Here is a 57671-nt window from a genome sequence, read left to right as displayed (position 1 = left end):
TTGGTGTTAGTGAATGGTATTAAGATGAGTGATCCGCAGACCGGTCACCATAGTTTGAATCTTCCCATACCTTTAGAAGCGATTGAACGGATCGAAGTAGTCCGTGGACCAACTTCTCGAATTTATGGGATTAATGGATTGACAGGGTCTGTCAACATTGTCACACGACAAGCGGCGTCGTCCGAAATTTTTGCGCAAGCATATGCAGGATCTTCCTTTAAATCGGTGGAAGAAGAGGCCGGAAGATCAGGTGTGTACTATGGCATGGGTTATCAAGTGGGCGGACAATTCGTGCGAGATAAACATCAGCATCAGCTCTATCTCACCACAGAAAAAAGCAATGGTCAACGCTACAATACCGCCTCGGAGGCTTTCCGCGCTTTCTATGAGAATAAGATCCAATTAAGTGCGCAAGACGAAATCCAAGTGATGGGCGGATACATCGACAATAAATTTGGCGCAAATGGTTTTTATGCGGCGCCTGGCGATGTGGAATCGGAAGAAGTAGTACGTACCGCCATTGCTGCAGTTAGTTCGCGACACGATCTCAATGATCGATTGCGCATCAGTCCTCGGTTGAGTTATCGCAACAATACAGATGATTATCGCTATTTCAGAAACGATCTTTCACGTGCGCGCAGTGAGCACGAAACCGATGTGTGGTCGGCTGAGCTGAATGCACGCTATCACACGAATTTGGGTGATGTCGGTGTTGGTGCAGAATCGCGTTGGGAACGTATTGAAAGCACTAATATTGGAAATCATCGCAGACAAAATCATGGTTACTATGCCGAGTTCAGAACAGAATACATTCAAGATGTATTGCTCAACGTCGGAACCTATGTAAACTATAATTCTCAATACGGTTGGCAAGCGTTTCCAGGCATTGATGTAGCCTATCATTTTCTGCCGCAGTGGCGTATTGCTGCCAATGTTGGCTCTAGTCAACGTATTCCTTCTTTTACCGATCTGTATCTTGATCAGCGCCCGGGTAATATCGGAAATCCTGATTTGCAATCGGAAAATGCTTGGCAGGCAGAAGGAAGTTTGCGTTATCAAATCGGAAACTTCACCGCGCAGGCAGGATATTTTTACCGCAATGTTGCGCAGTTTATCGATTGGCAGCGAAGCAGCGTCGATGAACCTTATCAGGCAGTGAATGTAGATAACAATCGCATGCGCGGATTGCATTTTTCTTCGGAATATGGGCAACGGTTGAGCGCTCGGGCTGAGTTGAAAGTACGTCTTGGATATACGTATCTCAATCCAAGTGTGGTATCTACTACAGACGGTTTGATATCACGCTATCGGATCGAAAACCTGAAACATCAACTGAATAGCACGATCTCCTTAGGCGTAGATGCTTGGACATTTTCGACCACCAATCGATTTATCGAGCGCGCATCCAATACGGCTTATGTGATTTCAGATATTCGTGCTGCGTATCAGATTGGAGCATTTACCGTATTTGCTGATCTGCAAAATTTATGGGATGTTACTTATGTGGAAGCAGGAGCGGTGCCTATGCCCGGACGTTGGCAAACGTTGGGCTTGCGATACACCAAACGATAATCTAATGCCATTCTTGTCGACCGAGCGATGTTGCGGTCGGCAAGGGTGGCAAAGTATCGGCCGTAGCCTCCGGTACAAAATTTCCTAAATTTTTCAGTGTTGGTTGTCCCGCATCGACCCAAGCAGAATACCAATACGATCCTACCAAATGAATGGAAGATCGCAGTCGTCGCTCGACCATGCCATTTAACGCCGTGTGATATGCCGAAGCATAGTGATCGGAATAATGTAATCCAAGTACATTGTTGCGCGTCATATACGCGCGTTGTAGATTCGCAGGGATCTTCTCAGAAAGTTCTTTTTCTACAAGCAGCACCGAATCTACCAATTCATAGCTCTGTTTGACGATATTCCAAGCCGTTTCTAAAGGATCGGCTATGTATGCAGCTTTGCCTACCAACAGATCATAATCTGTATAAAACATTTCTGGCAATCGGGTTTCCCAAAATGCGTGAATACCGATTTGCTTGGTGTATTGCCCATTATAGTTAGCCGTCGTATGCAGCGGTACGTGCGCATCAGCAATGTAATGGCCTAAGTCTGCCGCATACTTTATAATGCGAGCAAGATCTTTTTCCGAAAATGCGGCAACCAAATTGCGGTACGAGCGATCTATCTGCCAAGGTACAATGCCGCGTGCATTCATGATTCGTTCTTGATATTTTTCTTTGGCTTTCGACCAATGGATGGGGATTGAATCGGGTACGTCATCATAGCGATCCAAATCAATAAAATGCCGAACAGCTTCAGCAGAATCTATATAACGGCGCTTATCTGGATCGATTGATCTTTCGGTAATTGTCTTTATATGTACTTTGAAAAATCCAGCAAGCTCGGTCGGAAGTGTAAATACTGCGGTCCGATTGATGAGACGATGGGCAAAAAATCCCCATGAGCTGCATAGCACAACCAGCATCATCCCAGCGAAAGCGATCAATAACTTATTCATATTAAGCGGGTTTATAATTCTAAATATCGCTTAATATGTTCTTGTAAGAAAATTAATTTCTTTTTTATCTCATTCTTTCCATCGAATGGTATGGTAAGCTGCGTCCCAAAATTGATACTCTAATTGTGATGCTTTCTCAAATGCCTGCCACATTTGTATCCGTATATCCTCGGTGCTATTTTCTGCCATTTTATCGGCGAATGCGATTGCTTTTTTGACGCCTTCGGCGAAATCCTCCCCGCTGTACGTATCAATCCAGGCTTGATAGGGATTATTCGGTTGAGCTTTTGCTACGATATAATCTCCGACCTCTTTATAAATCCAGAAGCAGGGAAGGACGGCTGCAACAGCTACCTCAATTGGCTCGAACGCCGCTGTACTTTTCAAAAAATGGATATAGTGATGGCATATCGGTTGTATCGCACTATCCTCGTGTGCATCAACGACTTTAAACTGCTTAAAATAAGTTTCGTGCAGTGCTTTTTCAACAATCAGCGCATTTTTACCGAAGTCGAAAAATTGAATTGCTTGGTCATTTTCGGTGCTTTTACTACCAATATAGGCCAATACGCGACCAAAATGTTCTAAGTAGCGTGCATCTTGCTGCATGTAAAATTGAAATTTTTTCAATGGCAGCGTCCCCGCTTTCAGTTCCTGAATGAATGGCATGGCAATGATATGATCGTAGAGAGGGGCGATATTAGTCCATGCTTGATTGCTCCAGCGCATATGTATGTAGTTTTTGAGGGTTGTGAAAATGATTGAGTGGTCCTGATCCTTTTCCTATTTGTAGATCTTTACTCGAAAGAAGCGCGGCATAGACGTAATCCAGTGCTTTCGGCACGGCGGTATCCAGCGTATCTTGCATTGCCAAGAATGTCGCGATAGCACTAGAAAGCGTACATCCGGATCCGTGTGTGTTTTGCGTTTCTATCCGATCTGAATGGTAGAATTTTGTGGGCATTTGCTGTTGTACGAGCAAACTAGTTAACTGTGAGCTAGCGAGGTGACCGCCCTTTGCTAGCACAGCTTGTGCACCATTTCGGGTAAGCTGTTGCGCAGCGATTTCCATCTCCGATACCGTGTGGATGTCTTTATTGACTAAGACACTCAGTTCATCCAAATTCGGGGTGATGATGGTAGCTCGTGGAAATAAGAGCTCCACGCAAGCTGCAATCGTATCTTCTTGAATTAGCTGATGGCCGCTGGTCGAAACCATGACCGGATCGAATACAATAGTTCCCTTATAATCCTGTAGTGCTAGATGTATGCAACGCACGAGCTCAACGGAATGCACCATGCCGATCTTGATAGCGTCGGGGTAGATGTCGTCAAAAATAGCTTTTAGTTGCTCTTTTACGGCTTGTGTTGGGATGTCATAGATTTGGCGAACGCCTTGTGTGTTTTGTACGGGCAAAGCCGTCAGCACATTCATGGCATATCCGCCCAATGCTGAAATCGTCTTGGTGTCGGCTTGTATGCCGGCACCGCCGCTTCCATCAAATCCAGCAATACTTAATACAGTGGGAACTTGGTGTTTTTCCATTTTTTCTCCGAAGTCAAAAAAGTAAGTGATACGGAATACCATAGAAAAAATGGAAACAAATCTTGGCAGATCTGCTACACGCTTTTCCCTACGTCGGTATGATCCGAATCAGGTTCGAAGGGACTGTCTCAATTCTTATGAAAGAATACCCCTAAAGCCACTCAAATATATCAAAATTATCCATCAATGCAGCATGTCCTGCATTTTATTCGCAGTTAGAAGATGTACTCAATTCAATGTTAAAATTTCATTTTAGTTTATGTATTTTAAATATTAAGAATTAATTAACATTAAGGTAATGTTGAGGGATGATATTTGACTGCGGAAACAAATTGCAGTTATGAAACTTAAATTAATTATCTCATTAGTCTTTATTACCATTATTTCTATCGTGCGAGCGCAGATTACCAGTTCTACTATTTCAGGACGAGCAACAGATGAAAATGGAAAACCATTGCCGGGCGTTTCTATCTTAGTCACCAATAATGGAACTGGAGGAAGTTATAACACCACGACTAACGCAGAGGGACGCTACACCATAGCCAATCTGAATCCTGGTGGACCATATACATTACAAGCTACATTTATAGGGTTAGCCGCAGATATCATTAGCAATGCAAATTTGAGTCTGGGATTATCCAGTTACAATTTTATCTTGATGGAAGAATCAGCATTGATCGATGATGTAGTCGTGAATGGGAGGGTAAATCAGAATGTGAGAGGCGGCACACGAATCAGTGAGGCGCAAATCAAGAGAATGCCTTCCATCAGTCGTAGTTTGCAAGATTTTACCCGCACTACACCGCAGAGTTCCAATAATTCATTTATGGGGACCAATTTTCGGTATAACAACGTCACGTTGGATGGTGCAATCAACAATGACGCCATTGGTTTCAGTCCATCGTTAGGTGGGCAGGGAAATACTTCCGGACAACCGGGAAGCAGTACGCGAACGAATCCCGTCTCGCTGGATGCGATTCAAGATATACAAGTATATCTTGCACCATTTGATGTAAAGATTGGAAATTTTCTAGGCGGAAGTATCAATGCGGTCACACGTAGCGGATCTAATGAGGTCACTGGATCGGTGTATGGGTTTGGAAGAAATGCAGCCATTACCGGTCGGAATCGTGCTGGAGATAATTCCAGTATGCCTTCTTCCTTTTACGAATACCAAACGGGTTTTCGTTTGGGTTTTCCAATCATTCGCAACAAATTATTTTTCTTCACCAATCAAGAAATTACGCGACGACAAGATCCAGTGATTTTGGCCGCGGGTTCGGAAGATATGCCGGTCATCAACCTAGAACAGGCACAACAGATTACCGATTACTTATTTAGTCGTTATAACCTAGATGCAGGTGAGTATGGCGATTACAATACCTACTCTCGCTCAAACAAATTTTTTAACCGCGTGGATTGGATTATTAATGACAAACACAATTTATCGGTTCGCAATAATACGATTCTTTCCCAGGCCACTAATTTAGAGCGCGATCAGCAGAATTTCCGTTTCGGAGGCATAGATTTTAGACAAGTCAATAATCAAAATTCTACAGTAGCTGAATTGAAGAGTCATTTTAATAGCTCGATGTCCAATAGTTTCTTACTTGGATATTCGAATATTCACGATTACAGAAGACCATCTTCCGATCCTGCATTTCCGCAGATTGAAATTTCTTCTGGTGGAGGAACGATCTTTCTAGGTACCGATCGAGAAGCTAGCATTTTTGATCTCCGACAACGGACTTTTGAGTTGACTAACAACTTCACCTGGGTAAAAGACAATCATCAATTCACGTTTGGTACACACAATGAGTTTTACAATATCAATTATGGATTTGTCAACGCTTGGAATGGTCGTGTAAATTATGGTAGCGTTGACGCTTTTTTGAACAATCAGCCAAGCCGTGTCCGAACCAATTTCAATTATGACGATAACTCCCGTGAAAGCCTTGTGGACAATCCTCCAGCGAACTTTAACGTCAACTTATATAGTCTGTACGCGCAGGATGATATACAGATCGGGCAGAACTTACGTCTATCGCCGGGTATACGATTTGATATGGCGCAGATGCCCAGTAAACCAATTTTAAGTGAAAAAACGACCGATTCTCCCATAGATCCGCAGTATGGAACAACCTTTACGTATACTCAACCGTCTGCGATTCGTAATGACTTTCTTGGTCAGATCCAAGTATCTCCTCGATTAGGATTTAATTATGATGTATTTGGTACGAATCAATTGATCATGCGCGGAGGTAGTGGCATATTTACTGGTCGGATTCCTTTTGCTTGGCTGGGATATGCCTATTATAATAATGGGGATAGCTTTGGTGCATTTGATAGAAGATATACTTACACTGGCGATAATCCTAGCATGCCGGCACCTGGATCTGATCCGATTAGTGACTCCATGACAGGGGAGGGGGCGGCCGGCTTCGTGCGGAAGCAGGGTGTAGATCCTAATAATGCCTTGAGCGCAACCCAAGTGGATTTGATTGATAATAATTTTAAAATGCCACAAGCTTGGCGAAGTCATTTAGCGTTTGATTACCTGACTGAAGATCGCTGGAAATTTACATTGGAAGGAATTTACACTAAAGTAATCAGCGATTTGAAATTTCAATTTATCAATCTGAAAGATAATCCAATCTATATGCCCTACGACACCGATCGTCAACAACCGATTTATCGTGCCTTAGATGGTTCACAGGCCATTAATCCGGCATATACCAGCGCGTATTTATTGTCTAATACCAACAAAGGATATCGCTATAGTATCACGGGGCAAGTGGCAAAGAGTTTTCCAATGGGATTTGATCTAATGGCAGCCTATACCTACGGGCAATCTAAAGATATTACCAATGGTATACGTAACTCTATGGAGTCGAACTGGCAGATGAATCAAGCGCTCAATCCCAATGATCCACAACTCGCTTATTCCAATTTTGATATCCGTCATCGCATCGTCAATACGATGAACTATAGAACAGAGTGGATGAGTAGTGGAAAGTGGATTTCCAACTTTTCGCTATTCTTTAATGCACAATCGGGTTTGCCCTACACGCTAGGATTTGTAAACAGAACGACCAATGGTACAGGACAAAACGTTGGTTTGGCCTACATTCCATTATTGGAGGAGACTGCAATGTTTTTTGCAGCAACCGATGCTGGTAGAGCGCAGGCAGCTGCCTTCGATGCATACATCGATAGTGATAGCTATTTGCGAGGTCGACGCGGAAAATTTACAGAGCGTAACGGAGCACGTACACCGTGGAATTACCAAGCTGATTTTAGGTTTTCGCAAGATTACCATATTATTCGAGAAGGTAAACGTACACAGACGATCACATTCACATATGATATCATTAACCTTACCAATCTCTTGTCTAAAAATTGGGGCATTCAATATTTCGCACCAAATACATTCAATTCAACATCAAGTATAGGGCTTACGCCTGTTGAGGGTCAGGCGGGCTCGGCTACCGCTTATCCGCAATATACTTTTAGTGAGGGTAACGTCACGAATTATTCGCGTGATTTCTTTGCTTCACGTTGGCAGATGCAGTTTGGTCTCAGATACAGTTTTTAAGGAATTGATTAGACTGAGCTAGGCAATAACTTTTCTAACTAAACAATAAAAAAAGAGCTGGATGATTTGATCGAAATCATCCAGCTCTTGTATTTTCAACCTACATTGTTTGATGATATTTGTTATCTGTTAAGATTCAAAATTATTCCGAAGTATTCGGATCGCGTTAAGAATAGCGATCAAGGAAACGCCGACATCGGCAAAAACCGCTTCCCACATGGTCGCCAAACCGCCAGCGCCCAATATCAAAACAATTCCTTTCACCACGAAAGCCAAGGTAATATTCTGCCATACAATTTGTTTCGTCTTTTTGCCAATTCGAATCGCCATGGCAATTTTTAGCGGATTATCGTCTTGAATCACGACATCAGCGGTTTCGATCGTAGCATCACTTCCTAATCCGCCCATGGCAATACCCACATCACTAAGCGCCACGACCGGAGCATCATTGATGCCATCACCAACAAATGCCACCGATTCATTCTTGTTTTTGATGGCGTTTACTTTATCGACTTTATCTTCTGGTAATAAATCACCATACGCTTGCCCGATGTTCAGTTGTTGCGCCACATATTGTACCACACTGGTTTTGTCTCCACTTAGCATCGTACTGCGAACATTTAATTGATCGAGCTGTTTAATGGTTTCCAAAGCAGTATCTTTTATGCTATCTGCAATCGTGATGTATCCAACGAATTTGCCGCCGTAGGCGACCGCAATCACGGTATAAATGATGGAGGCAACATCAACCTGATGCTTTATCTTGAACTTATCCATCAGCTTAAAATTACCGACAAGCAATTCTTTTCCATCCACTACAGCGCGTAAGCCATGTCCGGATATCTCTTCTGCATCTTCTAATGTGATCGAATGATCCACTTCGCCCACATATTCGTGAATAGCGGTAGCGACTGGATGCGTGCTCATACTTTCTATGGAGTTCACGAATTGTAGGATCTGTTTTTCATCAAGCGCTGCATCAAATTTTACCTCTTGCACTTGGAAAACTCCCTCCGTCATGGTGCCTGTTTTGTCCATCACGATATGTTGTACATTGGCCAGCGCATCTAAAAAATTACTTCCTTTGAACAAAATCCCATTCCGACTGGCCGCTCCTATTCCACCGAAATAACCTAAGGGAATGGAGATTACTAATGCACAAGGACACGAAATCACCAAAAAAACCAACGCACGATACAACCAGTCATTGAACTCATAATTGTCTACTACGAAATAGGGTAGCAGTGTTATTGCAATGGCGCAAATGACTACAATTGGGGTGTATACTTTTGCAAATTTTCGGATGAAAAGCTCCGTAGGCGCTTTTTGCGAAGTAGCATCTTGCACTAATTCTAAAATTTTGCTGAGTTTACTGTCGGTATATGCTACGGTTACTTGCACTTGGCTGGCTGTATTCAAATTGATCATCCCTGCAAATACAGCTTCACCTTTTGTCTTAGTATCAGGTTTGCTCTCACCGGTGAGCGCTGCAGTATTGAAGGTGGCGCGCTCAGATAATAATTCTCCGTCAAGCCCCAGTTTTTCGCCTGGTTTTAGTTGGATGATATCACCAATGTTGGCCAACTCTGCTTTAATGGTTTTTGGTGTGTTGTTTTCCAAGATGGTAACTTCGTCTGGTCGCTGATCTAGCAAGGTTTTGATGTTGTTTTTTGCGCGGGAAACGGCTAAAGTCTGAAACACTTCGCCTACTGCGTAAAATAGCATGACAGCGACTGCCTCTGGGTATTCTCCAATATAAAATGCACCTAACGTAGCAATGCTCATCAAGAAAAACTCAGAGAATACTTCTCCTTTAATCATACTGCGAACAGCATCTTTCAGTACAGGAAATCCTACAATCAAATACGTAACAACATACCAAAGAAGTCTGTTGGTCTCTACAAACCAAGCTGATTTGAGCCAGTTGTTATCAAAGCTGATTGCCAACAACAGCAAGATGAGTGCTGAAGTAGGTGCAAGAAATAGCTTCCAAGAGCTCGCATCGTCGTCATGACTATGATCATGCCCATCATCATCGCTATGTACATGTTTATTCTGTTCGATCGGTTTTACGGCATTTCCTTTTCGGTGCAAAAGATTTTCGGCGCCAGCCTTAGTGTATACTTTCTCGGTCTGGTTGCAGCAAAGTCGTTCACCTTTGTCATTATATGTATGTTGATGTTTCATCTTAATTTAATTAGAACTTGCTCAACGTTTCTGCGCCGCAAGTAACATGATCGATAACCAATTCTTCAAGTAGAAGTAAGTGGCAGGTAACTAGCTATTTATATGAAGTTAGTCACGTGTTGGGATTTTAGGTTCCATTTAATTTATTTTAATGCGCATGGCCCTCTTCGCCGCTATCACTTAACTTCGCATTGATGAAAAATCCTCCACTGATAACAATTTTAGCAGCTTTCGAAATTTCTTTCGCAGGAGTTATGCCAGTGTATCCCATATAAGAGACGCCCTTTGCTACTTCGATCTTCTCAAAGCTGAATTCTGGTTCGTGATCATTTTCATCGTTGATGTCATCATGATCTTCTCCCTCTACATGTACATGTGGTTCTGCTTCCTTCGTGTCGACTTGCACGAAAATGTAAAATTTCCCATCTGCCTCGACTATGGATGCATCTGGTACAGCCATAGATATAACATCGGCAATACTCAAAGCTGCTGTAATATTCATACCATCAATAAGACCTGTTTTGTCGCCTTGAATAGTGCTGTGCACCGCAATAGTCTTGCTATCATTCTGAAAAGATGATCCAATATTAAACACTTTTGCCTTATATACGGTGGCTGGATTATTCGTTAACGTAAAATCAACAACCTGTCCAACTTTAATTTTCGGTAGATCTTTCTCAAAAATTTGTAGATCGAGATGCAACTGACTATTGTCGGTGATCTCTGCAATAGGCGAGGATACGTCGACGAAACTACCTACTTTACCATACACTTGACTGACAATACCTGATACCGGGCTTGTCACATTGAGTACATTGCGCAAATTACTGTCATTTACTTGATCTGGGTTGATCCCCATCATCATAATTTGCTGGCGCAGCGATGCGCGACGCGTGCGCAACGTGGTCAAGTCCGCACTGGCATTTTGCAGATTTCGTTTTGCGCCCGCATTTCCTTCATTGAGTTCTTGTTGACGACTGAGTTCCTGTTCAGCTTGCGTGATGCGACTCGCTGTTGTGATGTATTCTTCCTGTAACTGTACGAATTGAGGATTTTCGATTGTAGCAACCACTTGACCTTTGCTTACTCTCTCGCCAAGTTCTACCCGTAAGTTTTTAATAACACCGCCATACAACGCGGTGATGTCTGCTTTATTTTGATTCGGTACCCGCAGAAAACCGTTTACAGTAATGTTAGCGGTCAGATTTTTGAATTCTAATGAACCTAATTTAATGCCCACAGCGTCCATTTGAGCTTGTGTGACCTCAGCGATCGTCGACTCTTCGTCGTGATCATCGTCATCATTTGCCGCGCTTTTTTCTTCTTTTTGATCGGATGATTTGCATGCGTTCAGGCTTATCCCAGAAAAGGTTAGGGTAAACACAAGCAGTATAATGTTGAAATATCGTTTCATTTTGGTACTATTTATTGATGAGATAGTAAATTTGGATCACAGCATCGTTTACTTGCTGTATGCTTTTTAAGTAATTGAGTTTTACGTCGGTGGCCGTCTGCAATGAGAATAAATATTCCATGTACGTAATATCGCCGGTACGATAGCTTAATTGCGCCGCCGAAATGATCTCTTCGGCATTAGGCAATGCTTGGTCTCTAAAGTAACGGTATTGATAGAGACTTTGTTCGTACGCTCTTAATGTATTGGCATGCTCCGTCTTCAGCTGATCTTCTTGCCATTCTGCTGCCGCAATATTGGCCTGTTTTTGAAAATCCAAAGATTTTATACGCGCTTTGGTAGCACCATAGGTAATGGGAATGGTAACGCCGACATCGACAAAACTAAAGCGCTGACCGCGACCGTAATATTGTTCTACACCGTTTCTCGTTAAATTACCGATCAACGAAATATTGTTGTAACCAAGGGTAAAATCGGGCAAGCCCGTAGCTCTTTCTACCTTCTGATCTTGCTCCGCAATTTTGGCTTGCTGATAGATGGCTTGAATCGTGGGATTTGTAGCTACGAAATTACTATCTGCACTATTTTGCAAAGTGAGCGGCGTATATTCGCGTTCAGCGCTAAGCGCTAACCCAGCTGGGTTACCCAATAATAAACGAAGGCTTTGCATGGCGTTTTTGCGCGAAATGTCATTTTGCACCAGCATGACGGTGATTTCACCGCGCTTTGTTTCGGCTGTACTTATATCCACTTTGGGTGTATCTCCTGTACGGTATCGGAGCTCCGCGATCTTGATGAAATCTTGGTAAATGCTGTCCAACGATTTTAAAGTTGCGGCATTCTGATCGTAAAAAGCTATTTGATAATAAAAGGTGCGCACCTGCTTTTTCAATTCATTGATGGAGATCGCCCGATCCAACTTCGAAGCGCCGATGCGGGCATCGGCAGCATTGCGCTTGGCACCGAACAACGAAGGAAAAGGAATGGTTTGACTAATCATAAAACCATCATTCAGCTCGAAACCCTCATTTTGCCCATATTGAAAATTGAAATTGGCTTTTGGAAGTTCCCCAGCCGTTTTGCGTAAACTTTCCGCGGCACTAATATCTAGCGTACGTGATTGTATGCCGAGATTAGCAGAAATGGCTTGCTCTATCGCCTGATCAATCGTAAGCCTTTCTTGCGCCTGCAATGGATTACTCGCTACAAAAAGAAGTGCTACAATACTAACCAGAGTTGCCACAACAGCTTTTCTTGGTCTTCTCCAGTCAAACTTGGTATATAGAATGATATATAATAAAGGTAGAACAAATAACGTCAAGAAGGTAGCAGATACCAAACCTCCAATAACTACTGTGGCCAGCGGTTTTTGTACTTCGGCGCCTGCACTAGTACTGATCGCCATTGGAAGAAATCCGAGCGAAGCTACTGCTGCGGTCATCAAAACGGGTCTTAGGCGTATTTTTGTACCTTCCTTGACACGTTCAAAGACGTCGTCCACACCTTCTTTTTCAAGCTGATTGAACTTGCCAATCAATACAATTCCATTGAGCACCGCCACGCCGAAAAGGGCGATAAAACCGATGCTGGCACTGATGCTAAAGCTCATGTCGCGTATCAATAATGCAAAGATACCTCCAATGGCACTCATAGGAATAGCGGTAAAGATGAGCGCTGCTTGCTTAAACGAATGGAACGTGAAATACAATAACATAAAGATTAAAAGTAAAGACACGGGTACCGCAATAATCAACCTATCGGTTGCTTTTTGCAGATTCTCGAATTGACCACCATAGGTGAAATAGTATCCTGTCGGCAACTGTACATCGGTAGATAATTTTTGTTGAATTTCTTCTACCACACTTTGTACATCACGTCCCGCTACGTTGAATCCAATTACGATACGGCGCTTGCCCTCTTCGCGACTAATTTGCGCAGGACCTAATTTGTATTCTACTTGCGCGACTTGGTATAATGGTATTTGAGTACCTTGCAAGGTAGGAATCATCAGATTACTTACATCATCTATACTGGTACGTTTTGCTTTGTCCAACCTGACGACCAAATCGAATCTTCTTTCATTTTCATAGATGACACCGGCACTTTTTCCAGCAAATGCTGTACTTACAATATCATTGACGTCACGTACGGTGAGACCGTAATTAGCCATTTTTGTACGATTGTATTCAATGTTTATTTGCGGAAGTCCACTTACCTGTTCTACCTGAGGCGTCGTGGCTCCATTGACAGATTGTATGATTTGACTGACACGGTTGGCATAGGTAGCTAAGCTATCCATATCTTCCCCAAATATTTTTACTGCCACATCTTGCCTAATACCAGTCATCAATTCATTGAAGCGCATTTGTATCGGTTGATTTTTTTCGAAAAATACACCTGGTATAACTTCTAGTTTTTCCATAATGGCATCGCCAAGCTCATTGAATGATCGACCAGAAGTCCATTCTTCTTGCGGTTTCAACACGACCATCAGATCCGTTGCTTCAGGTGGCATCGGATCGGTAGGTACTTCTGCAGCACCGGTTTTGCCGACGACCATATCTACCTCTTCAAATTCGCGGATAATGCGAGATGCTTGCATTGATGTTTCGATACTTTGACTTAAAGAACTTCCCTGTGGTAGAATACAATGAAAAGCAAAGTCGCCTTCTTGCAGCTGCGGAATGAACTCGGCACCCATACGCCCGAAAAGAAAAAGACTGAATGCAAATAGTGCGACCGTAGCCGTAATAATGATGTATTTTACACGAATTGCTTTTTGCAACAACGGCTCATACACGAAGTGCAGTTTGTCTACAAAACGATCGCTCCAGGTTTTCTTACCGTCCCATTGTTTTGGTAAGAATAAAGCACACATCATCGGTATATAGGTGAGTGATAGGATGAGTGCTCCAAAGATGGCGAAAGCTACTGTTTGAGCCATTGGTGTAAACATTTTGCCCTCAACTCCCACAAGCGTGAGGATAGGGATGTATACAATTAAAATAATGATTTCGCCAAAGGCGGCTTGCGTGCGTATTTTGGCTGCAGAATTAAATACTTCCTCATCCATCTCCGCCTGTGTAAGCCGTTGGGTGCTTTTTCGCAATCCCAGATGATGCAAGGTCGCTTCTACGACGATGACCGCACCATCGACGATTAGTCCAAAATCAATAGCACCTAAGCTCATAAGGTTGGCACTGACATCGAATACGTTCATCATACCCAGCGCGAAAAGTAACGCCAGAGGAATCGCCGATGCGACAATCAAACCTGCACGTAAATTGCCCAGAAAAATGACAAGTACAAAAATGACAATCAAGGCACCTTCAATCAGATTTTTCTCTACAGTTTTGATGGCTTTTCCTACTAGATCAGTTCTATCTAGATAAGCTTCGATGACCACATCTTCGGGAAGAGAATTTTGTATAGTAGGCAACTTTGCTTTGACGCGATTGACAACTTCATTGCTGTTTTCGCCTTTGAGCATCATCACCACTCCACCTACTGCATCGACTTCACCATTAAATGTAAGTGCACCATAACGTACAGCGCTACCAAAATCTACTTCCGCTACATCTTTTATCAGTATCGGAATCCCATCGTTAATCTTCACAGGAATATTTTTGACGTCTTCGATAGTCGTTACCAAACCAATTCCACGAATGAAATAAGCATTTGGTTTTTTGTCGATATAAGCTCCTCCAGTATTTTGATTATTGTTTTCCAAAGCTGTGAACACCTCTGGAATAGTGACACCCATAGCACGCAGGCGGTCTGTATTCACAGCGACCTCGTACTGCTTAAGTTCGCCACCAAAACTATTGACTTCGGCAATACCTGGCGTACCATATAATTGCCGTGCAACGATCCAATCTTGCATCGTACGCAGGTCTTTTGCGGTGTACTTATCTTCGCTTCCTTTTTTAGGGTGAATGATGTATTGATACACTTCACCAAGACCTGTGCTCACTGGCGCCATTTCTGGTGTGCCAACGCCGGTTGGAATATTTTCTAATGCTTCGCTCAAACGTTCGTTGATCAGTTGGCGAGCAAAGTAAATATTTACACTTTCTTTGAATACGACAGTAATTACCGAAAGTCCAAAACGCGAAATACTGCGGATTTCCTCTATGTCTGGAATATTGGTAATGCTTTGTTCTATTGGAAAAGTGACCAATTGCTCGACTTCTTGTCCGGCTAAAGTGGGACAAGAGGTAAATATTTGCACCTGATTGTTGGTAATGTCTGGTACGGCATCTATAGGTAGTTTGGAGGCGCTCCACAAACCCCAAATAATTAGAACTAAAGTCATCATTCCGATGATGATCTTGTTCTTAATACTAAATCTGATAATACTATCTAACACGATTTTTCTATTTTTCTGAATGAAATAGATGAATTGGATTCTTCTACATTTCGCGATTAGGAACCGCATCCGTTTTGATACGAACTAGTCAAATAAGGAAATGTGAAGTAAGAACGTTCTCGATTAGTAAAGCAGGCACAGTCAAGCCCACGATCTAATCGTTTACTAGGTATGGATAATATACTCTTCCAAGTAGATTCACTGGAAAAGAAAATATTTCTTAATTAATATTTAGGCGGCTGCCAGACAGATGGTAAAAAGGTATCTGCCATCACAAATTGTTCAATTACAGGCTCCACTGTCCAGCAAGAAAACAATGGAGTAGATATCTCTAAATTATAATATGAGGGATGCTCAATCGATATACCACAACACGGGCAAGTGCAAAAAGGTGAACACGAGTCTGTTGTGTTTTCGTTATGCTGATGATATAATTCGGGTAAATCATCAGCACGGACTACAGCTACAGCATCACTGCAAGGCATGACGATAAGCGCCATGAGGTAAGTAAGTAGTAGCATTGTAATCAAACGCATCATACTACAAAGATAAGAATAATTGCAACTTTCGATCTAGTTTGTGTTGTTAAAGGTCTGTGAAAATTTATTTTGTAGACAAAATACGATGGTCATCTGTTTGAAATATTCATTATTCAGGTGTGTAGAGCTCTCGGTATCCTTACAGTCAATTATAGGAACAGAACAAAAAAGGGTAATTTCCTACTTGAAATTTGCATTAGCTCACTTACATCTGCTCGTAGGGCCGCAATAAGGTGAGGAGAGTGATTTCGTCGCATAAACAATTTCTATTATTTAGCTATTTAAACATATAGGATCGAAAAAATTGAGCTTAGTGAAGGATTTGTGCAATTTAAGCGAATTGGATGTTTATTGTCTTGATCTGTAGATCTGATTTACTTTTGAATTTAAACGTAGCAACTTTATTTTTGTTCTTAAAGGTTTTCCAACGAATCTGAGCGTAATAAGTTTTGCTGGTAGTTGTCTAAAAAACATATTTAGTGGTTCTTCGATAAAACGAAAAATTATAATTGATAAAATTATCAATGTTAGGAACGTTATTATCATAGAATTTGTTAAACTGTCGATCAAAGCATAAATTACTCCCATGTGAATCAAGTAAAATACATAAGAGCTCTTTCCTAGGATTGAAAATAATTTGGAAGAGAGAATTTTAGATATGATTGTTTGTTCGGTTATAAGCCCGATCAGCAATGGACCTATACCTACGATTGGCAATATGATATTGTTAATCAACTGTCCGAATGTATGTCTTACACTTATAATTTGGTAGTAACTTGTGACAGTCATAAGTGCGTAAGTCGATAGTAATATTCCAAAGATTCCGATGTAGGTGAGGTTTACTTTTTTTACCGTTATCTTCTCTAAGTAAATAGCGATGAACACGCCTGACGTAAATTCAAACGCTCTACCAAAGAAAGTGTACGAAAATATAAGATCTAAACCCCCTAACAGTTGATAAGAACCAAATGTAATATTCAAATAGTATATTATAATTCCAATAAGACATAGAACTACAGGGATTATAATGATCATACGCCACGTCCTTTTTAGCAACAAAATCATTACAGGAGCACAGAGGTAAAACATTTCTTCAACGGTTAACGACCAGCTTTGCGCAATTCCAGTAAACTTAAACTCATCGAAAAGAGGTTTTACAAAAGTTATATTCATTAAATACACTTTTAACGAACTATCAAATTGGTCGTAAGGGAAAAATGTGTAATACAAGAAAGTAATAGTGGTAAGTAAAAAAAACACGGGATAAATTCTTGCGAATCTATTTAAGAGGTATTGAGACCAATTGTAAGTTATAGAATTCTTATATCTGTAGCCAATTAAAAAACCACTTAACATAAAAAATATAGTCACTCCTATGTGAAATTCGGTGAAAAAATTTAAAATGACGAGAGGTATGCTTTGAATGAATGAAGTTCCGTGATTAAAATAATGTTGTAGAAATACCATATAAGCTGCTACTGCTCGTATACCTGTTAACGCGGGGAAATATGCTTTTGAATTTAGGCTGTTGTTCATTTCGTAGGATAGATCTGTAAATGTAGCAATTCTTATTAAAATTCCCGCGATTGTACAATTTGTTTGTGGTTTAATAGCTACATCGCAGCTATTAAACTACTACCATTTAGGATTTGCTTTCGCACGATCTCGTATACGTGAAATTCATTGTAATCTTGGCCTCCATTTTTTTACAAAATGATTCTCTGATGTTTGTTTTACCAATATGTATCTTTGGAGGCAATTATGGGAACAGAACATAAAATAGGGAATTTTCTATTAGAGGTTTGCAGTAGCTCACCTACATCCGCTTTGGCGGCACAGCGAGGTGGTGCGAGTAGGATAGAGCTTTGTCAAAGTTTAGAAAGTGGAGGTATCACGCCTTCCTATGCACAAATTAAGCTGGCTAGAAGGCATTTGTCGATTGGCATTTTTGTATTGATCAGACCAAGGTCAGGTAATTTTGTGTATTCAGAATTAGAATTTGAAGAAATGCTGCAAGATGTGGAATTCTGTAAAACCGCTGGTTGCGATGGCGTCGTGATCGGGGTTTTAGATGCGGATGGACAGGTGGATATTCCACGTATGGCTCAACTCATTGCGGCAGCAAAACCTATGCAAGTGGTTTTTCATCGTGCATTTGATGTCTGTGCCGATCCAAAGAAAGCATTGGAGGAAATTATAGAGTTGGGTTGTGATCGAATTCTGACTTCTGGTCAGCAAGAAACGGCATTGGCAGGGAAGGAGATGCTGCGAGAGCTGATTGAGCATGCTGCCGGACGAATCGAGATTATGCCCGGCGCTGGTGTGGACGAAAACAATATCGCCGAAATATTGCGGCATACAAATGCCTATAGCATCCATAGTTCTGCTAAGGTCGTAAAAAGATCGAGCGTACGAAAGCTGAATCCAGCCATCAAAAGTATGAATGAAGATATGATTTACACCTCGCAAGAGCGTACACAAGCATTGGTTCAGCAGTTAGAAGCATTGACCAATGCTTAATATTAATTTCTGGCCGAGTCCCTAATCTCTTCGCAAGTAATTGCGGTCTTCTTCAGATAGATTAGAATCAGGATTTTCCAAGGAAGTAGTCGGATCATATTGATTGCTGGCCGTATATTCTTTCGGGGCTTTTTTGCGTCGGCGAAACAAAAAACCTCCAGCAATAAGCCCAAGGAGAAAAAATACACCTAATACGATGAGTTTGGAGGTGTAGATGGTGCCGAATAACCAAAATGGTGCTTCTTCACGGTTGTTGAAGAGTATGATGATGACGGCAGCAAGTATAATGGCGGAGATAATGCTTTTAAAATTCATACGATGATAGGCATTGTTTGGGATAAATGTAAAAAAAAAATGGGATATCATGCGATATCCCATTTTCATTATTTTTCGGTGTGAATGCTTACTCAGCTACTACTTCGAAAGGAACTTGTACCTTCACTTCTTTGTGTAAGTTAAGGTTAGCTACATATTCACCTAAGTTTTTAGGCTCTTCTTCGAAAGTAATGCGGCGACGATCCACCTCATAACCTTGTGCTTTCAACGCATCAGCAATCTGAAGGCTATTCACTTTACCGAAGATCTTGCCGCTTTCGCCAGCTTTAGCTCCGATAGTCAATTTCACTGCTTCTAATTTAGTAGCCAATGCTGCTGCATCTTTCTGAATTTTCTCTTGTTTGAACTGAGCTTGTTTAATGTTCTCAGCCAATACTTTTTTTGCTGATGTTGTTGCCAACGTAGCAAATCCTTGAGGGATTAGGTAGTTACGGCCATAACCTGGCTTTACTACTACGACATCGTCTTTCTCTCCAAGGTGTTTAACATCTTGTCTTAATATAACTTCCATTATCGTATCCCTCTCTATTTAAGTGAATCAGTTACGTAAGGCAATAGTCCGATAATACGCGCACGTTTAACGGCTTGAGCTACTTTACGTTGAAATTTCAATGATGTTCCAGTAAGACGGCGAGGTAAGATTTTACCTTGATCGTTTACAAACTTCAATAGGAAGTTACCATCTTTATAGTCGATATACTTGATACCGTTCTTTTTGAAACGACAGTATTTTTTACGGTTGTCCTCTACTTTAGGGGCAGTTACGTACTGGATATTTTCGTTTGCCATTAGTTTGCTACCTCCTCAGTTTTGGTTTCGGTTTTCTTGTTGAATGCTCCGCTACGTTTCTTCTCGTTGTAAGCAAGTGCATGCTTATCTAATGAGATAGTAAGGAAACGCATCACACGCTCATCACGTTTGTACTCAAGTTCTAGTTTTTGAATTAATTCACTCGGAGCCTTGAATTCAGTTAAGTGATAAAATCCAGTTGTTTTTTTCTGGATTGGATACGCTAATTTTCTCAAACCCCAATTGTCTTCAGCGACAATTTCGGCTCCGCCCTCAGTAAGAATGTTTTTGAATTTAGCGATGACTTCTTTCGCTACATCTTCTGAAAGCAACGGGGTAAGAATAATGACAGATTCGTACTGTTGCATTTGTTTAATATGTTATGTTAATTAAATCCTTTCCGTATACACGGAATTGCAAAGGTAGAAAATATATTTGAAACAATGTAATATATTATGCACAGCTTTTTCTTGTGAGATCTTACGACTCTATTAGTCTTCGAACCGCGATCACATAGATTATATGGGGTTGTCAAAGATCCATTATCTTTGTGGCTTTACAACACAGCATTCATGACTCCAACTTTTCAGCAAACGCTACTAGCACAATGTGTGACGATCATCGAAGACAAGATCAACCAAATTGAGACCTCTCTACAGTTGTCGCAAGACGCGTTGGTGAGCGACACGAAAAGTAGTGCGGGGGATAAATATGAGACATCGCGCGAAATGATACAGCAGGATTTGGATCGTTTGCAAAGACAGCTCAACGAAGCACAGAAAGATTTGCAAACTTTGCAGTCCATTCCATCATTGCCGACGGCAACAGAAAACCGCGTACGATTAGGTAGTTTAGTTAAGACGGATCAAGGACTGTACTTTTTGAGCGTGGGTATTGGAAAGGTAACCTGTGAAGAACAAACTGTTTTCGTCGTGTCCCTGCAATCACCTATCGGACAATTGTTGTTGGGTAAAACGATCGGAGAGGAGTTTAGCTTTCAGCAAAAAACGCAATCTATTGTAGATATACAATAGATTTAAGTTGTTATTCCCCCGGATCGGATAAAGCGATAAGCACCGCGCCAGCCACCATCACACTGGCGCCGACAATCAGTTGCCAGGTTATTTTTTCTTTGAGGAAGATAATGGATAATACAATCGCAATCACCAATGAGGTGCGTTCGATCGTGACGACGTAGGATGCTGGCCCCATAGACAATGCTTTGTAGGAGAATAAGGTGGATAGCGTCGTAAAAACACCAGCGGAGAGTAGAAAAATCCACGCCTTGGTATCCATTTCTTTTAACATCGTCAGGTTGCCTTGATAGCACACGACTGACCAAGTAATCGTTAGGATAAGCACGGATTGTATGGCAAAAGCTACACTGGAATCGACATTTTTCAAGCCTGCCTTTGTCAATACAATTACCAAAGCTGCTGATATCGCGGCCAGCATCGCCCATAAAAACCACATAATCTATTGTTTGTTGATTAAACAGATACAAGCTTGGAATGTTATATTATGAACCATCGCCGCATTATTTTGCAATGTTTTTAATCATTCCTCTAAACAAAAAATAATGGAATGGCAACATGACGTACCAATAAAGCCTTCCAGCAATACCTAATGGACGAAAGGTGGCAATTTGTTCTAATTCGTCTTCTTCATTAATGCGAAATTCTAGCCAAGCTTCTCCCGGAATCCGCATTTCCGCATACAATAAAAGCCGCTTTTCGCTTTTGCTAGAAAGTAGCACACGCCAAAAATCCAGTACTTCGCCCGCTGAGGTTTCCAGTGCATTGCGTCGTCCGCGCCGCAAACCAACTCCACCAAATAATCGATCTAAAAATCCCCTAAATTGCCATAGCCAGTCGGCATAGTACCAACCAGTCCGTCCGCCGATAGCAAATATTCTATTCAACGTTTCGTCACTGTCTTTTACTGCGATGGTCTGTCGGTCTGTCAATACCCCAAATGTGGGAACTTCCATATAGCTAGACAATCGTAGCGAAGCACGTCTACTACCGGCATCTTTCCAAGTGGACGAGACTAGATTTTGTTCGATTTTCCCAAAAGCGAGCTTTATGGCTTCACGGTATGGGATAAGTTGAATTCCTAGACGCTCTGCCCAATCATTTTCTGTAGGAATGACATCGATACGCATGCTGTCTACCAAATGACGCGCGAGACCAAAAGAGGTGGAGGTGATCAAATACAGCCAATAAGAAGATAACTTTGGCGTTAGTACTGGTACGATAAATATACGACGTTTCAGATGTCGGACTTCGGCAAATTGTGCTAGCATTTGCTGGTAGGTGAGCAAATCGGATCCGTAAATATCGATGTGTTTGTCGTACAATTCTTCTTGCAGCAATACCCCAAGGAGAAATTCTATTACATTTCGTATGGCGATCGGTTGACATTTGCTATTCAACCACTTTGGTGCCACCATCAGGGGAAGCTTTTCGACCAAATCGCGTATGATTTCGAAAGATGCGCTACCCGAACCTATAATAATTCCCGCTCTCAATGCAGTTACCGGTACAGTGCCAGCGCGTAACACATCTTCTACCAATTTGCGACTGGCCAGATGTGCACTGAGTTCGCGACTGTTTACGATACCGCTCAGGTAAATGATCTGCTTTGCATTGGTCTTTTGAATGGCTTCCGCAAAATTTTCGGCAGATATTCGTTCCGTATTACCAAAATTACCACCACTACTTCCCATGGAGTGCACAAGATAATAGGCCACATCAATATCTTCTGGAATTTTATCCAGCGTAGCTGAATCAGTTAGGTCGGCTTCTACAACAGAAATCTTGTGATCATCTGGTGGCTGCACCGCCAATCGACCAGCATCCCTTACTAGACATACCACTTCGTGGCCAGCTTGCAATAATGCCGGTAAAATACGCTTGCCTATATATCCGGTGGCGCCAGTGAGTAGTATTTTCATACGGTAGAAAGATGATGATTTACCTGAAAATGATATATTTCCACGTGATCATACTCTTATGAACCGCTGAGTAGCAGGATTGTTTGCTAAACAAATTGTTGCAAATAACTGTTTCTAGCTGTAAAACAAAGCCATGAAAAAGAAAGATCAAAAAGACCCATGCTGGTCGGATTATAAACAGGAGGGTACTAAGAAGAAGGGTGGCAAAACTGTTCCAAACTGCGTGAAAAAATCGAGCAAAAAAAGTAATTAATTATTTCCTTTTAAGCCCTTGCTGTGCCGTCTTAAAATGCACGAAGATTCATTTCTACTTGCTGTGTGGCATGTTGTTTTGATGTTTTCTAACAACGGTTGCTAAATAATCGACAAATATTAGTACTATTGTGTCAACTGTTAATTTTCCTTTCGGTATCCAAATTTCGTTTTGCTTTATCGATAGTGATACTAGCTTATTCCTTTAACTAAATTTAGAAATATATCTATTAACTACGATGCCTAAAAGAATACTCATTTTACTGGCCTGTTTTTTCATGGTAGGGGTAACCCAATCATATGGACAGCAACAACGTTACGAAATCGGCTTATCTGCTGGTTACACACGCAATACGTTGACTACGGACAATGGAAGTCGTTCCTTTACCCGTAATTATCCGCTAAACGGTTTCCAAGTTGCGATTCCGATGCAGTACCACATCAATGACTGGTTTGGTGTTCAGTTGGATCTCGCCTATGTGCAGAAAAATTATGCGCTGCGGCGTACCGGTTTTTTTGAAGGTGTGGAAAACGAGGTTACCAACAGCTTTATACAAGCTCCGCTGATGGCTCATTTCTCGTTTGGTGGTGAAGATTTAAGAGGTTTCTTGAATCTTGGCGGCTTTGCTGGCTATTGGGCTAGCAGTAGAATTCGTGGAGCTAGTGGTGATGCTTTTTCGGCAGATAATGATTTGGGTGATAACGACCAATTGTATAGGTTTAGCGAAATATTCAACTTATCCAGCTATGATGAGCGCGTATCGTTTGATAGTCGTCGGGATAGACGATTAGAGCTTGGTCTTTTGGCTGGAGTAGGTTTGGAATATAGGGTGTCTCCGCAGTATAAAATATTCGCGGAAGCGCGTTACCAATATAGCCTAACCGACTTGCAGAAAAACTACATGATCAATCAAATCCCTCGCTATAACAATACGTTTGGTGTGCAATTGGGTGTGCTATATGGTTTTGGTGGTCGCTAATTCCCATTTATCAATTCTTGTCTCATACTTAGAAAAAAAATGAAAAATTATATAGTAAACATACGATCTATTGTTCTTATTGTTCCAGCTTTATTTGTTATGCTGAATGCCTGCCGCAAAGATATGCCTGAGCTGGAGCGGCCAACCGACTACCCTGGGGGTAATTTTGAAGAGGTATTTGAAACGTTCTGGAATGGTATGAATAACAATTATGTCTTTTGGGATATCGATACGACAGACTGGGATCAGGTCTACCGTCGCTATCAGCCGATTTTCGCTACTATGAATATCAATGATACTGCTGATGTCAGAAGAAGCTATACCTACTTTAAGACGATGACAAATGGATTAGTAGATAGTCATTATGCGCTTCAGTTTCGCTCGGAGATATTAAGCGATTCTGCTACGATAAATCCAGCATTTCAGCGGAAACAGCGCATGGAGGATTTTCGGGGTCGAATTAATCCAAATCATTTCTTTAATACCATACCCCCACGATATTTAAATCCAGATGTTTCTCGGGTGATTGTTAATGAACCAAATGCGCAATACTTTGCAGTAAGTGGTACAGCTGCAGCTTCCGAAGGTATTGCTTATCTGTATTTCAATTCTTTCAATTTATCAAATCTTTATGAGACATCTGAGACTTATGCAGCTACTTTGGATCATTTTTTTGCGAATGTTCTAGAGGGAGAACAACCTCGTGGTGTCATTATTGATGTGCGTAATAACGGTGGAGGAGCGCTGGCTGATCTTGATTTCTTACTTGGTCGTATGATTACCAGTCCACTTCATTTTGGATACACAAAATCTAAACTGACCAACAATCGGTTGGATTTTACCCCGTGGATTCCAGCAAGAGTAAATCCTGTAAGTGAAGCTAAAGAAATTACGGCACCTATTGTGGTGATCGCTGATAATTATTCAATTAGTATGTCAGAGATTACGGCGTTGGCGGTACAGGCAATGCCGAATGGTCACTTTGTAGGAGAACGTACTTGGGGAGCGATGGGACCCTTGACGAGCAATTATATATATAATGCTGGTCAGTTTGCAACCAGCTTTATGAGTTTGGTCTATACATCTTCATTACAAATCAAGGCATTAGATAATAGAGTTTATGAGGGAATCGGACTGACTCCAGATGTATCAGCGCCTGTAGATCTTGTTACCTTAGCGACAGGTCGAGATGCGCAGTTAGAAGCGGCTATCCAACTTATTAATCGGCAGTAGCTTCATTATTCTGATGAGAATTTAAAATATTACAAAATAGAAAAGGATCGAACGAAGTTCGATCCTTTTCTATTTTGTAATTAAATCTATTCCGTCGTTTCCGGCTCTTTCTCGACAAATACAAACTGTCCGTCGAAGCTGTCAATCTTGATGATCGAGTCTTTTCTGACCTTATCCGCCAAGATGGCTTTAGAAAGTTCATTGAGAATACGTTTTTGAATCACGCGTTTCAATGGGCGAGCACCATATACTGGATCGTAACCCAATTGTGCTAACCAATCCAAAGCTTCTTCAGTTGCTTCGATGAATATGTTTTGCTCGGCCAATTGTTTTTGCACGCGAGAGAATTGCATCCGCACGATATCTCCAATCTCGTCACGACCAAGCGGTGTGAACATGATGATTTCATCAATCCGGTTCAAAAACTCAGGGCGAATGCTCTGCTGCAATAGCTCAAATACATCGTCTTTCGTTTTAGCGATCACACTTTCTCTGTTTTCCTCATTCAAGGTCGAGAAGTTCTGCTGAATCAGATGCGAACCCGTATTAGACGTCATGATGATGATGGTGTTTTTAAAATTCACCACGCGACCTTTGTTGTCCGTTAAATGACCATCATCCAGTACTTGCAACAAGATGTTGAATACATCTGGATGCGCTTTTTCAATCTCATCCAATAATACAACCGAGTACGGACGACGACGAACGGCTTCCGTTAACTGACCGCCTTCTTCGTAACCAACGTATCCCGGAGGCGCTCCGATCAATCTCGAAACAGCATGCCTTTCTTGGTATTCAGACATATCGATGCGTACCAACGCTTGTTCATCATCGAATAGAAATTCTGCCAAAGATTTCGCTAATTCCGTTTTACCCACACCGGTAGTTCCCAGAAATATAAAAGAACCAATTGGCCGCTTGGCATCACTTAACCCGGCTCTAGAACGACGAATGGCATCTGAAATCGCTTCGATAGCTTCCTCCTGTCCAGCGACGCGTTTATGCAATTCTTCTTCCAAGTTGAGCAATTTCTCGCGCTCGGATTGCACCATTTTGTTCACCGGAATACCTGTCCAGCGAGATACCACATCAGCAATATCTTCCGAAGTAACTTCCTCTTTCAACATGCGGCTGTTTTGTTGCTTTTCAGCCAATTCCAGCTTAAGCTTCTCGGTATTATCCTGTGCCTCTTTGATTTTACCGTAACGTAATTCTGCCACCTTACCGTAATCACCCGCGCGTTCGGCCTGTTCTGCTTCTAGTTTGTAATCTTCGATATATTGAATCTCCTGATTCACCCGATCAACTAAATCCTTTTCCGACTGCCAAGCTGCTTTCAGCGAGTCACGCTCGTTGGATAAGTTGGCAATACTTTCCGAAAGCTCATCGACTTTGCGCGAATCCTGTTCCCGTTTAATGGCCTCGCGCTCAATCTCCAACTGCATGATGCGACGGTTCAATTCATCCACCACTTCAGGTACCGAATCCATTTCTAAGCGTAACTTAGATGCGGCCTCGTCGACCAAATCAATCGCCTTATCTGGCAAGAAACGATCCGTAATATAGCGCTGAGAAAGCTCTACGGCCGCAATAATCGATTCGTCCAAGATGCGCACCTTATGGTGCGTTTCGTAGCGTTCTTTCAATCCACGAAGAATTGATATCGCATCCTGCGTATCCGGTTCGTCGACCATTACTTTTTGGAAACGTCTTTCTAGGGCTTTGTCCTTCTCAAAGAATTTTTGAAACTCATTTAAAGTGGTTGCTCCAATCGCACGTAGCTCTCCACGTGCTAAAGCAGGCTTCAAGATATTTGCTGCATCCATAGCGCCTTCGCCACCACCTGCTCCGACCAAAGTGTGGATCTCATCGATGAATAAGATAATTTCGCCGTCGCTGTCCGAAACTTCTTTCACTACCGCTTTTAATCGTTCTTCAAATTCGCCTTTGTATTTTGCTCCCGCAATCAAGGCGCCCATATCTAGCGAAAAGACTGTTTTTGACTTGAGGTTTTCAGGGACATCACCTTTGATGATTCGATGTGCAATACCTTCGGCAATAGCCGTCTTACCGACGCCCGGTTCACCCACCAAGATAGGATTATTCTTTGTGCGGCGTGATAGGATTTGCATCACGCGACGAATCTCCTCATCACGTCCAATGACCGGATCTAGTTTACCCGATTCTGCATATTCATTCAAGTTGCGCGCGTATTTGCCCAAGGCATTGTAGGTGGCTTCGGCATTTTGATCGGTTACCCGATTATTGCCGCGAAGTTCCTTAATTGCCAATTTCAAATCTTTCTCAGTTGCGCCTTGATCCTTCAATAAAGTAGCTGCCTTGTCGTTGCTGCTCAATAAAGCTAGCAGCAGATGCTCTACTGAGATAAACTCGTCACCAAACTCCTTTAAATAAGTTTGAGCTTTTTGCAACACCGTATTGCTACTGTTGCTCAGATAAATATTGCTTCCAGAGACTTTTGGTAAAGCAGCAATGTACTGATCTAGCTCAGCAGTCGTATGATTGATATTTACTTGTAGTTTTTTGAGTAAATGACTGATTACATTTTCATCTACCGTCATTAACCCCTTTAATATATGTGCTGGCTCAATGGCCTGCTGCTGATTTCCACCAGCAATCTCAGAGGCCTTCTGGATGGCTTCCTGAGCTTTAATAGTATAGTTGTTAAAATTCATAGCTGTGTCGTTTTTTATACTGATGCTTCATCAAATCGTATGCCTAGTCAATCACAAGGTTAACTTGCTGAAATTATGTCGGTTATGTTGAGTTTTAAGAGACAAAATGTCTTATTCGCTTACTAGAGTCTGCCTAAATTTCCGTATTTCTCATCGTCATACGATCGTCAGGTTGTTAAAAATTTTAAAATTATTAACAGTGTTAAGTATATTTGCAACGTTATGAGTGTGCAAGAAAAAAAACTGAAACATAAAGAGGATTCGCGTAGCAAGATATTAGCTGCGGCGAAGAAGTTGTTTGTCGAAGAAGGAATTGAAGCAACCTCAATTCGTAAGATTGCTAAGGAAGTAGATATCAGTCCCACGACCATTTACTTGTATTATAAAGACAAACGTGATATCGTGTACGCTTTGCATTTAGAAGGTTGTTCGTTGTTGCGTACTAGGATGGAGGTGTTGATGCATGTAGATCACGCTTTCGAACGCTTAAAGGCCATCGGAAAAGCATATTTGTCGTTTGCGGTAACCGAGCCAGGATATTATGAACTTATGTTTATGATGAAAGAACCGATGCAATTCTTAGATGATCATGGCGGTGAGGACTATTGGGAAGAAGGAGATCGTGTTTTTGAAATGCTGATTGCGACGATTAAAGATTGTCAGCAGGAAGGTTTTTTTAAAGGAATGGATGTGCAAACGCTTTCTTTACAAGCGTGGAGTACGGTGCATGGAATGGCTTCCTTGTTTTTGTCTGGCCATCTGAAACAGCTCAATAATTTACTGTTTTCCGAAGCGTTGGAGGCGGAATTTTTAGAGCGTACTTTTCAATTATACGTCAGTATGTTGGAGAGAATAAAATAAGAATATAAACACTGTTAACTATGAGAACAAGATTTCTGATCATCTGTGTATTAGCCACTAGCTTATGCTCTCACTCGGCTAGTGCGCAAAGCATTTTAGATGACTATATCGCGGTGGGGTTGAAGAATAACTTGACGATTGCCGAGAAGAACCTATCCTTGGATAAGGCCATGGTCAATCTGGATATCGCACGAAGCATGTATTTACCTACTGTTTCCTTCGATGCGGTGTATTCTACCGCCAATGGTGGTCGTATGATCGAACTTCCTGTCGGAGATTTGCTCAATCCGGTTTATCAGACGCTGAATCAACTGACACAGTCGCAAGCGTTTCCACTTATCAACAATGAACGCATTAATTTTCTGCCGCGAAACTATTACGATGCGCGTATTCGTGCGGGTATGCCGATCATCAATACCGATATCAAGCACAATAAGCACATGAACGAACAGGCAGTGCAAATGCGCGAACATGAAGTGGAGATTTATCAAAGAGAACTCGTTCGTGATATTAAGATCGCTTATTACAATTATTGGAGTGCGGAAGATGGTGTGAAGGTATACCAGAATGCGCTTGATCTCGCCAAAGAAGGAAAGCGCGTGAATGAAAAGTTGCTAGAAGCAGGTAGTGGATTGCCGGCGTATGTAGTACGTGCCGATGCGGAAATTGCGCAAGGAGAAGCCAAATTGGTCGAAGCAGAGCAGCAAGTGGCCAATGCACGCTATTATTTTAATATGCTACTTAATAGAGATGCGGAAGAGCCTATCCAACAGCAACCCACGAAAGTACAAAATCTAACACAGCAACGAGGTGAGTTGCAAGTAGAAGGTAGAGAGGAGTTGGAGGCCTTGAGCAATCAGATCAATGTGCAGGAAACGATGGTGAAGATGAACAAACAAGTGTTTGTGCCCAAGTTAAACGCATTTGTTGATGTGGGATCGCAGGCAGAAAACATGCGCTTCAATCGGGAATCGCAATATGTGATGATCGGTGCGCAGCTCACGGTACCCATTTTTGAAGGCGGTCGCAACAAGTTGAAAATTCGCGAAAGTCAAGTGGCCGTGGCAGAAGCACAACAGCAGCGCCTTCGTGTGCAACAGCAGCTAGAAACTTCAGCGCGAGTAGCGAATAATGAGGTGACCAGCACGATTCGGAATTATCAAAATGCGAAAAAGCAACTAGAGGCTGCCGGAACTTATCAACGACTAATCCAACGCGGATTCAACGAAGGTGTCAATACCTACATTGAAACCATTGATGCGCGTTCGCAATATACAAATGCCCAATTGGCCGAAAATCTTGCTTTGTACAAGTGGATGATCGCGGTAGCCAAATTAGAACGAGAAACAGCAAGTTATACCTTAGATTAAACCCTATCATGAAAATATCCAATATCAATTTATACCTGATCACAATCGCCCTACTATCCTCTTGTGGTCACGCGCAACGAGAAGAGGCCATTTCGGTAGAAGATACCATTCCGGTCACATTATTATCGCTGCAACAACTCGATGGCGAAGAAACTATCGAAGCAACAGGCGTATTTACCACAGATGATGAAACCGTTTTGGGTTTTAAAAATGGTGGCGTTATTCAGCAGATTTATGTGAAAGAAGGTGATCCCATTCGCAAAGGTCAGCGATTGGCTTCTGTGCAAGCCACAGAAATAGATGCAAAAGTCGGGCAAGCCAATGTGGGATTGGAGAAAGCGGAGCGCGATTATCAGCGCGCACAAAAATTGTATCGCGATAGTGTAGCTACCTTGGAGCAATTGCAAAATGCACGATCCGCTTGGGAATTGGCCAAGCGCGATATAGAATCCGTGCAATATAATCAACAACAATTGCACATTATCGCACCATTTTCGGGATTCGTGCTAGCTCGCTTGGCCAATCAAGGGCAAGTAGTTGGCCCTGGAACGCCAGTTTTGCAAGTAAACGGCGCCGGTACGCATAAGTGGATGTTGAAAGTGGGCGTGAGCGATAGTCAATGGGCGAGAATCCAAAAAGGCGATACAGCCGAAATTGAAACCGATGCGCTTCCCGGGCAGAAATTGCAAGCGGTAGTATCTAATAAACTCGAAGCGATGGATCCAAAATCTGGGACTTTTGCTATTTATCTTGATGTGAAATCTCCTTTCAATGGCAAACTAGCCGCAGGCGTTTTTGGTAAATCACGTATTTCCGTCGCACAATCTAATAGCATAGCAGCTCGCCAAAATAGTTGGGAAATCCCGTACGAAGCATTAGTGGACGCCAACGGTAAGCAGGCTTATGTTTACGTGACAAAAGATGGCAAGACGGCGACCAAGCAAGCTGTGCAATTGGGCGAGATTGGTCAGCAATCCGTTACCATTATATCAGGATTGGAAAATGTGCAAGGTGTAATCGTTGCCGGAAGTCCTTACCTCACTGAAGGATCATTCATACGCGTAAAACCATAATATTTTAGAAACTATCGCTATGAGCCTTATAAAATATCCAATCAAGAATTATCAATTTACCATGATCATGGTGGTGATGATTATGGTCGTTGCCATTAGCACCTTGCTCACTATGCCGCGTGCGGAAGATCCAGAAATGAAAGCTTCCAACTTTCCCGTCGTGGTGGTGTATCCCGGAACCAGTCCAAAAGATATGGAAAACCTCGTGGTGAAACCATTGGAGTCCCGCTTTTATGGATTAGACAATATCAAGACGATCAAGACCACGATCAATAATGGTTTGGCTTTCATCTTTGTGGAATACGAATTCAAAACGGACTACGAAAGCAAATACCAAGAAATGGTGCGGGAGTTGAATGCTGCACGCAGTGAATTGCCCGAAAACATCTATAGCATGCAGGTGCTCAAGGTAGATCCGAATAATGTAAGCGTTATTCAAGCAGCATTGGTGTCTGAAAATGCTTCAAGAACTACCATGAAACGACTTTCTGAAGACCTAAAGTCGGAGTTGGAAAAAGTAAAAGCACTGAAAGATGTGAATATATCTGGTATGCCGCCGCAGCAAGTACGTGTAGATCTGCATATGGATAAAATGCGCGAGCAGAAGATCCCGATGGATCGGGTCTTGCAGATTGTACGCAGCGAAACTCAAAATATCCCTGGCGGAAGTTTGGATGCAGGAACACGGCATTTCAGCGTCACCACCAGTGGAAGCTATCAAGATGTTAATCAAATTCGTCGTACCGTGGTAGCAAGTGCCGAAGGCCGAAATGTTTTTTTGGAAGATATTGCCGATGTATATCCAAGTTTTGGTCCTAACACCCACATTACACGGCTGAATGGATACCAATGCGTGCTAATTAATGCGGCGCAAAAAGAAGGGGAGAATATTGCAAAAACACAGGAAGCCTACACCCAAGTACTTGCAAGCTTTAAAGAAAAGCTTCCAGATAATGTGGATCTAATTTTATCTTTTGATCAAGGGAACAACGTCAATCAACGTCTTAGTGGATTAGGCATCGATTTCTTAATTGCGATTACGCTAGTTTTGATCACATTATTACCATTAGGTACACGTGCTTCGCTCGTGGTGATGATCGCGATTCCATTATCGCTGGGTTTGGGTCTGATTACGATGAATATTGCTGGTTATTCACTCAATCAGTTAAGCATCGTCGGTTTTGTGGTAGCGCTCGGTTTGGTAGTGGATGATAGTATTGTCGTGGTCGAAAATATTGAGCGTTGGATGCGCGATGGTTATTCGCGTTTAGAGGCGGCTATAAAAGGTACACAACAAATTGCCTTAGCAGTGGTCGGTTGTACGGTTACCTTAGTAATTGCCTTTATGCCATTGATGTTTATGCCGGAGATGGCAGGCGAATTTATTCGCAGTATGCCGACGGCCGTCATCGCATCTGTGATCGGCTCCATGTTGGTAGCGCTATTGGTTGTGCCATTCCTAGCAAGTAAGCTGTTGAAGCCACATGAGCATGAGGGTGGAAATATCATTCTCCGCACCATGCAAAAAGGAATCCATCAGACCTACGGTAAACTGTTGGATAAAGCGTTGAAACATCCTATCATCACCACTGTGGTGGCTGTCGTTGTGTTTGTGGCTTCATTAGCGCTTATTCCTGTGGTTGGTTTTAGTTTATTCCCGCCATCAGAAAAGCCGCAATTTATGGTGCATGTCACTGCTTCTCAACAAGCAAACGTGGTGACAACGGACAGCATCACGCGGCAAATAGAGCAGGAGCTCAGCCAAATAGCGGATGTAAAATACTACACTAGTAACGTAGGTAAAGGCAATCCACGCGTATATTATAATATGCAGCAAGCCAATGAGAATCCTGCTTACGCGGAGATTTTTGTGCAATTGCACGATGATGTCAAATCAAAAGAGAAGATCGCACTGATCGAAGAGTTACGCAAACGTTGGTCGCCCTACCTAGGTGCCAAGGTAGAAGTGCGTGATTTTGAGCAAGGTGTTCCGGTAATATCTCCGGTCGAAGTTCGTATTGAAGGAGAGAACTTGGATACGCTCCAACGTTTAGCTGCTTCGGTAGAGACGTTGCTGAAAAAGACAGCCGGTACAGAATATGTCAACAATCCGATCAAAAGCAATAAATCTGATATTCGGGTGCGCGTGAATCGCGAAAAGGCTATGGCTTTTGGCGTGCCGAGCAGCACGATTGATCAAACGGTACGTGTAGCGCTTGCCGGATATTCCGCAGGAACATTTTCTGATCCGAACTCCGACGATAATGATTACGAAGTACTGGTCACCGTTCCGCGTGGCGAATATGCTGATTTGAATACGTTGGAAGGCATCTTTGTGCAGAATATAGAAGGGCAATCCATTCCATTGTACCAACTGGCTAGCTTCGAATTAGAGTCGTCGCCGTCAAGTATTTTTCACCGTAATAAAGAGCGCACGGTTTCCGTCAACTCCTTCGTGCAAAAAGGCTATGGCAATGACGAAGTGATCACGTCGGTGATTCAACAAATGGATAACTTTGATTTTCCAGATGGCTACAGCTATTCTATGGGAGGTGAAGTAGAGAGTCGGGAAGCGGCCTTTGGAGGATTTTCCACGATTATTATTATCACGGTCTTTATGTTTATCGCGGTATTAGTCTTGGAGTTCAAAACGTTCAAAAGTACGCTGATTGTGCTTTCTGTGATACCGTTGGGTATTGTGGGGGCTGTTTTAGCGTTGCTAATGACTGGGAATACGCTGTCTTTTGTAGCGACCATAGGAATAGTTGCATTAGCCGGGATAGAGGTGAAGAATACGATTTTGCTGGTAGATTTTACCAATCAACTACGTCGCGAAGGAATGCCTTTGAATGAAGCTATTGAAAAAGCAGGTGAAATTCGTTTCTTACCAATTATCTTGACTTCCTTGACGGCTATAGGAGGTTTGTTGCCGATCGCTTGGTCGTCCAACCCACTTATTTCGCCTTTGGCAATTGTGATGATTGGCGGATTGATTAGTTCGACTCTACTATCACGTGTCGTGACGCCGGTAATTTATAAACTGATTCCGCCGAATGTGGCAGAGTAATCTTAAACGATTACCTGTTTTGAAATCGAAACGGCTCCGATTGCTTAACGTAATCGGAGCCGTTTCGATATTTTATTAGGTAATGAAGTTTCTATTTATTTCATCTCCACCACTTGCGATAAGACTTTTCCGTCCCAGACATACGTTTCTTGTCTTTTGGTGATGGTCATCTCCGCATCTTCCAGATCAGTGTCTTCCGCTACGCCTTCTTCAATCATTTTAAATACAAGGTTGTTGCCCTTTTTGTGTTGAGAAGGAAATAGCATCGTTTCTTCGTGATAAAATATTCCTGCATCACTAACGGTGTAATGTTTTGGCAAATCGATAAAATCATTTCCGTTCCAACCTACATAATAGTATTCGGTAGGTATACCGCAAGCTTCACCGGAGAATTCGACTTTTAGGATGTTTTTCAATCCTTTTAAGCCCATGTTTGGCAAAAGTTCGCTACTAAAATAGCCTTGATCCAAGTAGTCGTAATGAAAATTATACTTCTGAATTAACTGCCCTTTTTTATCTAGAAGTTTTAGATCACATCGGTAATAATCAGAAGTATCATCACCTGCTGTTATAAATCGGTCGAATCCGAAAAGATACTGAGTGCCTTCGCTATCGACATGTCTGCTTAGCGCTAATAGGCCTAGCCATATGAAACCCGTTTTGGTTTCATTATTTTTCTGATACGAAATCTGATGCCAAGGCGCATAAAAACCTCTTATTATATTGTCGTTGTAGCCAATGCTGATAATTTTGACGACTGTTCCTAATACGACAGAATCCAACAATCTAGCACTTGTACTTGGATACTCTCTGATGTAGGCCTCATCTGCAATCACATAAGCAGTGGCTCCTTCTTGAAGATTCCAGAAATTAAAACCTTCAGAAACGGCGTATGCGGCAGGGATTTCTTGTGCAAAATTTTTTGAAGAGATCAGGAGTGCTAATAAGAGTAAAATAGCTGTTTTCATGCGGTAAAGTTAAGGATTTGGTATGATAACTAATACCACATGATGTGGCGGATAACCATCGGTTATTACCTGCGAAGCCGGATAGTTCCTTTCAAGATTCAGGCTTCACATTTAAGCTTAATCTTCTCTTTTCAGCACGACGGTAGCTTCATGTTTCTTGTCTACTACCAAGATCAATGCCGATTGCGATATATAGGGTTGGCGTTCGCCAACGGTGACCGTGTAACGAAATTGGATTTTTTCCGAATCTAATTTTCTTAGATCCATCGGCTCGATCTTCGTTGCAAATTCAGATTGATCCAATACGACAGCAATTACAAATTGTTGCTCAAAATCTATTGGAGTCGATTTTCCATCTTCGCCCATCAATGTGGCATTGCCAAAAATAGAGTCAAAATCTGACTGTGTGGTGATTTTAGGGTCTTCAGGTAGCTGCGCATCATTTTGTACAAAATAATTCTGCGCGATGGCGAACGGTATGTCCGTAAGCACCGTTTCGGAATGCTTTTCCGTCATCATCGTGGTACTGTCCTGATCCTGATTTTCGCGACGCTGTTCCATACTTTGGCAACTGTAGATTATAATGGCTGTGCTAAACAGTAAGGAAGATAAGGTTGTTAATTGCTTCATCATAATGGCACTTTTCTATTTAATTAAAACCGCGCCTATGTGAAAAAGTTTTATTGTAATTAGGTGTAACAAAAAGCTTTTTAAAGCTACTAATTTTGGGAAAAGCCATTTTTATCTATGAAAAGAAATCTATTTACACTAGTATTAGTACTTTTGGGAATGAGTCATACTTTTGCGCAAGTTGCCGGTGATTGGAAAGGGAAGTTAGATATTCAAGGCACCAGCCTTGAGCTTATCTTCCATATTACGGAAACACCAGATGGCATTGCTGCCACGTTAGACATTCCGATGCAAGGGGCAAGCGGATTGCCATTATCCCCAGCCACATTCGAAAACAATACCTTATCAGTAGCTTTAGAACAAGCTGGGATGAAGTATGTGGGCACTTTGGAAGGTGGGGAAATCACCGGAACATTCTCGCAAGGAGGCATGGAAATGCCTTTAGTTTTGGAAAAAACGACGATTACCAAACCCGGAGATCCGTCGCTAGTTTCTAGTCCTGAAGAGATCGATGCCTTAATCGCTTTAGATCAAGGCGATTTCGCGTATCAAGTAAAAGATTACTTTGCGAAGCCCATTATGTCGGGATTCCAGTTGTCTCCAAACGGTAAATACCTATTGTACCGCGAGAAAGACGAAAATAATAAGCGTCATGTGATGATCAAAGAGGTCGCTACGGGTAATGTGGTGCGTGCGATCGAAGAGAAAGATGAGCTTATTCGCGGTACGGGCTGGATAAATGATAATCGATTAATTTATGTGATGGATGAAGGAGGTAACGAAAACTATCACTTATTTGCGATCAATATCGATGGGAGCAACGGAATAGATCTAACCCCATTTGAAGGCGTACAAGCCAGCATTCTCAATATGCTGAAAGAGCAGAAAGACTTCATCATCGTGCAGATGAATAAGGATAACAAACAAGTTTTTGAACCTTATAAAGTCAATATCAATACGGGTGATCTAGAAAAGCTATTTACCAATGAAGATCCTGCTAATGCGATCGTCGGCTATGATTTTGATAAAGAAGGGGTGTTGCGCGGCTATGCGAAGATGCTCAACGGCACACAAACGGAGTATTATTATAAAGCTGCTGGCACAGATGATTTCGTGAAGAAACATACGGGCAGATGGGATGATTCGTTCAGTATTGTATCGTTCAATTACGCCTCAGAAAACAAAGATGAAGCCTATGCAATTACCAATCTCACTTCTGATCGGGCACGTATTGTCCTGTACGATTTGAAGAAGAATGAAGAGATTCGAGAAATATTTGCACACGATCAATTCGACGCCGATCTAATTTCTCTATCCAGAAAGCGTAATTGGGAAGTAGATTACGTAGGTTTTGAAGGAGAAAAGGTAGAGATCAAACCAATCAGTGCTACGTTTACGAAGATCTATGCGAATCTGGGAAAACAGTTTCCGGGTTACGAATTTAGAGTAGTAGGAAAAACGGATGAAGAGGATCAATTGCTGATTATTGTGCAGAGCGATAAGTTGTACGGCAAATATTATCACTACGATACCGCTTCCGGAAAAGCAACGTTATTGGTCGACTTAATGCCGCAATTGAAGGAAGCAGATATGGCAGAAGTTCGCCCTATTCAATTCACTTCGAGAGATGGACTGACCATTCACGGTTATATCACACTTCCAAAAGCGGCGGTTGAAGGAAAAAAAGTGCCTTTAATTGTGAATCCGCATGGTGGGCCACAAGGCGTGCGCGATAGCTGGGGTTTCAACCCAGAAACGCAATTGTTTGCGAGTCGTGGATATGCCACATTGCAGGTGAATTTCCGCGTATCTGGCGGTTATGGTAAAGAGTTTTTACGTGCCGGATTTAAGCAAGTTGGGCGTAAAGCCATGGACGATGTAGAAGATGGCATTCAATATGCGATTGAGCAAGGTTGGGTCGACAAAGATAATATCGCGATCTATGGCGGTAGTCATGGTGGTTATGCGGTATTGCGTGGTCTGACCAAAACGCCAGAATTGTATAAAGCAGGTGTAGATTACGTCGGTGTATCCAATATCTTCACCTTGATGAGCTCCATTCCAGAATATTGGAAGCCGTATAAAGAGATGTTGTACGAAATCTGGTACGACTTAGATGATGAGCAGGAAGCTGCGATTGCGACAGAGGTTTCTCCTATTTTCCATATCGAAAAGATTCAAGCACCTTTGTTTGTCGTGCAAGGAGCAAATGATCCTCGTGTGAAGATTGCCGAGGCAGATCAGATCGTAAAAGCTTTGCGCGAGAAAGGGGTAGACGTTCCTTATATGGTGAAGTACGATGAAGGACACGGTTTTGGTAAAGAAGAAAATCAGATACAGTTCTATAAAGCGATGATGGGCTTCTTTGGTAAGCACCTTAACTAATCTTTATAGCAGTAGTTTGTTATTTCAATAATATTTGTATCTTTGTACATCTGAGAGGAAGGGGGCACTATTTGCCCCCTTTTTTTAATTCAAATCTGGAATCATTTATGCAGGTAGAGCAACGGGTACGAGAGCTGGTAGAGGAAAAAATCGCCGATCGGGAAGACTTATTTATTGTTCGCATTAAAATGCAAAGCAATGGTGTTTTGTCTATCTTAGTAGATGGAGATCAAGGTTTGCCGATCGAAGATTGCGCGCAGATTAGCCGCCATGTAGGGTATCATTTGGAGGAAGAAAACGTGCTCGATCAAGCGTATCGATTGGAAGTGTCTTCTCCAGGTATTGATTATCCTTTGGAGTTGTTGCGCCAATACCACAAAAATGTAGGTCGCCAAGTAAAAATTACTTTGCAAGACGGTACCAAACGAGAAGGGACATTATTAGCAGCCTCCGACACGGTTGTGCAGCTAACAGAAAAAGTAAAAGAAAAAGGAAAGAAAGCGCGTGAAGAAGAGCGTGAAATTCCTTTTACAGATATAAAGGAGACTAAGGTGTTAATTTCATTTAAATAAAAATGAGCAGCGATATTAATTTAATTGACTCGTTTCAGGAGTTTAAAGATTTCAAGAATATAGATCGTCCGACGGTGATTACCGTGTTGGAAGAAGTATTCCGTAGTATGATTCGTAAACGCTTTGGCACCGACGAAAATGTCGATGTTATTGTCAATCCTGATAATGGAGATTTAGAGATCTGGCGTACCCGTACGGTAATGGATGATGGTTTCTCGGAAGATGATGATCTGGAGATCGAGTTGAAAGAAGCACATACTTACGATCCTGATTTAGAAGTTGGAGACGATTATATCGAGCAAATCACGCTAGAGAGCTTTGGTCGTAGAGCTATTTTAGCTGCGCGCCAAACGTTGGTTTCGAAAGTATTGGAGCTGGAGAAAGACGAAGTATTCAAGAAATACAAAGATCGAGAAGGCGAGCTAGTGATTGGCGAGGTATACCAAATCTGGAAAAAAGAAATCTTGGTGCTGGATGAGGATGGCAATGAGTTGATCATGCCAAAAACCGAGCAAATCCCTGCTGATTATTTCAAAAAAGGAGATAACGTGCGTGCGGTTGTACATAAAGTAGATATGATGAATAATAATCCAAAGATTATTATCTCTCGTACTGCACCAGAATTCTTGCAACGTTTATTTGAATTGGAAGTTCCAGAGATTTTTGATGGATTGATTACCATTAAGAAAATCGTTCGTGAGCCAGGAGAACGCGCCAAAGTAGCCGTAGAATCTTACGATGATCGTATTGATCCAGTAGGTGCTTGTGTGGGTATGAAAGGTTCACGTATTCATGGTATCGTTCGCGAGTTGCGCAATGAGAATATTGACGTGATTAACTTCACCACCAATAGTTCACTATACATCACTCGTGCATTGAGTCCAGCACGCATCAGCTCTATTAAATTGAGCGATGAGGATTCGACAGCAGCCGTGTATTTGAAACCAGATCAAGTATCGTTAGCGATTGGTCGTGGTGGTCACAACATTAAGTTGGCCGGTAAGTTGACTGGCTACGAGATTGATGTATATAGAGAGAATGATGAAATTGATGAGGATGTGGATATCGAAGAATTCTCAGATGAGATCGATAGCTGGATCATTGACGAATTGAAACGCGTTGGTCTAGATACTGCCAAATCAGTATTGTCACTGTCTCAAGAAGAATTGGTACGCCGTACCGACTTGGAGGAAGATACTATCCAAGAGATTGTGCGCATTCTGCAAGCAGAATTTGAATAATATGCACAGCAAAAACGGCAAGACTATTTTTCATTAAAATGTTAAATAGGTGTAAAAAAAACATATTTTTGTAGTATCATATTTTATAGCGAGTATAAGTTAGATGACAGAAGGTAAGAGCATTAATTTGCTGAAAGCAGCAAAAGAACTAAACATAGGAATCGGGACAGCCGTAGACTTCTTGGTGAAGAAAGGGTTTGACGTAGAGTCGAAGCCAAATACGAAGCTGGGACCAGATATGTATGCGGTTCTTTTGAAAGAGTTTCAGGGAGATAAAATAGTAAAAGACGAGGCAAAACAAATTGTAATCGGAAAGATTCGTCGTGACGAAGCTCCTGTTGCCAATCAACCTGAAACTACTGTCGACGCTACTGATAACCGCGAAAGCAATGCGGAAGCTAGTCAGGAACCAGCTGCGAAGCAGGCGCCTACAGAGCCCGTAACAGAACAACAGCAAGAACAAATTCAGGAAGAAAAAAGTCCACTGAAAGTGGTCGGTAAAATCGATTTGGACAGCCTTAAGAGAGGTAAACCAGCGCCAAAAACCGAACAGCCGGCTAAAGAAGAACCTAAGGCTGAGCCTGTGGTGACGCCACCAGTGGTAGCAGAGGTGAAGAAGGAAGAGCCAGTAGCGGAAAAACCTCAAGCAGAAACTCCGAAACAAGAAACAGCCCCTGAACCTAAAGTGGAACAGAAACCAGTAGAAAAGCCAGCAGCTGTAGTAGCTGAGGACAAAAAGACAGAGGAAAAACCTGCGGAAGTAGCTAAAGCGCCTGCAGCAGAGAAAAAGGAGGAAACTCCAGCTCCTGCGAAAGCCCCAGAAGCTAGCAACGATGTCATTCGTGCCAGATCTACCACTTTATCAGGGCCGAAAGTAATCGGCAAGATTGATCTTCCTGTATTCAAATCGAATAAACCTGTTGCTTCTTCATCCGATGCCGCTAATAACGACAGCAGACGGAAGCGCAAGCGTACTAGTACGCCAAATAAACCGGGACAAACAACATCTGGAGCTACTGGCGATCAGCAAAATCGTCCAGGAGGCGGTCCGAATGATCGTAACAGAACAGGTGGGCCAGGAAGACCGGGAGATCGTAATCACCCAGGCAACAGAGGTCGCCATGATAATCGTGGAAGAGGTACAGGACCAGCTACTCCAAAAGAGGAACCTACTGAAAAAGATATCCAAGATCAAATCAAAGCGACATTGGCTCGCTTGAGTGGAGCGGGTAAATCAGGTAAGTTTGCACAGCGTGCTAAACTACGTCGTCAAAAACGGGATGATGTTGCCCTATCTGCAGAAGAGGCAGCAATGGAGCAAGAAGCACAATCAAGAATTTTACGTGTAACGGAATTTGTTACCGCAAATGAATTGGCGAACTTGATGGATGTGTCGGTAACACAGGTTATCTCAACTTGTATGAGCTTAGGCATGTTCGTATCCATCAACCAACGTTTGGATGCCGAAACACTCACGATTGTAGCAGACGAATTTGGTTACGAAATCGAGTTCATTAAACCAGAAGACGAAGAAGTAGCTGATCTTGAAGTAGCTGATACCGAAGAAAACCTAATTCCTAGAGCACCTATCGTAACGGTGATGGGACACGTGGATCACGGTAAAACTTCCTTATTAGATTTTATCCGTAAGGCTAACGTGACAGGCGGAGAAGCCGGAGGTATTACGCAGCACATCGGTGCATATGCTGTGAAATTAGAAGACGGTCGTCAGATCACGTTCCTAGATACACCGGGTCACGAAGCCTTTACGGCGATGCGTGCACGTGGTGCCAAAGTAACGGATATTGTTATCATCGTGATTGCGGCGGATGATGCCGTAATGCCGCAAACCAAAGAGGCCATCAACCACGCGCAAGCTGCTGGAGTGCCAATTGTATTCGCCTTCACGAAAGTCGATAAAGCGGGATCGAACCCAGATAGAATTCGTGAACAACTTTCTGCGATGAATATTTTGGTCGAGGAGTGGGGTGGTAAATACCAAGCTCAAGAGATCTCTGCAAAAACAGGTGATAACGTCGAGTTATTGTTAGAGAAAGTATTATTAGAAGCAGAATTGTTAGACCTGAAAGCCGATCCTAAGAAACGTGCTGTAGGTTCTGTCATTGAAGCTGCTCTAGATAAAGGTCGCGGTATCGTGACTACCGTATTGATCCAAGGTGGTACCTTGCGTGTCGGAGATGCGATCTTAGCAGGTTCACACTCAGGTAAAGTGAAAGCTTTGACCAACGAGCGTGGTGAGCGTGTGAAAGAAGCCGGTCCGGCTACACCAGTACAAATCTTGGGTATGGGTGGCGCACCGACAGCGGGAGATAAATTCTACGCCATGGAAAGTGAGCCAGAGGCAAGACAGGTAGCTAACAAACGTCTACAATTGCAACGTGAGCAAGGAATGCGTGCTACTAAGCACATTACCTTGGATGAGATCGGTCGTCGTTTGGCTATCGGTAACTTCAAGGAGCTTAACTTGATCGTGAAAGGTGATGTGGATGGATCTATTGAGGCACTATCCGATTCATTATTGAAACTCTCTACCGACGAGATCCAAGTGAATATCATTCACAAATCGGTTGGAGCAATTTCTGAGTCAGATGTATTATTAGCTTCTGCATCAGATGCGATCATCATCGGTTTCCAAGTACGTCCTACACAAGGATCTCGTAGATTGGCAGAGCAAGAGCAGATCGATATCCGTTTGTACTCCATCATCTACGATGCGATCGATGAGATCAAGTCTGCGATGGAAGGCATGTTGGCACCGAAATTTGAAGAGAAAATCGTGGCTAACGTGGAGATCCGCGAAACCTTTAAAATCTCTAAAGTCGGAACTATCGCCGGATGTATGGTCTTGGAAGGTAAGATCAACAGGAATAATGATATCCGCGTGATCCGTGATGGTGTAGTAATACATACCGGTAAATTAGCTTCCTTGAAACGCTTTAAAGACGATGTGAAAGAAGTAACATTCGGTTACGAGTGTGGTCTTAACATTGATCGCTTCAACGATATCCAGCAAGGAGATATTGTAGAAGCTTACGAACAAGTAGAAGTTAAGCGTAAGTTGTAATCATTAAAGCTAGAGGGGTAATGTCCTCCTCAAGCTAAACAAAGAATAATTAAGGCAAGTCCTGATAGGTGTATTCTTATCAGGACTTTTTATTTTATGGCTATAAAGTTTTCGAAGTATTTCCATAAATATCTTGGAATGTATCGTTAACAATCGACGCCATCTTCTAATAAAAAAAGCCATCCTTTTGGGATGGCTTTTTTGTGATATATCGATCAATTACACCAATAAGCTTGGTTTCTCTTGGTATGTTTTCCAGAGCAATTCACCGAATAATGTATTTGTCCAAGCGAACCAATGGCGGGTAAAGTTCTTCGGATCATCCTTGTGGAATGATTCGTGCATAAAACCAGTATCACCATGTGTTTTCTTCAAGGTTTGGATACATGTTCTGATCTCTTCATCGTCTGAAGAAGTCATTGCCCGCATAATGATTGCCATTGGCCAGATCATATCACGTCCAATATGCGGACCACCAACACCTTCAGCAGCTGTTCCTTTGAAGAAGAACGGATTTTCTTCTGAAAGGATGAATTTGCGCGTGCGCTGGTAAACTTCATCATTTTTATCTACTGCACCTAAGTAAGGTAACGATAATAAGCTAGGAACATTCGCATCATCCATCATCATATAACTACCGTAACCATCCACTTCAAAGGCATAAACACGTCCGTGGGTCGGGTGGTCGATGATACCATATTGGTTGACAGCTTGCTCGACCTCGTTCGCCAAAGCTTCCATTTTTTGCGCTAAATCGGTGTTGTTTTTGACCTTTCTCAAAATCTCAGCCGATTGTCTCAAACTAACGATGGCAAATAGGTTCGAAGGAATCAAAAATGGTAACATCGTACAGTCATCCGAAGGGCGGAAGCTAGAGCAGATTAAGCCAACAGGCTTCACTGGATATCCCCAGCCATCTACTTGCAACGTATCTGTACCACGCGGTGTCGTACGCATGAAGTTGTATGGCCCTAAGCTTTCTTTACGCTGTTGCTCCACGAAAGTTTTGTAAACGTTCTCTTGCGCTTGTACCCATTCTGCATCAAATGGAGAAGTATCTTTAGTCTCTTCCCAATAAGCGTGAGCTAGACGGATTGGATAACACAAAGAATCGATTTCCCATTTGCGCTCATGAATACCCGCTTTCATCTCGGTATGATCTGAAAACCATTCGCCTTCTTTGGTTGGATCGTTGTAGAATGCATTAGCATATGGATCAATATTGATACATTTTGCTTGTTTGTTGATTAGTCCAACGATCAAGTTTTGAAGGTTTTTATCCTTTTTCATAAATGGCAAATACGGCCACACTTGTGCACTACTATCGCGCAACCACATCGCATCGATGTCGCCCGTAATGACATAGGTCAATTTTTGAGTGGCAGTAGATTCGTCATAGATAGTGGTATCCAATGTGTTTGGAAAACAGTTGTGAAATAACCAGCCCAATTCCTTATCGGCCACCTTGCTTTGAAATTCTTTGATAATATTTTCGACCACTTTACTTTTAAAGTGTCTGTCTTTCTCAGCAACTCTAACTACTGGGAAGTTGGCGTATCCGTCGGCAGCTAGTGAAAACTTGCTGGCTAACATGCCTGCGCCCAAAAGAGCGGAGTTCTGAATAAAGGTTCTACGCTTCATGTTAATGTATAATTATTGATGTTTTTAGTTTATTATTGCGAGCTCCAATATACATATTTTCTGTGCAATAACATTAATAAAAACGTTTTAGCTTATCTAAACCTTCTGTCGTTGTTGGTTTTAAATGGCAAATGCTGTATAAGCAGCTATTTAGGTACAAAAATTGCGTCCAGCATTAAAAATTTTGTCTAATTTCGTGGTTATGAAGATTTCTCACGGTTTGATCCTAGCGTTAGGGTGTTTAGGATTTGCCCTTCCGGCTCGTGCGCAGATAGATTATTTGCCTTATTCCTATTCCCTCTATCAGCAATATGGAGAAACGCTTTACGGAGCAGATAGTCGTGAGTTCACCACGGTCAAGCCTTTGTTATTGAAGAAAAGGCTGTTTGCTGCACACGACTCTATCACCAACTTGAACCGTACTAATTCAGATAATTGGTTTGCCAGAAAACTATTTAACGAGCATTTGGTAGAAGCCAACGGAGAGGACTATCGCTTTTACGCAGACTTTATACCCGATCTGATGATCGGTTCTGATCTCAGGAATTCAGACAGAAGAAATGTTTGGTTAGGATCTGCTGGTGTGCAGGCAGGTTTCGCATACAAAGACAAGTTTGTTTTTTATGGTAATCTGATTGATAATCGTGCGGTATTTCCAAACTATTTAACCGATTATATCAATACAAATGAAGTGGTTCCGGGTCAAGGTGTGTTGCAAAGTAGTAATGGAGAGCGGCAATCATGGCTTTTTGCTACTGCCAATGCCACCTACGCTTTTGGCGATTATTTCCAAGCTTCGGTAGGTTATGATCGTAACCACATCGGCGATGGTTACCGTTCGGTACTTCTATCCGACTTCTCTTCCAATTACGCGCAACTTCGATTAACCGGTACAATTGGTAATGTTCGTTACACCTCGGTGTGGGCATATATGAATGATCCGAGAACAGCTAGAATAGATTCTTTGAATAGTGGCGCCGAATTTGGTGATGGCAAGAAATGGGGCGCTTTCCAATACTTAGATTATAATATTTCTAATCGTTTGTCAGTCGGTTTCTTTCAAGCGGTGATCTGGGCTAATAGAAATCAGGCAGGTCGTCGCGGTTTTGATTGGAATTACGCGATCCCTATTAATTTTTTGCGACCGATCGAATCCAATAATTCTTCCTCACCAGACAAAATGTTTTTGGGGGCGAGTGCCAAATATAAAACCTGGGAAAACATCACCCTATATAGCCAGTTTCTCTTAGGTGAATTTACGGGAAGTGAATTTTTTGCGGGTAATGGATATATCCACAACAAATGGGCGGCACAGTTTGGAGCACGCGGATATCATATGTTTGGTGTACGCAACCTGAGCTTGTTGGCAGAGTACAATTTAGCACGACCGTATACCTACCAGCACTTTGTATCGATCTCCAATTACAGTAATAACGCCGAGCCATTGGCACATCCTCGTGGTGCCAATTTCAAAGAGGTCGTAGGTATCGCCAACTATGCATGGAGAAGATTCCATTTTTCATTACAGGGCATGTATAGTTTGTTTGGTACAGATCCTGGCGATGGTACCAGTTATGGTGGAGATATTTTCGAATCATATGAGAATTACCCTAATTGGTATGGAAACAGCATTGGCCAAGGTATTCGTAATGATTTATACTTTGCCGATGTGCGTGCTTCCTATGTACTCAATCCGACGTACAACTTACGTTTTGAACTCGGTTACACGCATCGTCAGCAAAATATCGCTGATCGGCCATCGATACGCACTGGTGTGATATCCGTAGGTTTACGCTCTACTTTCCGACCATTCTATGGCGATATTTAAGCTTTATTACCTACGCTCTACAGCATCAAACATTTTGACAATCATCCTCTATGAAAAAGATATTACTACTAAACGGTCCTAACCTCAACTTGTTGGGCGTCCGGGAAAAAAACATTTATGGCGATCAGAATTTTGTATCGTTCTTTGAAGAGTTAAAGGACGAATTTCCAGATGTTGATCTAAGCTACTTTCAAGCAAATAGCGAAGGCGCTATTATCGACGAGATTCACAGAGTGGGATTTGAGTGGGATGGTATCGTACTTAATGCAGGTGCTTATACGCACACTTCTATCGCTATTGCAGATGCAATAGCGGCAGTAACAACTCCCGTTATCGAAGTACACATTTCTAATGTGCATCAACGGGAGGAGTTTAGACACCATTCCTACCTTTCTGCACAATGCAAAGGCGTAATCCTTGGATTTGGCTTGAATAGCTACCGTTTAGGTATTTTAAGTTTAATGTTGTCTTAAAACAACATTAAACTTGCGCTCGGCGATTATTGAACTTGGGTAGCAATAAGTAGATCAAAAAGCTGATCAACGCTCCACCACACATCACAGCTACCATCGGAAATTGTGTACCATTGTGAAAATGACTTACCAAAGCAGAAGAGCCAGCGCCTAAAGCCATCTGTATACATCCCAACAAAGCAGAAGCACTACCTGCTAAGCGATCAAATGGCGCTAAAGCCATAGCAGAGGTATTTGGAAAAATAAATCCTTGTGCGCAAAGAAACAAGCAGATTAATGCCAACAGCGTGACAAGGTTAAGCATTCCAGTCAAGGCAAAAATGACCAATAAAACACCGGATGCAGCCTGAAAGTAACTCGCTTTTTTGGAAATCTCTTCGCTAGTCAATCTATTTAATAACACCCGATTCAATTGCGTGGCGATGATCAGGCAGGAAGCTACCATGGCGAACGCAATGCCATACTGCGATTCGCTAAGTCCATGAAGGGATTGAAGTACGAATGGTGATCCTGATAAATAAGCATATAATCCACTCGCCGCAAAACCACCCACCATAGCGTATAGCAAAAAAACAGGCGTTTTGAATACCGACCAGTATCCTGTTAAGATTGCCTTGGGATATAACGACATTCCACGATTACCTTTGTAAGATTCTGGTAATACAAAAATGACGGCTAACAAAATTAATGTCGCTAAACCTGTCAAAATCAGGAAAATAATATGCCAGTCAAAATGGGCTAGTACAAAGGCACCAACACTTGGCGCAATAATCGGTGAAATACCAATCACCAACATCAGCATGCTGAAAACTTTGGCGCCTTCACGAGGATCGAAATAGTCGCGCACCATGGCTCTTGAGGCAACCATACCAGAGCAGCTTCCTAAAGCTTGCAAGAACCGATACACAATTAAGTGATTGGCATCTTCCGTGAAAGCACACATAATTGATGCGAATATGTAAATAATCAGACCAATAAAAAGAGGTTTTTTGCGTCCGAATTTATCCAATAGAGGGCCGTAGATGATTTGACCTATAGCGATTCCTACAAAAAATGCAGTAAGTGATAATTGTATCTTCTCAATTGGTGAATCGAAATCTGCCGCTATCGTATCAAAAGCCGGTAAATACATATCGATGGAAAACGGGCCAATAGCAGAAAGCAAACCAAGGATAAGTAATATGGCAAAACGTCTTGATTTGGAAAGAGAATTAAAATTCATATAGTGGTATTGTTTTAAAAGAGTGGAAATTAAAAAGCCCTTCTTGGTAGTCGAAGGGCTTCTATTCTTAGCGAGACACCGGTGTGGTTTTTCGCAGCAATAAGTATAACCCGACGAGTATAAAAGGGATACTCAGAATCTGACCCATGTTGAACGCCATACCTTGTTCGAATGCGACCTGATCGATCTTGAAATGTTCCAATGCCAGTCGTGCTCCAAACAATAGGATCAATAACGTTCCAAACAATTTTCCTGGTTTTGGATTCTGATTCTTCTGATACAGATACCACATGATCCCGAAGGAGATCAGGTACGCAATGGCTTCGTAAAGCTGAGCAGGGTGTCTTGGTATATTATCGATTTGCTGGAAGATGATCGCCCAAGGTAAATCTGTCGGATGACCAATCATTTCCGAATTGAAGAAGTTGCCCAAGCGAATGAAAAAACAAGCAATTGGTACAACCAATACCAGACGATCGGTAATCCAAATGAAATTCATCTTGGTGTTGCGAGCGAATAACCACAATGCGGTTAATATCCCGATGGCACCACCGTGGCTTGCCAATCCCGTGAAACCAGTCATCTGCCATTGACCATTGACTTGCTGAAATGGAATGAAAATCTCCAGCAAATGATCTTTATAATAGGCAAAGTCGTAAAAGAGGCAATGGCCAAGGCGAGCTCCTAAAAGCGTGCCCAGAAAAATATAGATCGTAAGCTTATCCAATAGCTCCTGCGATTTGCCTTCTCGATTAAACACTTTTAACATGAAAAAATACGAAGAGGCAAAGGCTAATAGCCAGCAAAGCGAGTAATACCGTAAGCCGAAAGATCCTATTGTAAATATTTCGGGCTCGATATTCCAAACGATGTGTGCTAGGGAAGTTGTCATGCGGTAAAATTATGGCGTAAAGATAAGGTTTACTGGGTTAGTTTTTGTCATATCTGTTTGAAATACTTATTTTGCGTAGCACAAATTAAGCATTATGAGTAAAAAGAGTTCTAAAGAGCATAAACACGTAGAAGTGGTCAATAAGCAATCATTGGCCTTTTTCGAAAGTTATATAAACAATCCTTCACCTACGGGTTTTGAATGGCAAGGGCAGCGCCTCTGGCTAGATTACCTAAAACCTTATGTTGATGATACCTATGTCGACAATTACGGTACTGCAGTTGGAATTATTAATCCAGATGCACCTTACAAAGTCGTGATCGAAGCGCATTCGGACGAGATCTCTTGGTTTGTCAATTACATTACTTCCGATGGATTGATCTACGTGATTCGCAATGGTGGATCCGATCATCAGATTGCGCCTTCTAAAAGAGTAAATATCCATACGGACAATGGTATTGTGAAAGCCGTATTCGGCTGGCCAGCGATTCACACGCGCTCGGGCGAGAAAGAAGATGCGCCAAGCTTGAAAAATATATTTTTGGACTGCGGTTGTACTTCGAAAGACGAAGTAGAAGCGTTGGGCATTCACGTTGGGAGCGTAGTCACCTATGAAGACGAGTTTATGGTGCTCAACGATCGTTACTACGTAGGTCGTGCGTTGGATAATCGTGCTGGTGGTTTAATGATAGCCGAAGTCGCGCGTTTATTGAAAGAGAATAAGAAGAAATTACCTTTTGGATTGTACATCGTAAATTCGGTGCAAGAAGAGATCGGACTGAAAGGAGCGGAGATGATTGCCGATTACATCAAGCCAAACGTAGCCATCGTGACGGATGTGACGCATGATACGACTACGCCTATGATTAATAAAATCACGCAGGGTGAGTTGGCTTGTGGTAAAGGTCCTGTTGTTTCTTATGCACCTGCGGTGCAGATCAACCTGAATAAAATGCTGATTGAAGTGGCAAAAGAGCATAACATACCATTCCAAAGACAGGCATCTTCGCGTTTCACGGGTACCGATACCGATGCGTTTGCTTATTCTAATGGTGGCGTGCCTTCGGCATTGATCTCTTTGCCTTTGCGCTATATGCACACCACCGTCGAGATGATTCACAAGGAAGATGTGGATAACGTGATTCGTTTGATTTACGAAATGGTGCTTGCCATCAAGCCTGATCAGGATTTCCGTACTTTCACTAAATAATTTTAGAAAGCTATTATGAGTAATAATCAAAATAATCCGAACCCAGAGGGGCAGGAAATCAATATCGAACTGACGGAAGAAATAGCAGAAGGCATCTATTCTAATCTCGCGATCATCACACATTCAAATACCGAATTTGTGGTAGATTTTGTGCGGATCATGCCGGGTGTGCCCAAAGCGAAAGTGAAATCACGCATCGTGCTTACGCCGGAGCATGCAAAACGGTTGTTGTCGGCATTACAAGATAATGTGAATCGCTTCGAAGCACAAAATGGGAAGATAGATCCTAGAGAGGTGCCGATGCCACTTAATTTTGGCGGACCAACAGGTCAAGCATAAAAATTGATAAATAATTACAAGCGGCCTAGGGATAGGCCGTTTTTTTTTGAGTTAAAAGACGCATATTAGTGCGCAAACAATTTTTTCAATGGCCTGTTACTACAGTGCAATACAGTTTTTATAATGGATATTAATTTAAGAACCTTGACCAAGAAGGATTATAAAGACCTTCGTGAGTCTATGATCCAAGCTTATGACGGCCATGCTGGAGATGTGTGGACACGTGCGCATATTGACGATTTGGTGGATATGTTTCCAGAAGGACAAATTTGTGTAGAAGTCGACAAAAAGGTAGTGGCCTGTGCATTGTCTATCATTATCAATACCAAAAAGACTAACGTGTATGAGAAATATTATGAAATCATAGACGATGGTAAATTTTCAAAGCACGACAATGATGGAGATACCTTGTACGGTATCGAAGTTTTTGTGCATTCCGAATATCGCTCGTTGCGTTTAGGGCGAAGATTGTACGATGCGCGCAAGGAATTGTGTGAGCAAATGAATCTCAAAAGTATTGTAGCGGGAGGTCGTATTCCGAATTATCATACTTATGCCGATACGATGAGTCCGAGGATGTATATTGAGCGCGTGAAGCGTAAAGAAATCTACGATCCGACCTTGACTTTTCAGCTTTCAAATGACTTTCATGTCAAGAAAATTCTGAAGCATTACCTGCCGGAAGACGCAGAGTCCATGCAGTTCGCAACGTTATTAGAATGGAATAATATCTATTACGAGCCGGATGCCAAATCTAGCTCTGCTTCCAAGCAGACCATCCGTTTGGGATTGGTGCAATGGCAAATGCGTTTGTTTAAAGATATCAATGAGTTTTACGATCAGGTGGAGTTCTTTGTGGATGCCGTGAGTGACTATGGTGCTGATTTTGCACTGTTTCCAGAGTTTTTCAATACGCCGTTGATGAGTTCGTACAACGATATGCCTGAGCGGATGGCGATGGAGAAGCTGGCTGAGCTGACGAAGGAGACAGTCGCTAAAATTCAGGAATTTGCCGTATCGTACAATGTAAACATCATCGCGGGATCCATGCCCGTCGTAGAACGCGGTAAATTGTATAATGCCACGTTCCTTTGCCATCGTAACGGGCAATTAGATACTTACAAGAAGATTCATATCACGCCTAACGAATACAAATACTATGGTATGGTCGGCGGTAATGAGGTAAAAGTGTTTGATACAGATTGTGGAAAAGTCGGATTGCTGATTTGTTATGATGTGGAATTTCCGGAATTAGGTCGAATCCTTGCTGATCAAGGATTGCAAATTCTTTTCGTGCCATTTATGACTGATACGCAAAATGGATATATGCGCGTACGCGCTTGTGCGCAAGCACGTGCTATCGAGAACGAATGTTATGTGGCTATTGCTGGCTCCGTGGGCAACTTGCCACGCGTGAGCAATATGGATATTCAGTATTCGCAGTCGGCGGTGTTTACACCATCTGATTTTGCCTTTCCAAATAATGCCATCAAAGCCGAAGCCACTCCAAACACCGAGATGGTGCTGATCGCGGATGTCGATTTATATGCTTTGCGCGATTTGCATGAGTACGGTACGGTGAAGATTTTGAAAGATCGTCGTAAAGACCTTTACGAGGTCAATCTATTGAAGTAAGATGAGCTAAGGTTGCCATGGATTAGGGAATTGTATGTTTATTATTATCTTTAGATATACATATCTACTCATTCATGGCAACCATTACGCAAGAAGTAGCAATAAAAGATGCACGATTCTTTTCTCCGATAGGTTTTTATCCTGAGGAACAGGTATTGGGAAATGAATTTTACGTGGATGTTTCGGTTTCTTTTCCTTTTGCTAACCCCAATGCAGAGCGTTTAGAAAATACCATTAATTACGAGGAGCTCTATCAAATCATGGTAGAGGTGATGGCTCCAAAACGCGAGTTGCTCGAATCTGCAGCCGAAGATATTCTCAATCGCTTACTCGAGCGGTATGCCACACTAGAGCAAATAGCTGTGCGCATCAGAAAGCAAAATCCTCCTTTTGGAGGCGATGTTTCGCAGTCGGTAGTAGGTTTAACTTACCAGCGCTAATCTCATCCGCAATCTTGAAATCTGTCGATTATTTCATTGGATAAGACATTATGGCATTTAATTTTATTACAAAATGTCAAAAAGTCATTAATACTACCTCTTTTTTGTGCTGGTACAGCAATTGTAAATCGTTCCATAAATAAATTAAAATTTAAAATTGGAGGATATATCATGGCTTTAGTAAAGTTTCCAACACGTAACGTAAACACCGATTCGGTAAACCCATTTGTCAACAACGTATTTGATAGCTTATTTACAGATTCGTTTATCAGCGATCGTCTGGTAACCCGTGTACCTGCGGTGAATATTGTAGAAACGGATGCTGCGTTTGAATTAGAGTTAGCAGCTCCTGGCTTAAAAAAAGAAGACTTCACGATTAACGTGGATAAAAATTTGATCACCATTGCTGCTGAAAAGAAAACCATTTCAGAAAATGGCGATAAGAGTTACAGTAAACGCGAGTTCAATTATAACTCGTTTAGTCGTTCATTTACCCTTCCAGACGTAGTAAACTACAACAATATCGATGCAAATTATGTAGATGGTGTGTTATTAGTCAAAATTGGCAAGAAAGAAGATGCGATCGTGACTAAAAGAAGTATTGAGGTAATGTAGTTTGTGTATTTTATGATTATTGTGGGAGCTCTCCGGGTTGGAGAGCTCTTTTTTTTGTTTAGAGAAGTGCTGATCTGTTTATTTTTGCTATATTTTTTTATAAAATCTATTTTTTAATCAAATATTTTCAATAAAATGTTTGAAATAATATTTTTTTGTTGTTTTTTTGGGTAGTTATTTAATATTTCAACAAAAAATTATGAGTTTATCTGGAAAAAGATCTTTCATACCTATAATACTAATGGGTATAGTTGTTATTTTAGCATTTTTCAATCCTGGAATTCCAGATATTTCGAAAGTATATGAATATAATGGGGCAGATGTAGCTTGGATGCTTGCTTCAGCAGCTTTGGTGTTAATTATGACGCCCGGCTTAGCTTATTTCTATGGTGGTATGGTCAAAAAGAAGAATGTGATCTCCACAATGTTGCAAAGTTTTATCTGTATGGCCATCGTCGCTGTTTTATGGGTCGTTTTTGGCTTCTCACTTGTCTTTGGTGAGTCAGTAGGAGGTTTCATCGGTAATCCGATGACCTATTTTATGTTTGAAGGAGTGGTCGACGGAGAACCTTGGGGAGGTGCTCCGACCATTCCCTTTGTTTTATTTGCGATGTATCAGTTGAAGTTTGCGATTATTACGCCCGCTCTGATTACAGGTGCATTTGCAGAACGTATTAAATTTACATCCTACGTACTTTTTGTTTGCCTATTCTTTGTGTTTATCTATGCGCCATTGGCGCACGCTACTTGGCATCCAGATGGTATCTTATTTAATATGGGCGTTTTGGATTTTGCTGGTGGTACGGTTGTCCACATGTCAGCTGGTTTGACTGCATTGGCATCCGCGATTTATTTAAAGCACGGCAAAGATTTCCATACACATCCACACGTGCCAGCTCGTATTACCTACGTATTGATGGGAACAGGAATGCTTTGGTTTGGTTGGATTGGTTTTAACGGCGGGTCTGCTTTTGGTGCTTCGGCTTTGGCCGCCACGGCGTTAGCAACAACATCGACAGCTTCTGGTGCTGCAGCATTAACATACCTCTTTTTTGATGCTGCAAAAGGTATCAAACCTTCGGCAACTGGAGTTTGTATCGGTGTGGTAGTCGGATTAGTGGCGATCACGCCAGCGGCTGGTTTCGTCACGGTGCCACATTCATTGATTATCGGATCGGTCGCTGCCATCATCAGTCGATTGTGCATTGAGTGGAGAACAAAATCTAAGCTAGATGATACGTTAGACGTATTTCCAAGTCATGGTGTGGGCGGTATGGTAGGTATGTTGCTTACCGGCGTTTTCGCGCATAGCGCAATTAATGAAGCAGTAGAAACCAATGGACTTTTCTTTGGAGAAACCGGTTTATTTACTGCGCATGTGATTGGTTTGCTCGGCGCAACAGTCTTTACCTTGATTATGGCTTTTGTTTTATTAAAACTAACAGATCTCATTACACCATTACGTGTAACCGACGAAGAAGAAGAGCTTGGTCTCGACTTTTCTCAGCACGGCGAGAAGCTGTAAAATTTCTAATTGTTTCTATTATACTACACTACCCTCTATTTAACTTGTCCCGGTTCTCGGGACAAGTTTTTTTTATTTATCCAATAGCTGATATGCTTGCGCAATCAATTGATGGAAATTAGACGCTGGATTTGAACGGCTCAAATTGTCTATTTGATGCCCCAATCGCACAATAATCAAATCATCGGATGGAATGGTGATGACGTATTGGCCGAGATGGCCATCCATATAGAAATACGGCTTTTGATCAAAAGTGCCCATCCACCAACCAAAGCCATATTCTGGTGAATCTTTAAAGCGCGGTTTTAGGGATGATTGCACGTAGGCGCTATCTAATAATTGTTGTCCACTCCACTTTCCATTATCTCGATACAGTTTTCCGAATCGCGCAAAATCCAACGCATTGCTGGCAATGCAGCAGTACGCTTTTTCTATACCATTGGCTTTGCTGTCTACCTGCCACAAAGCATCATGCTCTGCTTGCATCGGCTTCCAAAAATAAATGGATAGTAATTCGCTTAAGCTCTGTCCCGTCGCTCGCTGTATAGCGATGCCCAACAGTTGGGTGTCGCCACTTTGGTAGATGAATGCTGTTCCGGGCTTCTTATAAATTGGCAAGTCGGTGATGACTTTTTGGATGTTTGAATCAAAGTATAATTTGGTAGTTACGGAGAATGGGCTGTAATAATTTTCTTCCCAGCGCATGCCCGAGCTCATGCTAACTAGATCTTTGAATGTAAGTTCTGCCGCAAATTCTCCAGAAATTTCAGGGACAAAGTCCGTGACTTTTTGATCCAAACTACGGATTTTTCCTTCGGAGATTACCTTTCCGAGTATAGCGGCCACGATGCTTTTGGCCATAGAAAATGAATTGGATTTGGAATCGGAGGAATAGCCATCAAAGTACGTTTCCAAAACGACACTATCACGTTGAATAATCACATAGGCAACTGATTGGATGTCTTCATGAAACTGACGCAAAGAATCGGGTAATTTAAGCTGGTTTTCTGGGCGAGCTTGAGGCCATGCTTGGCCAGTTCCGTGTTCGATTATATGGTTATCAAAATGCGTATAATCGGATAAATAAGCGGTTTTATGCCCATGTAAATAGGTGACATATGCTCCTTTAACAATATATCCATATCCAAAGATATACATCCCTGCGATGATGATCGCAATAAGGCCAATAAGGCCAACAAGCAATTTCCAAATGATACGCATCGGTTTCCGTTTTAAGTTTACATCTTCTTGGCTTCGTTCCAGTATACATCCATTTCTTCCAGACTCATATCTTGCAGTTGACGACCGGATTCTTGCATCCGCTTTTCTACATGCGTGAACCGCTTAATGAACTTTTTATTGGTGCGCTCCAGCGCATTTTCTGGATTGATACCCAAATGGCGCGCATAGTTGATCAGCGAAAAGAGCACATCGCCAAATTCGGCTTCTGCACGATCGGTATTAATCGTAGTATGCGTACTCAGGTCGAATTCTGCCTTGAACTCCGCGATTTCTTCTTCTACTTTCTTCCATACTTCGGCCGGATCTTTCCAATCAAAACCAACGCCGCGCACTTTGTCTTGGATGCGGTAGGCTTTTACCAAAGCCGGTAGTCCTTTAGGTACGCCGGAAAGAACGGATTGATTGCCCTCTTTCAGTTTCAACTTTTCCCAATTCTGCTTGACATCATTTTCATTTTCTACCTGCACATCACTATATATGTGGGGATGTCGAGAAATCAATTTATCACATACGCCGTTGAGTACGTCGACGATGTCAAAAGCTTTTTGCTCTTCCGCGATACGCGCATAAAATACCAAATGCATCATCACGTCGCCCAATTCTTTTTTTACTTCAGGCAGATCTGCCTCCAAAATAGCATCGCCCAGTTCGTACATTTCTTCGATAGTAAGCAGTCGAAGGCTTTCCATGGTTTGTTTTCTATCCCACGGGCAAGCTTCGCGCAGCGTATTTAATACAGTAAGTAATCGATCGAAAGCCGCAGTAGGAGTAGGTACTGACGGTGGAATTGGGTAAGCCATAGTAAATAGTTTGTCGTAATTCAAAGCAAGTTAAAAAATGCTAGCCTTAAAAACACATTTTTATTTGAGTTGTTAGTTCTTTAAGAATAGGAGATAATAGGCTTATGAAAACGAGACATAATTACGAATCAGCTTCCGTAGCAATCGAGAAGTTGAAGCAAGAGGGATACGAGGTAGATTACAACATTGAATTTGATGAATTGCATGCCACTGCACAAGATTACAAGATTGATCAAATTTACCGCTACGAGGGCGCTACTGATCCTGGGGACGAATCACATGTATACGGCATTCAAAACGTAAAAACCGGTTCAAAGGGGATATTCGTGGCTGGAGATATTTCAGTCATTGAGGGCAAAAAAAGAGATATTATCTTGGAACTCGATCTCCGTGCACGGCACGAAGAGCAAAAAGATTAGTACGTCGTAACAGCATATACTTAAAAAAGGTCGACAGCGCATACTGTCGACCTTTTTCTACTTTAATGATCAGATTATTGTACGCCCATCTCTTTCAGGATGAAGTGTGCATTATCAATCTTGTCTGCCACCCACAGTACGAAGCGGATATCGACTCCGATGGATCTGCTATAGCTTTCATTCCAAGCGAAATCATTGATCGTTG

General features: G+C 42.1%; 46 protein-coding genes and 1 riboswitch (2 of these 47 running past the window's edge). Of the genes, 23 read left to right on the top strand and 23 right to left on the bottom strand.

The genetic code is table 11. From position 1 onward, the window contains the following. Nucleotides 1-1572, top strand: the 3' portion of a protein-coding gene (locus tag DC487_RS13855) for a TonB-dependent receptor plug domain-containing protein (RefSeq protein ID WP_116776556.1). Its footprint begins 342 nt before the window's first position; only the last 1572 of its 1914 coding nucleotides appear in the window; its start codon lies off the left edge, out of view; it ends in the stop codon at nucleotides 1570-1572. Nucleotide 1573: 1 nt separating this feature from the next. On the opposite strand, the gene DC487_RS13850 is transcribed toward DC487_RS13855, so the two are convergent. The 3 genes from DC487_RS13850 to thiD form a co-directional block, all read right to left on the bottom strand. After that, on the bottom strand, nucleotides 1574-2521 hold the full coding sequence (locus tag DC487_RS13850) for a zinc dependent phospholipase C family protein (protein ID WP_207774426.1): 948 nt from the start codon (nucleotides 2519-2521) through the stop codon (nucleotides 1574-1576). Between the two features lie 69 nt (nucleotides 2522-2590). Beyond that, entirely contained in the window at nucleotides 2591-3250 is a 660-nt protein-coding gene (gene tenA, locus DC487_RS13845) for a thiaminase II (protein WP_116776555.1), read from the bottom strand. After that, complete coding sequence (thiD, locus tag DC487_RS13840; protein WP_116776623.1) at nucleotides 3222-4067, bottom strand: bifunctional hydroxymethylpyrimidine kinase/phosphomethylpyrimidine kinase; 846 nt, start codon at nucleotides 4065-4067, stop codon at nucleotides 3222-3224. Before thiD ends, tenA begins: the two co-directional genes overlap by 29 nt. 68 nt (nucleotides 4068-4135) lie before the next feature. Then, a riboswitch (TPP riboswitch) is annotated at nucleotides 4136-4230 on the bottom strand. A gap of 177 nt (nucleotides 4231-4407) precedes the next feature. Between thiD and DC487_RS13835 the strand changes: the two genes are divergently transcribed. Then, on the top strand, nucleotides 4408-7662 hold the full coding sequence (locus DC487_RS13835; protein WP_116776554.1) for a TonB-dependent receptor: 3255 nt from the start codon (nucleotides 4408-4410) through the stop codon (nucleotides 7660-7662). Between the two features lie 129 nt (nucleotides 7663-7791). Here the strand turns inward: DC487_RS13835 and DC487_RS13830 are convergent, their stop codons facing one another. The 5 genes from DC487_RS13830 to DC487_RS17430 all read right to left on the bottom strand — a co-directional run bounded on the left by DC487_RS13830 (nucleotide 7792) and on the right by DC487_RS17430 (nucleotide 17707). Beyond that, on the bottom strand, nucleotides 7792-9849 hold the full coding sequence (locus DC487_RS13830) for a heavy metal translocating P-type ATPase (RefSeq protein ID WP_116776553.1): 2058 nt from the start codon (nucleotides 9847-9849) through the stop codon (nucleotides 7792-7794). A 148-nt stretch (nucleotides 9850-9997) separates the two neighbouring features. Beyond that, nucleotides 9998-11263 (bottom strand): efflux RND transporter periplasmic adaptor subunit, encoded by a 1266-nt coding sequence (locus DC487_RS13825; RefSeq protein WP_116776552.1) that lies wholly within the window; start codon nucleotides 11261-11263, stop codon nucleotides 9998-10000. A 7-nt stretch (nucleotides 11264-11270) separates the two neighbouring features. After that, on the bottom strand, nucleotides 11271-15632 hold the full coding sequence (locus tag DC487_RS13820) for a CusA/CzcA family heavy metal efflux RND transporter (RefSeq protein WP_133228598.1): 4362 nt from the start codon (nucleotides 15630-15632) through the stop codon (nucleotides 11271-11273). Nucleotides 15633-15856: 224 nt separating this feature from the next. Then, nucleotides 15857-16168: a DUF6660 family protein gene (locus DC487_RS17435; RefSeq protein WP_394341843.1), complete on the bottom strand. Its 312-nt coding sequence runs from the start codon at nucleotides 16166-16168 to the stop codon at nucleotides 15857-15859. A gap of 351 nt (nucleotides 16169-16519) precedes the next feature. After that, a complete protein-coding gene (locus DC487_RS17430) occupies nucleotides 16520-17707 on the bottom strand; it encodes an acyltransferase family protein (protein WP_116776550.1) in 1188 nt (395 codons plus the stop codon). Nucleotides 17708-17932: 225 nt separating this feature from the next. Here DC487_RS17430 and DC487_RS13810 point away from each other — a divergent pair, with 225 nt between their 5' ends. Beyond that, the gene (locus tag DC487_RS13810; protein WP_239016388.1) at nucleotides 17933-18691 is read left to right on the top strand and encodes a copper homeostasis protein CutC; all 759 of its coding nucleotides are present in this window, start codon (nucleotides 17933-17935) and stop codon (nucleotides 18689-18691) included. Between the two features lie 21 nt (nucleotides 18692-18712). On the opposite strand, the gene DC487_RS13805 is transcribed toward DC487_RS13810, so the two are convergent. The 4 genes from DC487_RS13805 to rpsF all read right to left on the bottom strand — a co-directional run bounded on the left by DC487_RS13805 (nucleotide 18713) and on the right by rpsF (nucleotide 20184). Next, nucleotides 18713-19006 carry a hypothetical protein gene (locus tag DC487_RS13805; RefSeq protein WP_133228595.1) on the bottom strand — a complete coding sequence of 98 codons (294 nt, stop codon included), beginning with the start codon at nucleotides 19004-19006 and terminating at the stop codon, nucleotides 18713-18715. Nucleotides 19007-19094: 88 nt separating this feature from the next. Next, nucleotides 19095-19538 carry a 50S ribosomal protein L9 gene (rplI, locus tag DC487_RS13800; protein ID WP_116776548.1) on the bottom strand — a complete coding sequence of 148 codons (444 nt, stop codon included), beginning with the start codon at nucleotides 19536-19538 and terminating at the stop codon, nucleotides 19095-19097. A 14-nt stretch (nucleotides 19539-19552) separates the two neighbouring features. Then, entirely contained in the window at nucleotides 19553-19816 is a 264-nt protein-coding gene (gene rpsR / locus DC487_RS13795; RefSeq protein WP_066750513.1) for a 30S ribosomal protein S18, read from the bottom strand. Next, on the bottom strand, nucleotides 19816-20184 hold the full coding sequence (rpsF, locus tag DC487_RS13790; RefSeq protein ID WP_066750515.1) for a 30S ribosomal protein S6: 369 nt from the start codon (nucleotides 20182-20184) through the stop codon (nucleotides 19816-19818). The genes rpsR and rpsF overlap by 1 nt, the downstream gene beginning before the upstream one ends. A gap of 204 nt (nucleotides 20185-20388) precedes the next feature. On the opposite strand from rpsF, the gene DC487_RS13785 reads away from it, so the two are divergent. Next, on the top strand, nucleotides 20389-20850 hold the full coding sequence (locus DC487_RS13785) for a GreA/GreB family elongation factor (RefSeq protein WP_116776547.1): 462 nt from the start codon (nucleotides 20389-20391) through the stop codon (nucleotides 20848-20850). 10 nt (nucleotides 20851-20860) lie between these two features. Here the strand turns inward: DC487_RS13785 and DC487_RS13780 are convergent, their stop codons facing one another. Both DC487_RS13780 and DC487_RS13775 read right to left on the bottom strand, forming a co-directional pair. Continuing rightward, the gene (locus tag DC487_RS13780; protein WP_116776546.1) at nucleotides 20861-21289 is read right to left on the bottom strand and encodes an EamA family transporter; all 429 of its coding nucleotides are present in this window, start codon (nucleotides 21287-21289) and stop codon (nucleotides 20861-20863) included. 64 nt (nucleotides 21290-21353) lie between these two features. Further along, nucleotides 21354-22772: an SDR family oxidoreductase gene (locus tag DC487_RS13775; RefSeq protein WP_116776545.1), complete on the bottom strand. Its 1419-nt coding sequence runs from the start codon at nucleotides 22770-22772 to the stop codon at nucleotides 21354-21356. 491 nt (nucleotides 22773-23263) lie between these two features. On the opposite strand from DC487_RS13775, the gene DC487_RS13770 reads away from it, so the two are divergent. Together DC487_RS13770 and DC487_RS13765 are read left to right on the top strand one after the other, a co-directional pair. Next, nucleotides 23264-24004, top strand: a complete 741-nt coding sequence (locus DC487_RS13770; protein ID WP_116776544.1) for a porin family protein — start codon at nucleotides 23264-23266, stop codon at nucleotides 24002-24004. A 39-nt stretch (nucleotides 24005-24043) separates the two neighbouring features. Beyond that, nucleotides 24044-25237, top strand: coding sequence for a S41 family peptidase (locus DC487_RS13765; RefSeq protein WP_116776543.1), 1194 nt, complete (start codon nucleotides 24044-24046; stop codon nucleotides 25235-25237). An 86-nt stretch (nucleotides 25238-25323) separates the two neighbouring features. On the opposite strand, the gene clpB is transcribed toward DC487_RS13765, so the two are convergent. Then, entirely contained in the window at nucleotides 25324-27933 is a 2610-nt protein-coding gene (clpB, locus tag DC487_RS13760; protein WP_116776542.1) for an ATP-dependent chaperone ClpB, read from the bottom strand. A 222-nt stretch (nucleotides 27934-28155) separates the two neighbouring features. Here clpB and DC487_RS13755 point away from each other — a divergent pair, with 222 nt between their 5' ends. Genes DC487_RS13755 through DC487_RS13740 form a run of 4 tightly spaced genes read left to right on the top strand, consistent with a single transcriptional unit; the run spans nucleotide 28156 to nucleotide 34304 of the window. Next, nucleotides 28156-28794, top strand: coding sequence for a TetR/AcrR family transcriptional regulator (locus DC487_RS13755; RefSeq protein ID WP_116776541.1), 639 nt, complete (start codon nucleotides 28156-28158; stop codon nucleotides 28792-28794). 20 nt (nucleotides 28795-28814) lie between these two features. Then, nucleotides 28815-30164, top strand: a complete 1350-nt coding sequence (locus tag DC487_RS13750) for a TolC family protein (protein WP_116776540.1) — start codon at nucleotides 28815-28817, stop codon at nucleotides 30162-30164. 8 nt (nucleotides 30165-30172) lie between these two features. After that, complete coding sequence (locus tag DC487_RS13745) at nucleotides 30173-31237, top strand: efflux RND transporter periplasmic adaptor subunit (protein ID WP_116776539.1); 1065 nt, start codon at nucleotides 30173-30175, stop codon at nucleotides 31235-31237. A gap of 19 nt (nucleotides 31238-31256) precedes the next feature. After that, nucleotides 31257-34304 (top strand): efflux RND transporter permease subunit, encoded by a 3048-nt coding sequence (locus DC487_RS13740; RefSeq protein WP_116776538.1) that lies wholly within the window; start codon nucleotides 31257-31259, stop codon nucleotides 34302-34304. Nucleotides 34305-34399: 95 nt separating this feature from the next. Here DC487_RS13740 and DC487_RS13735 read toward each other — a convergent pair whose 3' ends face one another. Continuing rightward, the gene (locus DC487_RS13735) at nucleotides 34400-35272 is read right to left on the bottom strand and encodes an SH3 domain-containing protein (protein WP_116776537.1); all 873 of its coding nucleotides are present in this window, start codon (nucleotides 35270-35272) and stop codon (nucleotides 34400-34402) included. Between the two features lie 117 nt (nucleotides 35273-35389). Then, a complete protein-coding gene (locus DC487_RS13730) occupies nucleotides 35390-35905 on the bottom strand; it encodes a hypothetical protein (protein WP_133228592.1) in 516 nt (171 codons plus the stop codon). Between the two features lie 114 nt (nucleotides 35906-36019). Here DC487_RS13730 and DC487_RS13725 point away from each other — a divergent pair, with 114 nt between their 5' ends. The 4 genes from DC487_RS13725 (at nucleotide 36020) to infB (ending at nucleotide 43185) form a co-directional block, all read left to right on the top strand. Further along, nucleotides 36020-38287 carry a S9 family peptidase gene (locus DC487_RS13725; protein ID WP_116776535.1) on the top strand — a complete coding sequence of 756 codons (2268 nt, stop codon included), beginning with the start codon at nucleotides 36020-36022 and terminating at the stop codon, nucleotides 38285-38287. A gap of 107 nt (nucleotides 38288-38394) precedes the next feature. Beyond that, the gene (gene rimP / locus DC487_RS13720) at nucleotides 38395-38859 is read left to right on the top strand and encodes a ribosome assembly cofactor RimP (protein WP_116776534.1); all 465 of its coding nucleotides are present in this window, start codon (nucleotides 38395-38397) and stop codon (nucleotides 38857-38859) included. A gap of 2 nt (nucleotides 38860-38861) precedes the next feature. Next, entirely contained in the window at nucleotides 38862-40100 is a 1239-nt protein-coding gene (gene nusA, locus DC487_RS13715; RefSeq protein WP_116776533.1) for a transcription termination factor NusA, read from the top strand. Nucleotides 40101-40203: 103 nt separating this feature from the next. Beyond that, a complete protein-coding gene (infB, locus tag DC487_RS13710) occupies nucleotides 40204-43185 on the top strand; it encodes a translation initiation factor IF-2 (RefSeq protein WP_116776532.1) in 2982 nt (993 codons plus the stop codon). Between the two features lie 219 nt (nucleotides 43186-43404). On the opposite strand, the gene DC487_RS13705 is transcribed toward infB, so the two are convergent. Beyond that, on the bottom strand, nucleotides 43405-44826 hold the full coding sequence (locus DC487_RS13705; RefSeq protein ID WP_116776531.1) for a glycoside hydrolase family 125 protein: 1422 nt from the start codon (nucleotides 44824-44826) through the stop codon (nucleotides 43405-43407). 202 nt (nucleotides 44827-45028) lie between these two features. On the opposite strand from DC487_RS13705, the gene DC487_RS13700 reads away from it, so the two are divergent. Next, nucleotides 45029-46654 carry a gliding motility protein RemB gene (locus DC487_RS13700; RefSeq protein WP_116776530.1) on the top strand — a complete coding sequence of 542 codons (1626 nt, stop codon included), beginning with the start codon at nucleotides 45029-45031 and terminating at the stop codon, nucleotides 46652-46654. A gap of 50 nt (nucleotides 46655-46704) precedes the next feature. Continuing rightward, entirely contained in the window at nucleotides 46705-47127 is a 423-nt protein-coding gene (gene aroQ / locus DC487_RS13695) for a type II 3-dehydroquinate dehydratase (RefSeq protein WP_116776529.1), read from the top strand. 7 nt (nucleotides 47128-47134) lie between these two features. Here the strand turns inward: aroQ and DC487_RS13690 are convergent, their stop codons facing one another. Both DC487_RS13690 and lgt read right to left on the bottom strand, forming a co-directional pair. Then, entirely contained in the window at nucleotides 47135-48349 is a 1215-nt protein-coding gene (locus DC487_RS13690) for a multidrug effflux MFS transporter (protein ID WP_116776528.1), read from the bottom strand. 67 nt (nucleotides 48350-48416) lie between these two features. Then, nucleotides 48417-49241, bottom strand: a complete 825-nt coding sequence (gene lgt / locus DC487_RS13685) for a prolipoprotein diacylglyceryl transferase (protein WP_116776527.1) — start codon at nucleotides 49239-49241, stop codon at nucleotides 48417-48419. Nucleotides 49242-49335: 94 nt separating this feature from the next. Between lgt and DC487_RS13680 the strand changes: the two genes are divergently transcribed. The 6 genes from DC487_RS13680 to DC487_RS13655 all read left to right on the top strand — a co-directional run bounded on the left by DC487_RS13680 (nucleotide 49336) and on the right by DC487_RS13655 (nucleotide 55005). Next, nucleotides 49336-50451, top strand: a complete 1116-nt coding sequence (locus DC487_RS13680) for a M42 family metallopeptidase (RefSeq protein ID WP_116776526.1) — start codon at nucleotides 49336-49338, stop codon at nucleotides 50449-50451. A gap of 15 nt (nucleotides 50452-50466) precedes the next feature. Next, nucleotides 50467-50790, top strand: coding sequence for a DUF3467 domain-containing protein (locus DC487_RS13675; protein ID WP_116776525.1), 324 nt, complete (start codon nucleotides 50467-50469; stop codon nucleotides 50788-50790). 123 nt (nucleotides 50791-50913) lie between these two features. Beyond that, nucleotides 50914-52425, top strand: coding sequence for a carbon-nitrogen hydrolase family protein (locus DC487_RS13670; protein WP_116776524.1), 1512 nt, complete (start codon nucleotides 50914-50916; stop codon nucleotides 52423-52425). A 74-nt stretch (nucleotides 52426-52499) separates the two neighbouring features. Next, on the top strand, nucleotides 52500-52865 hold the full coding sequence (folB, locus tag DC487_RS13665) for a dihydroneopterin aldolase (RefSeq protein ID WP_116776523.1): 366 nt from the start codon (nucleotides 52500-52502) through the stop codon (nucleotides 52863-52865). 171 nt (nucleotides 52866-53036) lie between these two features. Next, the gene (locus DC487_RS13660; RefSeq protein WP_116776522.1) at nucleotides 53037-53480 is read left to right on the top strand and encodes an Hsp20/alpha crystallin family protein; all 444 of its coding nucleotides are present in this window, start codon (nucleotides 53037-53039) and stop codon (nucleotides 53478-53480) included. Between the two features lie 241 nt (nucleotides 53481-53721). Continuing rightward, on the top strand, nucleotides 53722-55005 hold the full coding sequence (locus DC487_RS13655) for an ammonium transporter (protein WP_239016387.1): 1284 nt from the start codon (nucleotides 53722-53724) through the stop codon (nucleotides 55003-55005). A gap of 72 nt (nucleotides 55006-55077) precedes the next feature. On the opposite strand, the gene DC487_RS13650 is transcribed toward DC487_RS13655, so the two are convergent. Both DC487_RS13650 and mazG read right to left on the bottom strand, forming a co-directional pair. Continuing rightward, the gene (locus DC487_RS13650) at nucleotides 55078-56226 is read right to left on the bottom strand and encodes a serine hydrolase domain-containing protein (protein ID WP_116776520.1); all 1149 of its coding nucleotides are present in this window, start codon (nucleotides 56224-56226) and stop codon (nucleotides 55078-55080) included. A 17-nt stretch (nucleotides 56227-56243) separates the two neighbouring features. After that, complete coding sequence (gene mazG / locus DC487_RS13645; protein WP_116776519.1) at nucleotides 56244-57047, bottom strand: nucleoside triphosphate pyrophosphohydrolase; 804 nt, start codon at nucleotides 57045-57047, stop codon at nucleotides 56244-56246. Between the two features lie 104 nt (nucleotides 57048-57151). Here mazG and DC487_RS13640 point away from each other — a divergent pair, with 104 nt between their 5' ends. After that, on the top strand, nucleotides 57152-57466 hold the full coding sequence (locus DC487_RS13640; RefSeq protein WP_116776518.1) for a hypothetical protein: 315 nt from the start codon (nucleotides 57152-57154) through the stop codon (nucleotides 57464-57466). Nucleotides 57467-57540: 74 nt separating this feature from the next. On the opposite strand, the gene DC487_RS13635 is transcribed toward DC487_RS13640, so the two are convergent. Then, nucleotides 57541-57671, bottom strand: the final stretch of a protein-coding gene (locus tag DC487_RS13635) for a S46 family peptidase (protein WP_116776517.1). The gene runs 2029 nt beyond the window's last position; the window shows 131 of its 2160 coding nt (coding positions 2030-2160); its start codon lies beyond the right edge, outside the window — the gene reads right to left on this strand; its stop codon occupies nucleotides 57541-57543.

Source organism: Sphingobacterium corticibacter, from assembly GCF_003076635.1.
GTDB lineage: Bacteria > Bacteroidota > Bacteroidia > Sphingobacteriales > Sphingobacteriaceae > Sphingobacterium > Sphingobacterium corticibacter.
This window is presented reverse-complemented; position numbering and strand designations above follow the sequence as displayed.

Bases quoted from the DNA above. Each gene is read 5' to 3' on its own strand.
- rpsF (WP_066750515.1), bottom strand. From the start codon at position 20,184: ATGCAACAGTACGAATCTGTCATTATTCTTACCCCGTTGCTTTCAGAA.
- mazG (WP_116776519.1), bottom strand. From the start codon at position 57,047: ATGGCTTACCCAATTCCACCGTCAGTACCTACTCCTACTGCGGCTTTC.
- aroQ (WP_116776529.1), top strand. From the start codon at position 46,705: ATGAAAAAGATATTACTACTAAACGGTCCTAACCTCAACTTGTTGGGC.
- DC487_RS13825 (WP_116776552.1), bottom strand. From the start codon at position 11,263: ATGAAACGATATTTCAACATTATACTGCTTGTGTTTACCCTAACCTTT.
- infB (WP_116776532.1), top strand. From the start codon at position 40,204: ATGACAGAAGGTAAGAGCATTAATTTGCTGAAAGCAGCAAAAGAACTA.
- DC487_RS13835 (WP_116776554.1), top strand. From the start codon at position 4,408: ATGAAACTTAAATTAATTATCTCATTAGTCTTTATTACCATTATTTCT.
- DC487_RS13785 (WP_116776547.1), top strand. From the start codon at position 20,389: ATGACTCCAACTTTTCAGCAAACGCTACTAGCACAATGTGTGACGATC.
- DC487_RS13850 (WP_207774426.1), bottom strand. From the start codon at position 2,521: ATGAATAAGTTATTGATCGCTTTCGCTGGGATGATGCTGGTTGTGCTA.
- rimP (WP_116776534.1), top strand. From the start codon at position 38,395: ATGCAGGTAGAGCAACGGGTACGAGAGCTGGTAGAGGAAAAAATCGCC.
- DC487_RS13640 (WP_116776518.1), top strand. From the start codon at position 57,152: ATGAAAACGAGACATAATTACGAATCAGCTTCCGTAGCAATCGAGAAG.
- DC487_RS13780 (WP_116776546.1), bottom strand. From the start codon at position 21,289: ATGTGGTTTTTATGGGCGATGCTGGCCGCGATATCAGCAGCTTTGGTA.
- DC487_RS13830 (WP_116776553.1), bottom strand. From the start codon at position 9,849: ATGAAACATCAACATACATATAATGACAAAGGTGAACGACTTTGCTGC.
- DC487_RS13740 (WP_116776538.1), top strand. From the start codon at position 31,257: ATGAGCCTTATAAAATATCCAATCAAGAATTATCAATTTACCATGATC.
- DC487_RS13765 (WP_116776543.1), top strand. From the start codon at position 24,044: ATGAAAAATTATATAGTAAACATACGATCTATTGTTCTTATTGTTCCA.
- DC487_RS13675 (WP_116776525.1), top strand. From the start codon at position 50,467: ATGAGTAATAATCAAAATAATCCGAACCCAGAGGGGCAGGAAATCAAT.
- DC487_RS13735 (WP_116776537.1), bottom strand. From the start codon at position 35,272: ATGAAAACAGCTATTTTACTCTTATTAGCACTCCTGATCTCTTCAAAA.
- DC487_RS13725 (WP_116776535.1), top strand. From the start codon at position 36,020: ATGAAAAGAAATCTATTTACACTAGTATTAGTACTTTTGGGAATGAGT.
- DC487_RS13805 (WP_133228595.1), bottom strand. From the start codon at position 19,006: ATGAATTTTAAAAGCATTATCTCCGCCATTATACTTGCTGCCGTCATC.
- clpB (WP_116776542.1), bottom strand. From the start codon at position 27,933: ATGAATTTTAACAACTATACTATTAAAGCTCAGGAAGCCATCCAGAAG.
- DC487_RS13750 (WP_116776540.1), top strand. From the start codon at position 28,815: ATGAGAACAAGATTTCTGATCATCTGTGTATTAGCCACTAGCTTATGC.
- thiD (WP_116776623.1), bottom strand. From the start codon at position 4,067: ATGGAAAAACACCAAGTTCCCACTGTATTAAGTATTGCTGGATTTGAT.
- DC487_RS13700 (WP_116776530.1), top strand. From the start codon at position 45,029: ATGAAGATTTCTCACGGTTTGATCCTAGCGTTAGGGTGTTTAGGATTT.
- DC487_RS13755 (WP_116776541.1), top strand. From the start codon at position 28,156: ATGAGTGTGCAAGAAAAAAAACTGAAACATAAAGAGGATTCGCGTAGC.
- rpsR (WP_066750513.1), bottom strand. From the start codon at position 19,816: ATGGCAAACGAAAATATCCAGTACGTAACTGCCCCTAAAGTAGAGGAC.
- nusA (WP_116776533.1), top strand. From the start codon at position 38,862: ATGAGCAGCGATATTAATTTAATTGACTCGTTTCAGGAGTTTAAAGAT.
- DC487_RS13680 (WP_116776526.1), top strand. From the start codon at position 49,336: ATGAGTAAAAAGAGTTCTAAAGAGCATAAACACGTAGAAGTGGTCAAT.
- DC487_RS13650 (WP_116776520.1), bottom strand. From the start codon at position 56,226: ATGCGTATCATTTGGAAATTGCTTGTTGGCCTTATTGGCCTTATTGCG.
- DC487_RS13775 (WP_116776545.1), bottom strand. From the start codon at position 22,772: ATGAAAATACTACTCACTGGCGCCACCGGATATATAGGCAAGCGTATT.
- DC487_RS13810 (WP_239016388.1), top strand. From the start codon at position 17,933: ATGGGAACAGAACATAAAATAGGGAATTTTCTATTAGAGGTTTGCAGT.
- tenA (WP_116776555.1), bottom strand. From the start codon at position 3,250: ATGCGCTGGAGCAATCAAGCATGGACTAATATCGCCCCTCTCTACGAT.
- DC487_RS13655 (WP_239016387.1), top strand. From the start codon at position 53,722: ATGGGTATAGTTGTTATTTTAGCATTTTTCAATCCTGGAATTCCAGAT.
- rplI (WP_116776548.1), bottom strand. From the start codon at position 19,538: ATGGAAGTTATATTAAGACAAGATGTTAAACACCTTGGAGAGAAAGAC.
- lgt (WP_116776527.1), bottom strand. From the start codon at position 49,241: ATGACAACTTCCCTAGCACACATCGTTTGGAATATCGAGCCCGAAATA.
- DC487_RS17430 (WP_116776550.1), bottom strand. From the start codon at position 17,707: ATGAACAACAGCCTAAATTCAAAAGCATATTTCCCCGCGTTAACAGGT.
- DC487_RS13690 (WP_116776528.1), bottom strand. From the start codon at position 48,349: ATGAATTTTAATTCTCTTTCCAAATCAAGACGTTTTGCCATATTACTT.
- DC487_RS17435 (WP_394341843.1), bottom strand. From the start codon at position 16,168: ATGCGTTTGATTACAATGCTACTACTTACTTACCTCATGGCGCTTATC.
- DC487_RS13660 (WP_116776522.1), top strand. From the start codon at position 53,037: ATGGCTTTAGTAAAGTTTCCAACACGTAACGTAAACACCGATTCGGTA.
- folB (WP_116776523.1), top strand. From the start codon at position 52,500: ATGGCAACCATTACGCAAGAAGTAGCAATAAAAGATGCACGATTCTTT.
- DC487_RS13705 (WP_116776531.1), bottom strand. From the start codon at position 44,826: ATGAAGCGTAGAACCTTTATTCAGAACTCCGCTCTTTTGGGCGCAGGC.
- DC487_RS13730 (WP_133228592.1), bottom strand. From the start codon at position 35,905: ATGATGAAGCAATTAACAACCTTATCTTCCTTACTGTTTAGCACAGCC.
- DC487_RS13770 (WP_116776544.1), top strand. From the start codon at position 23,264: ATGCCTAAAAGAATACTCATTTTACTGGCCTGTTTTTTCATGGTAGGG.
- DC487_RS13670 (WP_116776524.1), top strand. From the start codon at position 50,914: ATGGATATTAATTTAAGAACCTTGACCAAGAAGGATTATAAAGACCTT.
- DC487_RS13745 (WP_116776539.1), top strand. From the start codon at position 30,173: ATGAAAATATCCAATATCAATTTATACCTGATCACAATCGCCCTACTA.